Source organism: Paraburkholderia haematera (assembly GCF_905220975.1).
GTDB lineage: Bacteria > Pseudomonadota > Gammaproteobacteria > Burkholderiales > Burkholderiaceae > Paraburkholderia > Paraburkholderia haematera.
The window spans coordinates 287,698-345,368 of sequence record NZ_CAJNBK010000003.1 but is presented as its reverse complement, the minus strand read 5'-3'; the positions used below and the strand labels follow the sequence as shown (position 1 = coordinate 345,368).

Sequence of the window (57,671 nt, the reverse complement as noted above, 5' to 3'; positions counted from 1 at the left end):
CGCGACCTCGAACGCGAACTCGTGCCGATGCTGCGCAGCGAAGGTCTTGGACTGATGGTGTGGAGTCCGCTCGCGGGTGGCTTGCTGAGTGGTAAATATGGGCGCGAGCAGCAGGGCGAGGCAGGCAGCCGCCGCACGACGTTCGATTTTCCGCCGGTCAATCGCGAGCGTGCTTATGACTGCATCGACGTGATGCGCGATATCGCGGAGGTGAAGAAAACCTCTGTGGCGCAGATCGCGCTCGCATGGCTGTTGCATCAACGCGTGGTGACCTCGGTGATCGTCGGGGCGAAGAAAATCGAGCAACTCGACGACAACATCGCCGCCACTGGCGTCTCCTTGAGCGCCGACGAACTGGCCAAGCTCGATCAGGTCAGCACGCTCCCGGCCGAGTACCCGGGCTGGATGCTGGAACGTCAGGGCGAGGTGCGCCGCAAGCAGCTTGAAGAGGCGCGGTATCCGGCGCAGCGCTAGCCGGAAGCTGCCGCGTGCGTGGTTGTGGCCGGCATGTGATGGGCGCCGGAACGTAGGCAGCGGCTAGTGGATAAACGGTGTAGCGGCCCGCCGTGGGCCCGGCGTGCTGCTACACCACGTATCGCTATACCGTTACGCTGCGTGCCTCACGCCGCGGGCTTGCTGTCCGCCAGATAAGCGGCGACGGCGTCCATGGTGCGTGCCGAGTACACCATCGCGGCGCCGGCGTTCATGGCCACCGCCACACCGAGCGCTTCGGCGATCTCTTCGCGTGTCGCGCCATGTTTCAGCGCTTCAGCGGTGTGCACGGTGATACAGCCGTCGCAATGCGTGGTCACGGCTACCGCAAGCGAAATCAGCTCACGCGTCTTCGCGCCGAGAAGGTCGGTCTTCTGGCCCGCGCTCGACATCGCCTGATAGCCCTTGACGGTATCCGGCGACAGTTTCGCGATTTCGCCGATGCGGCCGACCAGTTCCTTACGGTAATCGATCCAGTTCAACATGACAGTGCTCCTTTGTTTGCGGCAGGCCGGCGGGTGCCGGTGTCGTGAGACAAAGTATTGCGCTGTGCCGCGACATCCTGAATACTCGATTCGCTCAACTTTTAGCGCGATCGTCTCATGGACACACTCAGCCGACTGATCGACCTTGCCCGTCCGCAGGCCAGCCTCGATCTGCGTTGCCTGCTCACGGGCAGCTTCGTCATGGATCACCCGCCAATGGAGACGGGTACTGCGCCTTTTCATCTGGTGCTGGGCGGCGCTTGCGTCGTCGAGACTGCGGACGGCGCGCGGGTTGCACTGCACGCTGGGGATTTCATGCTGTTTCCGCGTGGCACCGCGCATCGGGTGCACGACACCGGGCAGGCGGCTGCCAGCGCGCCGCTGACGCTCAGCCATGACGGCATGCTGCCGTTACGCCGCAATGACGGCCGTGACGTTGCTCACGATCACGGCACCAGCGAAGAGGCCAACGCGGCGCGCGCCAACGTCGGAAATGGCGCGCCTGCGCAAAATCCCCATGTTCGCGCCGATCTCGATCTTTTATGCGGCCGGTTCGTCTACGCGCCCGGGTCCTCCGCGTTGCTGCTCAACGCGCTGCCCGATCCATTCCATGTGTCGCTCGGTGGCGTGCAAACGCTCGGCGCGTTGCAGACAGTGATCGCATTGATGCGCACCGAAGCCGAGCAACGTCAGCCCGGCGCGCTCGCGATCGTCACCGCGTTGAGCCACGCACTCTTCGCGATGGCTTTGCGCGTGCATGGCGAACAGAATGCATCCCGCTCGGGCGTGCTGGCGCTGCTGGCCGATGCGCGTCTCGGCGCTTCTGTACAAGGCATGCTGAGCGCTCCCGAGCGGGCGTGGACGATCGCGGAGCTGGGCGAGCTCGCGGCGATGTCCCGCGCAACCTACGCACGTCACTTCAACGAGCGCGCGGGCATGACGGTGATGGACTTTCTCACCCAGATCCGCATGACAATTGCTTGCGATTTGCTGCTGCGCACGCAGCGCAGCGCCGCGGAGATCGGCGAGGCAGTGGGGTATCAATCGGAAGCTGCGTTCGGCAAGGCGTTTCAGCAGAGCGTCGGCGTGACGCCGGGACGTTACCGGCGTCAACCCCAGGAGAACGATCAGAAAACCGGCTAGGCCTTCTCGGGTCTGCCGAACCAGCGCTTCTCGATCCTCGACATGATCAAGGTCACCAGCAGGGCACAGACCGTGCCCAGCGTGACTTCGCCGAGGCGCAGCAGGGCTTTGTCCCACGGCGAACCGGCGCCCGGCACCAACAGCATGATGGTCGCGGTAATGCCGCCCAGACGCGCGGCGCTGCCCACGTTCACGACCCAGCAAATCATGATTGCCACAGCAACGGTGGCCCCGTAAGCCGCGAGATTGCCGCCGCCGAGCGTTGCGCCGGCGAGGCCGCAAACGCCGCCGACCATCGCGCCGATGAACTGATCGCGCGACAGATTGCGGGTGTCGATATAACTGTGCTGACTAACCGCGATCGCTGTAATCGCGGCCCAGAAGGCTTGCTCGGTATGGAGCCAGCGGCCGATGACGAAAGCGAGGCTTGCGCCGGCCACCGCCTGCGCGGCCATCACGCCGCCTTCGGCCAGCCGGTCGCCCAGCGGCAGCGACTTGAGAAAAGCGAACAGCGAGTTGGCGGCGTCCGTTCGTGCGGCACGTCTTGATTCGTCGGGAGCGGTCATTGATTAGGGAAGAATCTGTTGCAGCATGAAGGATTCGTATTCTAGCGGCGGAAACACTCGACCAGAACGGCGGCGAAGGCGTAGTGCTGCAGGGTGGACTGTTCGGCGTGGAAGGCGACGTCACGCTGTTTTTTGTCAATCCGCGCGGCCGGCATGCGCGTTATGCGGCTGGCGCAGACACCCATACCGAGCCTGGCGCGAGCGGGCGCTGGCAACAAGGGCGCTTCGATCCACGCAAAACGCCCACGCCGCTCAACGAGTTCAGCAACGAGTTCAGCGAGAAGCATGCTTGAACGAGGAGATAGCTTGCGTGTGGATGCGACAGACGGCAAAACGGTCCGGCGCAAGTCGGGCTCGATGCCTGAGCGGCCCATTTCAGCGTTCCGCCTGAATCCGCTGCACCCGCATACGGCCCGGCGGCTCGAAGTATGTTCCGAACCGCACCAGTCCGGCTTTCTTCAGATGACACGTCATTTCGTAGCTCACCAGGACGCCGGGGTCAGGATTGTCGATGTATTCCACGTCGATTGACCGGATACGCGGTTCGTACACCAGCAATGTCGCTTCCATCTGTTGCTTGAGCAAATGGGCCGAAGCGGGCAGCGCTTTGTAGATATTCGTGAGATCCGGGAGTCCGTAGTCCGGCAGGTGCTTGAGCGCGCCGGCCCTCGCGTTGAGAATGCGACGGATGTTCTGCAGAATGCTCAGTATCTCGAGCGTCCTGTCGTCGTAGGCATCCAGCGGCTCGCCACCGATCTGGCCAAGCAGCTTGTCGTACAGGGAAGGGCCGGCTGGCATCGCGTTCTCCGTCAGGTACCGGCCGCAACCGGATCGTTAGCGACTGCATTGGCAGGCGACGATTTGTCGTGGCGATCGATGAAATCAATCACGAGACGCTCGCCCTGCGACGCCCCGGGCGACATCGACAGGTGAATTTCTGCTGGCAGCAAGCCTCCAGCACTCCGTGCCAGGAGTTCACGCGACACGGCGGGAAGAATGCGCTGGTTGAGAAACGCATCGACGCTGCGCGCGCCGGAGTCGCGTGCGAGGCACAACTGCGCGAGCGATCCGGTCAACACGTCGTCGCAGTTGAGCACGACGTCGTAAAGACGACGCAGACGTTCGGCGATTTTCGCGACCTTCAGTCGTACGATCGACGCAAGTGCCGAGGCGTCGAGCGGCCGGTAGACCAACGTCTGGAAGCGGGCAAGCAGTGCGGGCTGGAAGTGCGCGACAAGCTGCGGGTGAATCGCGTCGAGAAGTGCCGCCTGCGAAATGCCGGGGTTCTCCGTTGTGGCCTCGTCGATCTGCGTGCTGCCGAGATTGCACGTCATCAGGATCACGCAATTGCGGAAGTCGATCTCACGGCCTTCGCCGTCGCGCATCGTGCCGCGATCGAACACCTGATAGAACATGTCGAGCACGTCACGGTGTGCTTTCTCTACTTCGTCGAGCAGTATGACGCTATAGGGTCGCTGCCGCACGGCCTCGGTCAGAATTCCGCCGCGGCCGTAGCCGACATAACCGGGAGGCGCCCCCTTCAGTTGCGAAACGGTATGGGCCTCCTGATATTCCGACATATTGATTGTTGTCAGCGCGGCTTCGCCGCCAAACAGCAGGTCCGCAAGCGCGAGTGCCGTTTCGGTTTTGCCGACCCCTGATGGACCCGCCAGCAGGAATACGCCAAGCGGTGAATGTTCGTTTTTCAGACCCGCTTTTGCCGTGCGCAGACTTTCCGCGAGCGCCCCCAAGGCGTCGTTCTGGGCAACCACGCGGGTGGCGAGGCGATCTTCAAGCGTGAGCAGTCCGCTCAGTTCGTCCTCGAGCAGATTGCCAACCGGCACGCCGGTCCACTCGGCCACCACGCGAGCGATGGCCTGTCCATCCACATCGATAAAGACCAGGGGCGTCTTTCCCTGCACGTCGATCACCGCCTGCCTCGCGATAGCGAGCGCGTCATTGCCATGGCACGGTGCTTCCTGTTCAGCACCGCGCTGCGCGTGCACCGCGTTGACCAGTTCAAGCTCGTGTGTGTAGCGCTGTTGCAGCGCATCACGGTCCCCACGCGCATCGGTGAGCGCGGCCTGCAGGGCATCATGCCGCTCCTGCAGGTTTGGCGCGCCGGCCCGCTGGTCTGCGGCGAGCGTGCTGATTTCCAGTTCGAGTGCGGCGACCGTAGCGCCGGCGCGCTGGAGTTCAACGGGTGGCGATTCCAGCCCCATGCGGACCCGCGCGGCGGCGGTGTCGATCAGATCGATTGCCTTGTCGGGGAGCTGGCGGGCCGGGATATAGCGGCGTGACAGCTTGACGGCCGCGGTGATGGCCTCATCGAGGATGTGTACGCCGTGGTGTTTCGCGTAGCGACTTGCCAACCCTCGGAGCATCAGGCATGCGGCAGTGTCATCCGGCTCGTCGACTTTGATGACCTGGAAACGCCGCTCAAGCGCCGCGTCGCGTTCGAAATATTCCTTGTACTCGGACCAGGTGGTTGCGGCGATTGTGCGCAGTTCGCCGCGCGCAAGTGCCGGTTTCAGGAGGTTCGCCGCATCGGCGCCGCCGGTCGCATTGCCGGCGCCGATCAGCGTGTGCGCCTCGTCGATGAAGAGCAGTACCGGTACATCCGACTGCTGCACTTCGTCGATCACGTTTTTCAGGCGCTGCTCGAATTCCCCCTTTACGCCGGCGCCCGCCTGCAGCAGGCCGAGGTCGAGCGTCAATATGCGCACGTCGCGGATCACGTCTGGTACGGATCCCTCTGCGACGCGGAGCGCCAGGCCTTCGACGAGGGCGGTTTTGCCCACCCCCGGCTCGCCGACGAGGATCGGATTGTTCTTGCGACGCCGCGCGAGTACATCGACAACCTGCTGGATTTCGCGATCCCGTCCGAATACCGGATCGATTTCGCCGCGCTGTGCCTTTGCCGTCAGGTCGACGGCGAAGCGGGCGAGGGCCTCGCCGTCCGGCTGCTTCGTGCGCGGTCGGGAGAACGGTTTCGTCGATTCGTTCGGAGCGGTTTCGTCTTCTCTGCTGCTCGTCTGCTCGGGCTCGGGCGTATTGCTGTCGGGTGTTCCAGGCGTCGTATCGTCATTGGCTTCGACCGATTGCCGGTCGATCACAGCGGCGAGCCGCTGGATCTGTGCTGCACTGATGGACAGGAGCGGCCACGCGTCGGTGGCGCGCATGCAATGGGGGGCATCGACCAGCGCCTGCAATACGTGGCTCGAACGTATCGTGGGCATATCGCCGACGGCGGATGCGTGAAACCATGCGCCCTCCAGCACCTCGGCCAGCGAGCGCGACAGGGCAGGCTTGCCGCGCAGCTCGCGTGGCAGACGTTCGAGCGAGGCAAGCAGCGCATCCCACACCGTGTCGATGTCGATTTCGTAGTGTCGCAGGATCGCCGGGATATCACCGTCGCCGCGCTCGATCAGTTTTAGCAACCAGTGTTCAGGCGTAATTTCGCCGTGCAGGCGGGCGTTGCACAGACTGGCTGCGTCGGCCAGCACGCTTGCGCAGTGCGGGTTGAGCTTGCGAAGCAGATGCGTGGAGTCCCGCGGGGACTTCCTTGGGTCGTCGCGCAGCGTCATGGTCGTCACGAAAAAAGAGAGAGTCCGGAGCCTGAGCGGCCCCGGGATGTGAAGAAGCGCCAGGACCACAGGATGGGCTGGCGAAAGGAGGCGGACGCGCACCTGATGCGGGGGATCAGGTGGCTTGTGCCAGTCTTTCAGAGAACCTTACGAGCGTTCGTTCCAGCTATCGGCGTGAATGATGTTGCCGTCCTTGTACGACCACGTAATTTTCTCGTAGCGCAGTTCGATTTCTTCGAGGTGGTTGTGCTTTTCAAATGCCGGGTTCTTGATGTCGAGCATCTTCGGCTTGACCGCCACGACCTTCACGTTGTCGAGCTTCGTGTTGAAGTATTCCTTTTCCTTGCCCGCATCATCGATTTTGTACCACTTGATCTCGATCGACTTCAGCGTCTGGCCGCTCGTCACGGCCTTGTACAGGTAGGGCGTCGACGCGTCGGTTTCCTTTGTAAAGGTGATCGGAGCGTGCACGCGCGTGCCGGTCAGCTTGCCGGTATTCGAATCGGTGGGAATGTTGACGCTGTGATCGAGCGCGACCACTTCGACGCTGCCTTCGCGGCCCTGAACCGTGACTGAACCCTTGACGTCGGCGCCGCCATCGTCCTTGATCCACATATATGCCGGAATTGCCATTTTTCATTCTCCTTCGTTTTGACTTCAACAATCGTCCGGAGTCGATCCCCGGACCGCGAATGCCCCAAAGCCATGCTTCGGGGTCCGAACTGCGTCGAGCGAGGTGCTCAAGTCTTGCTCAAGGGGCTGTCCATCCGCTAGGAACCTTCCTTCGAGGCATCCCTCAAGGGGACTTCCTTCGGGGCGTCCGGCACTAGCGTGATTTCGACGCGCCGGTTCTTCGCACGTCCGGCGTCCGTATGGTTGCCTGCGATCGGACGGGTATCGCCGTAGCCCTGGATTGCAAACTGCGTCACCGGGATACCCGACGCCTCGACCAGCCAGTCGCGCACGGCCCCGGCACGCCCGATCGACAGCTTCAGATTGCTATCGGCGCTGCCAACGTTATCGCTGTGTCCGGCGACCAGAATCCGCTTGTCCGGACGCGCCTTGATCATTTCAAGTGCGCCGACCATCGCGCGGGTCGATCCCGGTCTGAGCTGTGCTTTCCCACTGTCAAAAAGCGACATGCTGTCGAGCGTCACTACGAATGGCAGCGGAGACGGTGCCTGATACGAGGCGATCGCATCGTTTAGCACGGGCATGAGCGCCGCTCCGCGATACATGCCAAACGAAAGGCGCGGCGGCACACCCAGACGTGCGTAACGGTCGATCTGGTCACGGTCTGCGACAAGAGCCTGCAATGCGTCGCGGCGCGCGGTGTCACGGTCGGCGGGAATCATTGTGAAGCGGTCGAGATCGGCGCCGATGCGTGTGAGCAATGCCTGATTGTTTTTTGCCGCACCCCAGATGGCCAGAGCACCAGCGCAGGCGAGCAGCGCGATCGCGTGAGCGAACGCAGCCAGACGCGGCGACACCCAGCGCTGCCGCGGCATGGCTTCGATCAGCGGCTGTGGCAGTGGCCATGGCTCGGGTGAGGCGTCCATCGACGGCGGCATGATTCGCGAGTGCGCGTGGACGTCCCGCGCCCAAGGTGAGCACGGATCGCTCGCCGGGCCGCAATCGATCCAGCCGATGCCCCATAAATCCCAGGGTGCCGCCGGCTGCTGCCGGTCAGCGAGCGAGCCGATCACGATGCGCTGCGTCCAGCCGATGACCGATGCGAGACCCGCAGCACGCGCTGCAGGAACAGGATCGCGCCCGGCCTGCTGGACCTGTGCTTCGGCGGCCCGCATCACGGCTTCGAACGGCTGCGTGCCTCGCAAGGAGACGCCTTTCAGGGCGCCACCCAGGAGGACTTCTTTCGAGGCGTCAGTCAGCATGCTGGCCGACGACACGCCATACCATGGGGGATCCGTCGCCGTCGCCGTCGCCGTCGTTGGCGATGCAGTCAGCCGCTGGTAGATCGCTATGTAGCCCGGCAACCTCATGCCGAGCATTCGTGATGCGTCGCTCACCGCCTGGCGCGCAACACGTAGTGCCTGCGTCAGCGCGTCTTCGCTGGCATGCAAGGCAGGCGCGATCGACAGTGCGACGCCATCGGGTGCGCGGCCGTCGCGCCACTGCTTCACTGCAACACCGACCTGGGGCAGGTCGCGCGGGTTGTTGATCCGCAACCAGATCGCCCCGTCGCCGACGTGCACCAGCCGCTCCTCGTCACCCCCGCGATCAAACAGTTCCGGGAGCGAGTCTCCGGTGACCAGCACCAGCGGCATGCGTGTGCGCAAACTCAAGGGCAGATCGGCTGCCGTGGCACCTAGCGCGGCCAGCACATGCGCGCTTTGCTCGCGGGCCCGATTGCGTTGCAGCGTACTAAGGACGACTGCGACGAGCGTGACCAGCACCACGCCTGCGGCGATCGTCCAGGCGAGTCCACTGCTGACCGGGAGGATCATGAGCAGCAGAGCAAGCGCCAGCATGGCCGCAAAAACGACCATCCCGCGAAACGGATACCCCAGACGCAGATCGGACATCACGGCTTCATCGCAGGTGCCGACGACACCATATGCGCGAGCTGCGCATTGAGCGTGTGGCCCCAAAACAGGTAGACCAGCGCGGCAACGATACAGCCGAGTCCGGCGATCCCCCACGGCGAGAGGCGATAGAACCAGTCTGAGATACGTCGTCCGGTGCGGTCGGCGACAAACGTCCGTGTGACGGCAGGTCGGAGGTTCTCCAGCCGCGCATTGAGAGTGGCCATCAACGCCGCCCGCTTCGTTTCGCCTTCGCGCGCCCCTAAGGAAGTCCCCATGGGGGACGCGTAGCGTCCCATGAACCCGAGCCCGAGAACAGCGGCATAACATTCGAGCAGATCGACATTGGGTAAGGCCTCACGCATACGTTCCGTGAGCCGGTCAAAGACGTGGTCGCCGGCGTCTAGCTTGCCGAACTGCTCGACCTGCAGCGGGTGAGCCTCCCAACTGGACCTGTCTGCTATTGACGGACAGCGGAGCACGGCCTCGTCGAGCAGTCCGCACTGGGCGTATTGAGCATCTTCCCGCACGTCGGCGGCGAAACCGCGCTGCTCGAGTGCGGCGGAGAACGCCCCCATCAGCTGCACGCAGTGCGGACGCAACTGTTCCAAGGGTTCGGTCTTGCCGCCTTGCCTGAGCATGCTGACGAGGAGCGCCGTGTCGCGCAGCAGGTCGCGAATGCCGGAGCCGGTTACCCGGGGTGCGGCAGGGTGTGCATCCACCAACTGGACTTCCTTCAGGTTACCGATCGTCGTCATGCGCGCAGCACCGCATAGAGTTCAAGCGATGGATCCGCCACCGTTGTTGGCAGATAGATCTGACAGGCATGAGCGGCCAGCATCCGTGCGTGCGCCGGATCGCTTGGGTCGAGTGCGAAATACAGGTTATCCAGACGCACAGGAATCGCGGCCGGCACGCGCTGGATCGCCTTGAGCGGAATGCCGGCAAGCGCGGAATTGACGATGTGCTCGATGTCGTCCGGTGCGCCGATCTTGCACAGTTTCGGGAATTGCTCGACCAGTTCGAACGGCGCAACCGCTGCGTTGACTGACAGGTAGTAATCCGCACCGTTGACGAGCCGCTTGTCCTGAATCTGGCCCATCCACGTGGTCGCACTCTTGCGTGTGAGGTCGATCGAAATCACACGCGACGGAATGATCGAATCGAGCAGATCGCGGATCGTCGTTTCGAGTTTCGCGAAAATCTCGTCGGCCCGGGTGTGGTCGTACGCCGGGATATCGTTGAGTTGCGAGCCCGTCGAGAACGTCATCAGCACACTCGCCAGTTGGGCAAGCGTCGAATAGAAACGCTCGGGTGGCTGGCTCGGGTGCGTAGCGAAGAAGCGAAGTTGCGGCCAGTGCGTGTGAATACAGTGGAGCAGCCAGAACAGCGACACGTCGGCGACGCCGTACTCCGCAACGGCCTCGATGCGCTCGCTCTTGCGCGAACCCAATGAGGCGCTCTTTGCCTGCAGGATGTCGGCAAGACGCTTTGCCCGCTCGACGTGCAGTGGGTGACCAGCCAGCGTCAGACACGGTGGCACGAAATGTTGATCCAACTGGAAGTGACCACCCGTGCCACGCGTGAGACGGGCGATCGCGCAGACCGTGTCATCCGCGTGTTGTTCGAAGTCGAACAGCAGCCGCACTGCGTGGCGTTCGGCCGCGATCTCCGCTTCGCCGGTGCCGTTGAGATCGGTGACTTTCACAAACTCGCGATACGAGCGGCGTGGTCGCGCGAGCGTTGTCTCGTCGAAGCGGCAGTTGCTGCCCGTGGCATTCATAAGCGGCAGGGCTGCCAGCACAACGACGCTTTGCGTATCGGATGACAGGCCTTGCGTCAGATCGCGTGCAGAAGGCAGTGCGTCGCTCACTGACGTGTCGAACATCGTACCGTCAGGAAAACGAAGTTTCAGGCGCGTGAGTTTTAGGCGCCCGTTGGGCAGGGCCTCCTCGTCGATATCCACGCCGAGCGTTCCCCACGGCTCCGCGATCGCGGCCGAGGCGAACTGCCGGTGCACGAAATCCGTCCACCGGTCCTGCTGCTGGAAGTGCTGCTGGTTGAGGATCAGGCCTTCGTGCCAGAGCGGTTTGTCGATCCGCATGAGTGTTGTTTTCTCTGATTATCTTTGGTATGGATTGCGGATTCTATACGCTGTGAATGACGCCGGTATACATTTTCATGGAAATTTTTATATCAAATATTTTTAATTGGTAAACCCGTAGTTAATTTGCGTGATGTCAAGTCTGAGGTGTCAATTTATTAAGCCAACGTATCTCATAAAAATTTTATTGAAATTTGGAATTGTCTTAGTGTACAGGCGCTACTGGCGCGCGCCTTCTGATTTTTTGTTGAAATACGTTGCGATGTTCTATTGAGATATCTTGAAAATAAGATGAATATAAGAAAACGTAACAATTATTTGCATTTATTTAAAATATTAAGTAATGCGACCCTTTGACTTAGTGGTCGAATTCCGTGTTTAATGCAGGTCCAACTAAAAACAATCGCATAAGTGAGGGCCGCGCCATGGGGTGTCTGAAAGCGTCATTCGAAAGCGGAAAGCAGCTGCCGCCGGGAGGGACGAATAGGACGCCGCGTCGCACGGAACGCGTTTCTGCGATATCACGGTGATCATCCTTTTACCAAGGACTACAAATGGATAGCTTCCAGCGCGAAATTCCGAAATCAAGAGTTTCGATCACACTAGATCTCCACACGGGCGGCGCGCAGAAGAAGGTCGAGCTGCCCCTCAAGCTGCTTGTCGCCGGGGACTTCAGCGCGGGCAAGGAGCAGGCGCCGCTCGCGGAGCGCAGGAAGACCAATATCGACAAAAACAACTTCGACGCTGTGCTGTCCGACCTGGCGCCGCAACTGAAGGTGGGCGCCGAGAACACGCTCGCCGAGGACGGCTCCGAGCTTCCGGCCTCGCTCAGCTTCAGGTCGATGAAGGACTTTGAGCCTGAGCAGGTGGCACGCCAGATTCCCGAACTGCAGGCACTGCTGGCGATGCGCAATCTGCTGCGCGACCTGAAATCGAACCTGCTCGACAACAGCACGTTCCGCCGCGAGTTCGAAAAAATCCTGAAAGACAACGCACTCTCGCAGCAACTGCGCGGCGAACTTGCGCAGATTGCCACAGCGGCTACGCAGCCAGAAGGTCATGCATAAGGCCAAGGTCGCCTTCACTGTATTCCGGACAACGAGCAACGCGAGTCCCGATGGGACGGTAGAGATAGGATCCAACATGTCACGTAACGAATCCCAGCAAGGCGGCACGACCGAGACGGTTGTGCTCGACGCCCATAAGGAAGTCTCTTTGGCGGAGGGCAACAGCGTCTATGAATTGCTGTGCAGCAAGATCAACCTCAAGCCCGTGAGCGCGGCGCGTCCGCTCGAAGCGTTCCGGGATAACGACCTGCTCTCCGAGTCGTCGGCCGACGAGCGGCTGGCGCGGGGCATGAGCGCTTTCCTGCAACTGGTGGGTGAGGCCAGCAAGCCGGTCGACAGGCTGGACAAATCGCTGCTCGATTTTCACATCGGCCAGCTCGACCGGAAGATCAGCCGTCAGCTGGACGCCGTGATGCATACGCCGGAATTCCAGGCGCTGGAAGGACGCTGGCGCGGTCTCAAGATGCTCGTGAGCCGCACGGATTTTCGTAAGAACGCGCGTATCGAACTGCTCGATGTGTCGAAGGAGGCATTGATCCGTGACTTCGAGGACACGCCGGAACTCATCCAGAGTGGTCTGTATCGCCTCACGTATGTCGAGGAATACGACACCCCGGGTGGCCAGCCGATCGGCGCGCTGATCAGCGACTTCGAGTTCGCGAACTCCCCGCAGGACATCGGTCTGCTGCGCAACATCTCGAAGGTGGCAGCGGCGGCGCACATGCCGTTCATCGGCTCCGTTGGCCCGGCGTTCTTCGGTAAACGGTCGATGGAAGAGGTGGCCGCGATCCAGGATATCGGCAACTACTTCGATCGTGCTGAGTACATCAAGTGGAAGAGCTTTCGCGATACTGACGATGCCCGTTATGTAGGTTTGACGATGCCGCGCGTGCTGGGTCGTCTGCCGTACGGCAAGGATACGACGCCTGTGCGTACGTTTAACTACGAAGAGGCAGTGAAGGGACCGGACCACGACCGCTATCTGTGGGTCAATGCATCGTTTGCGTTCGCCGCGAACATGGTGCGCAGCTTCACCAGCAATGGTTGGTGCGTGCAGATCCGCGGGCCGCAGGCGGGTGGCAAGGTCGAGGACCTGCCGGTTCACCTGTACGACCTCGGTACGGGTTACCAGCCCAAGATCCCGACCGAGGTGCTGATCCCAGAAACGCGCGAGTTCGAGTTCGCCAACCTCGGCTTCATCCCGTTGTCGTTCTACAAGAACCACGACTTCGCGTGCTTCTTCTCGGCCAACTCGGCTCAGAAACCGGCACTGTACGAGACCAAGGAAGCAACTGCAAACAGTCGGATCAACGCGCGTCTGCCGTACATTTTCCTGCTCTCGCGCATTGCGCATTATCTGAAGCTGATCCAGCGCGAAAACATTGGCACCACCAAGGACCGCCGTCTGCTTGAGCTCGAGCTGAACAACTGGGTCAAGGGTCTCGTCACCGAGATGAAGGATCCGGGTGACGAGCTTCAGGCATCGCACCCGCTGCGCGAAGCGCAGGTGACGGTCGAGGACATCGAAGACAACCCGGGCTTCTTCCGCATCAAGCTGTTCGTCATCCCGCACTTCCAGGTGGAGGGGATGGACATCGGACTGTCGCTGGTGTCGCAGATGCCCAAGGCGAAGAGCTGATCCGCTGTACCTGATGTAACCCTTCGGGACGCGAACGCTCGCGTCCCGGCTTTGGTGTCTTTGACGTCACACGTGTTCGAGGGAGTCGTTGATGGGGTCCATGGTTCTGCCGTCGCAGGCGTACGAGGTGAAACTCGCGCCGCATCCGGCGCCGTTCTCGGTACTGAAGTTCGCAGGCGACGAAGGTGTCAGCCGTCTGTACTACTACGACATCGAGTTCACGAGTTCTGTCGCCGACATTCCGATGGACCAGGTGCTGGGGCGGCCAGCGAAGTTTGTGATCGACCCCATCGATCCTAACGCCGACTATCTGCGCAAGATGTTTGGCGAGAACGCGTCGAAGTTCAGCGAGATGCCGCCAGCACGTACGGTACACGGCATTGTGACGCAGTTTGACCAGCTGGAAGCGTCTGCCGACGAGACGCGCTACAGGTTGTTCATCGAGCCACGTATCGCTGATCTTGCCCGCACGGTGACCAGCCGGCTGTTCCAGAAGCAGTCGGTGCAGGAAATCATCACGGAGACATTGCGCCATTACGGGTATCGCGAGGGCGTCGACTTCAAGTTCAACCTGCGGGCGCAGTACACGCGTCACGAATACATTACCCAGTACCACGAAACTACCTTCGCCTTCATCCAGCGTATTGCGGCTGACGAAGGCATCTGGTTTCGCTTCGAGCAGGCGAAGGACCATGAAGTCATCGTCTTCGGCGATGACCTTGATGCGTATGCGCGTAACCAGCGCATCGTGCCGTTCCGGCGCCACTCGGGGCTGGCCAATTCCGGGGGCGAGTCCGTCAGGTCGATTGAGCGCCACATGCGGCGCGTGCCCGAGGCAATTCGGCTGAACGATTACAACCATCGTCAGGCCGGTGTGTCGCTGCTCGTCGAGCAGAACGCCGCGCGTGACGACAGGACCACGAACGCTGTCGACTACCGTTGGGGCGAGCATTACGAGACGCCCGAAGAAGGACGGCGCATTGCGCGACTGCGTCACGAAGCGCATCTGGCGCAGCAGATTACCTTCGAAGGCGAGGGCAATGCGTTTGCGCTGGAGGCCGGTGAGGTGCTGAACCTTGACGAGCAGCTCTCCGATGCGCCGCACGGGCTGTTCGTCGTCTCCGTTTCGTCCAGTGGTGGTCGCAGGCAGGCGTATTCGAATACGTTTACCGCGATCCCGTCTGATTGTGTCTGGCGTACACCGGTCATTCCGGCGGCGCGGCCCGTCATCAACGGTATTCTGCCGGCGCGCATTACGTCGCCCGGGGATTACACAAGGGCGTATCTGACGGAGGAAGGCTGCTATGTGATCAAGCTGCCGTTCGACCTCGACACGTGGAGTCCGGGTGGCACGAGCCGGCCGGTGCGGCTTGCGAAGCCGTATAGCGGGGACAACTATGGGCATCACTTTCCGCTGATTGATGGTGCGGAAGTGGCGGTGATTCATACGGATGGGGATCCGGATCGACCCGTGATTATCGGGGCGATGCACGACAGCTTGCATCCGGATCTGGTTAACAACCTGAACCACACTCGCAATCTGATTCGAACCGTCGCGCAGAACGAGATGCGCATGGAGGACAAGGAAGGCAACGAGCATATCCACCTGACCACGCCGTTCCAGACCAGCGAGCTGAATCTGGGGCATATGGTCGATGGCGACGGCAAGGAGCGGGGGCAAGGCGCCGAGTTGTGCACCGGCGGCCATGTCGCCATGCGGGGTGGCAAAGGCGTACTGGTTACCGCAGAAGCTCAACCCAACGCGACCGGCCCGCAGCTCGACATGCAGGACGCGGATGCCACGTTCGGGCAGGCCACAGAAATTTTGCGTTCGCTCAACAGTTCGGCCGATGCGGCAAAGGCGTGGTTGGCCGAAGTGGACCAGCAGCGCACTCTGATCGAGCAGAAGCTCGCGAAACTGCAGAAGCCGGTGATCGTCGCCAGTGCGCCTGAGGGCGTGGGCGTTGCCAGTGGCCAGCACTTGCAACTGGCCGCACGCAAACAGATGTTCATGACGGCCGGCGATGGTCTCGACATTGGCGTGATCAAACGCATCACCGCCGCTGCGGGTGAGGCAATTTCGCTCTTTGCCGCGAAGCTCGGCATCCGGATATTCGCGAGCAAAGGCAAGGTGCAGATCCAGGCGCAAGGCGATGCGATGGAATTGATGGCACTTAAGAACGTTGTAGTCAGTTCATCAACGGGCGAAGTGATCATTACCGGATCAAAGGGCGTCACGCTGGGTGACGGCTCTGGTGCGTACGTGAAGATCGCTAACGGAAAGATCGAGATCGCGAGTCCAACCGGGCAAATCGAGATCAAGGGCAACCTGAATACCGCCGACCCGGCGGGTGGCAATTTCACGTTCCCCAGTTGGTCCGACGCTCCCCTCAAGGATGTGAAGGGAGATATGAACTTCGGCTTTTCTGAATAGGCGCACTCATGGCAGATTCGACACCGCAGAATTCACCCAGCGATCGGTTGAAGCAACTTGGCTTCGCATTTCCGTTTCGCAAGAAGGGGCAAGGTAACGCGGGTTCATCCGCTGACTTTACCGATGAGCACGAGTTCTACAAAGTATTGAAACAGGAACCGACGGGCTCCTATTCGGTCAGCGGCAAGGGCATGTGGCACGGTGGAATTCATGTTACTGAGGCCGGAGCGGGCAAGTCACTGGACCTGAAATACGGCGTACGCTGCATTGTTGACGGCCACGTGGTTGCCTATCGAATGAACCACATCTATCCGGTCAGCGAGCTACCTGCTCAGAACGGCGCGTCGGCAATCAGTGCGCCATACAGCACGGGATTCGCACTGGTGCGTCACTCGATGGAGTTCCCAAAAGGCACCACGCTCACGTTCTACAGCCTGTACGTGCACCTGCAGGATCTGGCGGACTATGAGAGTGATGCGACGCTGAGCCGACCCGCGTACTGGTCGAAAGAATATAAGGTCACGGAATTTGCGCAGGATTCGCAGAATCCAGGGCCAAACGGGCAGACAGCGTCAGCTGGACGGAAGGGGTTACGGATACGCGCAAGCTACCCGAGCGGCACCATCCTCGGCATTCTGCCACAGGGGGCGCAGGTCGTCGTCGGCACGCGCGCGCACGGCTGGGGGCAGATAAAGAACGCCCATGGAGCAACGTTGTATCCGCCGATTGCGGGCGAGTTTGTCTCTCCGGATGTCGCCACCAACGGGTGGATTTTTCTGGGTAAGGAACACGGCGGCTCGGTTGTGACGGAAGTCATACCTGACTCGTCGCTGGACCAGGTGGTCGTGCTGCCGGAGGCGCTGAAGATCAATGCTGGCGACCTGATTGGCCATCTCGGTCGCTACGACTCGTTGAGCCAGCAGAGCTCGAACCGCATGGTCCACATTGAAGTGTTCTGCGATGACAGCATCAAGACGTTTATCACGCAAGGAAAGGCGTGGATTGCCGATAACGGGGCGCATCCTGACCGATGGCAGCAATTGGGTCTGCCGAGCGCCCCGACGATCCTGCGCGTTGACCAAAATACCACGCTATATAACTTGCCAAACCAGCAGGGACAGGACGCGAAGCAGACGGGTGTGATCCAGGTGGCTTCGTTTGCCGAACTAGCCCGGCAGCCGAACAACCCGTCCAAGGAGAACACCGCAGGAAGTGACGGACGGAAGCTGTGGTGGCATGTGGACAGTGCGGACACACTGGGTAAGGACATGAGTGGATGGGTGCGCGAGGACAACTTTGCGGGTGGCCGGGTGACGCGCGAGTTTGCGCAGAAGTGGGTGGACTTCCAGCCCCTGGATGACGCGCATGATCCCACGCATACGATGTTTGCAACCACGAAAGCGTTTGTCGACTATTCGATGGGCGCGAACGTGCCAGAGCCGGGAGCGCTCGCCAAACTCAGTCCGCTGATGGCATCAATCTATCGAGCGTTATATCCGACCGGAGATGGCAGTAAAGCCGCGGATGAACTCTGCGCCGCCGCGGAGAACCCGTGGACCGCCTTGCGCATGTCGAGGCTGATCATCAGGCACGAGAGCGAGTGGGCCAATCCAGACAAGTGGAAGCAACTCATCGCGGAGATTGAAAAGCGGACAGGCCCGCAGGCTCAGCATGAGGCGGAGCAGAAGCGGATCGAAAAGCTTGTCTGGTGGGATGACGTCAAGCGCCACTTGACTGATCTGCCTGGGTCGGATGTTTTCCATATTCATCCGATCGGATTGGTGGGGAATTTTGGTAAAGGAAAATTTCAGTTTACGTTGGCCATGATGCAGCGGCTTTTCCCACACGCGAACCGCGATGCGCTGCAAGAGGTGGCCGAGGAACTCAATACCCACCTTGATATCTACAAACTCGACACGCCACTTAGAAGAACTCATTTTTTTGCTCAAGTGGTGCAGGAAACGGGATCTTCTCTCAGCCGCGAAGAGGGTTTCATCTGGAAAGCAAGTTCATTAATAGGGACATTTTCCTATTTTCATCATCATCCCGATCAAGCGAATGCACGCGGCTACCATCAAGTAAGGCCAATCAAGGCAGACGGCACAAGTATGAATCAGTCGGACTTTGAAGCTATAGCTAACGGAGCGTATGGTGGGCGTACTGAACTGGGTAACGGCGACTACGCCAGTGGCGATGGCTGGCGATATCGCGGGCGGGGCCTCAAGCAACTTACGGGAAGGGCAAACTACAGAGCCTTCACAAGATGGCATGCGTCTCTGCAAAACGAGTGGACTCAGGAGGTTCTTGACTTTGAAACATCCCCAGATCTCCTTGTCCAGCCGAAATACGCGGCAAGATCTGCCGCGTATTTCTGGGTTGGTCATAACCTTCCGGCAGAGGCGGATAAGGGAGCATCCGCCGCGCAGGTGAATGCTATTACTGCAATTGTTAACCTCAGTACAGATAGTTATGCAGCACGAGTTAACAATTTCAATGCGATCTACGGCAGAGGAGATTTCAATTGAATGTAGGACTTGGATTGAATGCGATCAAAATGACAATTTTTGTCGCAGGACTGATTTTATTTGATGTCAAAGCTGGGGCTGACGAAAATACGCTTTGTCAACCTCATGAGGAAGTGTATTTCAGCTGTCAAATTGGTGGGAAAGTCATGTCAGTCTGCGCTTCAGGAAATATTTCGCCAGATAATGGATACGTTCAATATCGATTTGGCAGGATTGGAAATATTGAACTTGAATATCCGGAAAAACCATATCCGCCCAAAAAATTATTTTCGATCAGCGATATATCGGAAGGAAACATAAATTTTACGCATGTGAAATTTGATTCTGGTAAATATCATTATGTATTGTATCAAGGAGAGCCAAGTGGGATTTATATAAAGAGGAGAGGGGAGGTGATTTCAAATCGAACCTGCGACCCCGGGACCTATCAGCCCATCAGCCCCCGAGCATTTCGAGGAATGAAAACAGTTTCCCCTATCGATGGCATCGATAACTAAGTTATGTCGACGCAAATAGGATGGGGAGCGGAGATGAACCGAGCCGAGATGGGTTCAAGTATAGCGGGCGAGGAGTCATACAAGTGACTGGAAAGGCCGGCTACCAATTGTTTCGGGACGAGCACAATCGCCGGTCTCCAGATGATATACGAGACTTTGTCACAAACTCGGAGCTCGTATCCTCAAATGTAGAATACAGAGTCGGATCTGCATTTGTCTTCTGGGCGCATAGCAATCTTAATTCCGTTACTGATACTGGGACTGTTGAAGTTGTCAAACAAATTGTCAACGGTGGGCAAAACGGCTATGGCGATAGACTTTATCGCTTCAACAGTGTTGCCTCTCTTTTGGGCTTCTCCGCGGAGTAATTGCATGAAAAAAAACATAACTGCCATTATTACGTTGGCGAACCTGGTAGCGATGTCCTGCGCTCACGCTGAAGGAATGTGCAAAGCACACGAGGCAGAAACATTTACTTGCGAAATGCAAAAATCATTCTCGTCGCTATGTGAATCTAAAGATGTCGGCACTCTTTCCTGCCGTAGCGCTGTCGCCAATAAAGTAAATTTTGAGATTTCTGAAAGTCGTGCTCGTAAGGGGAAGGTTTTTTATTTCTCTAGTACTCCATATTCCGGTGGAGGGGAGGCGCATATTCGATTCTCTAGAGCAGGGTATACCTACTATCTGTACGATAAGTCTGTTAAGACAGATGAAGGACCAACATTTTCGGCCGGCATCGTCGTATACATGGGGGCAACGAAAATCTCCGATCAGGTATGTGGCATACGATGCCTCGATACACCAGGGAGCGTATAGCGACATCACAAAAGAAAGTTATCGAAGCATAGGTTCGAAATAGTCGAACTTTAATTTCAGGGAATGCCCTTCGTAACGAACTGCGGCACCTCGGACTTATGCGAGACAAATCATGAAAAAGAGTTTTTTGCCTCGAGAAAGATCGCTGTTGAAATGTATAAGTGCATCTTCAAAGTAGCATTGGCTGATCAGTTTCAGAGTGTGGCAGGTGATCAATGATAAAAAATGTTTTAACAACTGTTGTGCGAGTGTTCATTCTGAGTTTGAGTCTCACCACTTTCTGCTCCGGTGTATCGAGCGCAGCTGGACAACAGAGTTACCGCATTCCGTTTTTGGGTGATGGGGCGAGCATAGAGTTCCGTTCGGAGCAGAGCCAGGATGGCGAAGGCGTAGGGGCATATATAACGCGTGTTAGAGCAGCAGGCAGTGTTTTCGTTGATGTGTATGAGGCGGAGGGCGGGGTTACTCCGGAAATCAAGAGCGTATTCGTGAATGGTAAAAAGCCGAAGAAACTTTTTATCATAGTGACTTGGGCTGCTGACAGTCCATCTATAGGAACTGGGGGAAGCATTTATCAGGTGTTTGCCTACGACGAACGGATCGAGAAACGCGGGACGTTGCTGAAGTTGCAGCAGGATACCGGACTGACCAAACGCTTCGGCGTTGGCTTCGACGGTACGCGCGAAGGACAGTCTGTAACATACAAATATAAGAACGCACCAGCTGTAAAACGTCAGCTCCTCGAATGGGGCTACAAGTGATTTCATTGAGACGACAACAAGATTTTGTGCAAAATCCAGTCGTGTCGTCGGCACCGACGATTTCAACCGGCACATCGGCAGGACAACGGCAGTTCAAAAGGGAAATTTCTTCTATATTCAATCAATATTTTTCGTCGGGGGGTACTGATGATTAAGTGCTGGTTTTTTCTGGCGATCGCACTTATAAGTGGTTCGGTATATGCCGAGAGCACATGTGCCGATATCCATGGCCAGGAAAGTTATCCGCCGCTGAGGATAAAGAACGGAACTATCTGCTTTGTTCAGGAGCCAGTCTTGGACCCTGGGACCAAGACGCAGATCAGTGCCGATGCGATTTCTTTGTATTATATTTTCAATGAAAATGTCCCAGTGAAGGCGGGAGGCCGGGGTCTCCTTTTTGACAATACACCAGGTGAGATTATTGACGCATTTTCGTCGAGTGTTGGTCACGATCAGCAAGAAAAAATCTTTGTGATCCATTCCCTGGAAGTACGAGAATCCCTTGTAGAGTCAAATTCGTCGGGTAAATTTTACTCGGTTTCTGTCTTTGACCCGATCGGGCACACCCTGCGTCGTGATGAGCGCGCTTCTGATTGGTTTGGGGCCGATTACAGCTGGCTGTCGGATGGACGAAGAGTAACTTATAAATTCCCTTACCAGTCAAGAAGGGATGTCCAGCAGGCAATGGGTTCTCCTTTCGCCTTGCTGATGAATAGGGACGGATTTATTTCTGTTAGATTGAAAGATAAAAGCTATCTGTTTGACGGTCCTAATGTTAGAAGTAAGACAAAAAAATACATGATTCGAGGAGATCGAGCCACTGTTGACAAAGCTACAGCGGGATGGTGTCAAGTCCACCACTCTGGAGGCGCAAAACCATTGGAGATGTGGTTAATGTGCAGTGCGTTTAATATTGACGCGCAGGCAAAGAAATAGACTGGCGCCTTAGTGGTCGTGTCGAAAAGCGTGGCCGTATGACTCGTCGAGCCTGGATCGCAAAAACAAAAATGCACATTGTGAGAAGCGACCTGGCCACTTCGATGGATGAACCATGCGATGAATAGATGAAAATCGATTTTGAGCAAGCGAATGGTCATGTGTTACGTAAATGATTCGCTTCTCAGATATAACACACTGGTAATCAACGTTATGAAAAAACTAGCATACGAAGGCGATAGCACGAGCCACGGCGGAAAGATCCTCAGCGGTTCCGACCGCATCAAGATCAAGGGTCGCCGGGCGGCACGGATTGGCGACATCGTGTCGTGCCCGATCCACGGCAACAACGAAATTATCGAGGGCGGCACCAGCATGACAGACGCTGGCGTCCCAGTGTCGCGTGATGGCGATCGAACTCAATGCGGCAGCTTCCTCATTGCTACATCGGACGGGGCGACGGTTCGCTAGATGCCAATCGACTTTGGAAGGGTGCCGCCACGGGTCCCGGTGCCGGAGCCTCCGCGACCATCGAAACTTCTCTGGGCTTTCCTGCTCGGCGTGGTGATGTGCCTGGGCGCGGCTGTGGCGATTTTTTTGTGGCCCGCAGGAAGGCCGACGAACAGCGCGTGGTTCTGGTTCTGCGTCATCGGCTATCCGATTTTTGCGTGGGCATTCCTGCTTTGCTGCTATCTCGGCTATGCGTACGCCCGACGCAGCGGAGCCATTGCGAACAATCGCATCGGCGACGATGAAGAACGGAAATGCCACGAACTGGCCAGCGCACCTCTCGCGGTGCTCGGGCACGCGTGGTGTTTCTCCAGTGATGATAAGGAGAACGGCATCGAGGGACTGGTCAACGGTAGTGTGCAGATGGTCGCTCGATCCAGCCGGGCAGTACGGGGGCTCGATGTCAAGGCACGGTGGCTGGAAATCCCTGAAAAGCCGTTCTATGCGGGAAATGAACTGACCGAGCACGCACGTCATCGGGTGGTGTTCGACTGGCTCCTGAACAGGTTAGTTGACAGGATTACTACCGAGCTGGCCGCGCTGCCTGGTCGCACCGATCTTCAGGTCGATTTGCGCATACGGTCGGAACTGGACTTGGCGGATGTGCGCTTCCGCGTGCAGGAACTGATTTTGGCCAAGGCACCGGCTTCGCGAGTGACCGTCAATGCAAGTGGAGAGCACCCGTCGCTCTTTCAAGCGGACGCCTGGCACGACGACCTGAAGCCGGGCGAGGCGCATTTGCTGATCGCGATCCAGTTGCGTCGAGCGGTTAGTGAACGGTTACAGGACGGCGTTGCCGAGACAGGCGTTGCGCTGCTGCTGGGCCGCCCTCGCATCGTCCAGAACACGCCTGCAAGCGGGACTACATCGCTACGCCTGCATCGCCCGGCTATCAAATCGTCAGACGTGGTTGGCACGGCACTCGAACTTGCCACGCGCTGGGGGCAGGCCGATTCAACAGAGATCAAGACGGTGTGGAGCCACGCGCTCGCTGATGAGGTCGTGCGTTCGATCAAATCATCGCTTAAGTTCGGCGAGCAAACGCGATGGGTTGACCTTGGCGCGACGGTTGGAACGTGTGACGGCGCGGGTAGCTGGCTGGCAACGGCCCTGGCCGCGGAACACGCGTCGCTCACCGACGATCCGCAACTCGTCCTTACCCAGGAGGGCTGTGACATGATTGCCCTCGTGTGCAGAAAGCAAATATGAGTGAACACAAACCACTGCCTGTACCGCTCTACATCGGTATCGCAATTGCTATCGTTTTCTTTGCATTGGGCATCGCCGTTTGGGTCGAGGGACCCGGGCAGGGATGGTCGCGCGATACACGAATCATTATCGAACTGTGTCTGTTTTCGGGCCTGCTTATATCCGTTATTCTCGTGAAGTACTTCGAGGCGGTTGTGTTGTGGATTGCCTCGATGCGTGCGGCAAGGTGGCTCGCGCACTACGATTGGAAGCGACAAGCTCGCGGTGGCGCTGGAGAAGCTACGCCGTCGCAAGATGGGGATCTGGGGCGACCCGATGCGCTGCGCAATGCGCTTCGCGAGCGTCATGGTTGGCGCTGGCAATACCGGGATCGGTGGGTAGTTGTTGCTGGGGATGAGGCGATCGTCAAGCGCCTGGCACCCCCTCTCGTGCAAGACGGCTTCACGATCTCGGGCGACACTATCCTGCTTTACGCGAGGCAGACCGGCGACCAACTGAGTACCGTCTGGCTCGATCAGATCCGTCGCCTGCGGCGCCGGCGGCCGGTCGATGCCATCGTGGCAGTGGTGCCGACCCATACCTCAGGCAATCGGCCCTTCGACGCGGAAAGCACCGCCAAGCGTCTGGTTCGCCACGCCCGTGCGTTGCGCTGGGCTGCTCCGGCGTATCTGCTCAACTTGACGGAGGCCGGCAGCGATGCGTCCGAGCCGGACGAGGCGATCGGCTGCACGTGGGCGAACTCACGGTTTGAATCGGGCGACGTTATCGCCTCACTGCGTGGAGTCTCCGACGATCTCGCCGATGCCGGTGTCGTGCGTCTCACGAAAGATGCGACAGACCGTTACCGCGCCGAACTGTCCCACCACATCGCGCAATACGGTAGCGCACTGTCGGATCTTGTGAGCCAGGTCGGCCAGTCGCGTATCTGGCGCAGCGCGATTCATGGCGTGCTTTTCACGCCGCTTTTCAAGGAGCGCGCTGCAGCGGTTCCAGAGGCCGCGAAGGATGACGTTGCAGCCGATAACGACGTTGCAGTCGATCCTATGCGGCAACGTACGGTCTGGCAGACAGTCGCCAACCACAGCCGCCGCATCCACGGCCGCCGCGTCGGCTTCTCGTTCTCGACGACCGCAGCGTGGCTCGCCACGACGCTGACTGGCCTTTGGATCACCGGCACCATGCTTTCGGGCTTCACGAATCGCGCGACGATCCAGGCGGCGGCGAACACAACGGCAACACTTTCCACCGCACAGGACCCCACACAGGCCGCCCTGACCCTGGACGTCCTGCAAAAGCAGCTCGACACGCTGGAAGTCCGTCAGCACGACGGCGCACCGTGGACCACGCGTTTCGGCCTCAACCGCGACGCAGAACTCTTCGCGGCGCTGTGGCCAGCCTACGAAAGTGCGGCCGCCCGAATCGTTGTCGCCCCGATCCGCGCAAAGCTCGAGGAACGCCTGCGGCAACTGGCCTCGCTATCTGATGCGGAAATAGCAAGCGGCGGGAATGCACAGATCAAGTCGGCGTACGACACGCTAAAAACATACCTGATGCTCGCGAAACCTCAGCACGCCGAAGCGAAGTTCCTCACGCCCCAACTGTTCGCAACCGGAGCGCCCGTCCACCCGGTCAGCTCGACCCTGAGTGAAGGAGCATGGCAGGACTTGCGCCAGCATCAGGCCGCGTTCTACGCGAACCATCTCGGACAACGCGTGGCGGCCAACAGCTCGTCGTCGCTCGCGATCATCCCGGACGCAGGACTTGTCAATGCAACGCGGCAGACGGTGATCGGCGTGAGAGGCATCCAGAACTCGACCGAAACGCTCTATCAGCAGATCGTCGACGACGCAAAGCCCAAGTATCCGCCGGTGTCGCTCGCGACACTCCTCGGAGACACGAGCAGCCGCGGACTGTTCAACACGACGTCGACCGTGCCGGGCGTTTTCACGCGCGCGGCATGGGACGAGCGGATTTCGAAGGCGATTGATGAGGCAAGCGAACAGAACAGCGTCGCCGCCGACTGGGTACTATCAGACGCCCCGAAGGAAGTCACCTTGGGGGACGCCCGAACCAGCGCGACACCAACCTCATCGCTGAAAGCCGAACTACAACAGCGCTACTTCGACGACTACACCCGCGCCTGGGAGCAGTTCCTCAACAGTGTGCGCTGGCAACCCGCCACGACGCTCTCGGGCACCGTCGACCAGTTGACGCTGCTTGCCGATCCCCAGCGTTCGCCGCTCGCAGCGCTGATGAATGTGGTCGTGTATCAGGCAGGCGCGGGTGCGACCACGCACTCGTTGTCCGACACGCTGATCAACAAGGCGCAGCAACTGGTTGGTGCTGCCGAGAGGGACCCAACGAAGGCAACCCAGCCGCAGAACACCGCGCCGCTCGCGTCCGCATTCGGCCCGCTCCTGCGTCTAGCCGGCAGCGATCTGGCCAATACGGGCAATACCGCAGGCAATAGCAACGCCGCAGCACAATCAGCCGCCACGAGCGAGCTCAGCGTGCCACGCTACATGGAACGCGTTATCGCAATGCGCCTGAAGCTACAGCAAATCATGATGGGCAATGATCCGGACGCGATGTCGCGCGCGGCAGCACAGGCCGTGCTGCAAGGCAAGACCTCGGATATCGCCGACAGCCGCGACTACGCGAGCCGGGTGGCCGCGAGCCTCGGCCAGCAATGGGCGGGCTTCGGTGACCTGTTCCAGCAGCCGCTCGACCAGACCTGGCAGGTCGTGCTGCAGCCGGCGGCATCGAGCCTGAACGAGACGTGGCGCACCGGCATTCTCGCCGACTGGAACCGGAACTTCGGTGGCCGCTATCCGTTCGCCGACTCCGACAACGACGCATCGCTACCGGAAATGGCCCGCTTCATGCGCCTCGACAGCGGCGTGATTACCCAGTTCGTGACTGCGCAACTGGCGGGCGTCGTCGAGCGCCAGGGCGACCGCTGGGTCCCCGCGCAGGGGTCCGGTAATAACTCGCTGACGATCGACCCCAGCTTCCTCACCGCGTTGAACACGCTCATGCGTGTTTCGACCTCGCTCTTCCCCTCTGGCGATGCGCGCGTGCGTTTCGAGCTGCGCGCAGTGCCGACACCGGGCGTCACCGACATGAAGTTCGTGCTGTCGGGCAGGGAACTGCATTACTTCAATCAGAAGGAAGAGTGGACGCCGTTTATCTGGCCGGGCGACACGCTGGAGAACATCTCGCGCATCGAATGGCAGACGCAGGAAGGCGGGCTGCGATCGGCCCTCGATACGCAGGGCCGGTTCGGACTGATCCGGCTACTCGAGCGCGCGACGGTCACGCCGCAGGACAACGCACGCTATCTGCTTGCCTGGACGCCCGACCAGAGTCTCGGCATCCCACTGAAGGTACAACTGCGCAGTGAGGCTGGGGCGGGGCCGCTCGACATGCTCGCCCTCCGGCACTTTTCCCTGCCGCAGCGGATTTTCCTGACGGGTTCGTCGCAGCGCGCCCAGAAGCAGGCGCTTGGCGGGCCTCCGCCATTGCCGGCAGCGATGCTGGAATCCGCTAGGCTTGCGGAGGTGCCGCTTCCCTCTGGTTGGCCAGACGGCAGCAGCCGGGCGACCGGCAATGATAAAGACGTTTCCATGGATGCAAGCTCCCGTCAGACAGCAGCGGCCAGTGCGCCAACGCAGCCCCATCCAGTCACGAGTAAAGCCACGGAAAGCCGGGCGAAGCCCACAGCAGGCGAGGAGAAGGTGACGTCGACGGAATCCAGTGAGGGCAGGCCGCTGTCCGATTCGAAACCGCCCCAGCCCGGCAGGCTGAAAGCGGGGGTGACCAGTGTGAATCGCCTGCTGGCCAATGCATTTGTTTATTGAGGTCAACCGGTGCTTACTCATTTCGTCAAAAATCTGCTGGGCACGAACCCGGCTCCTCCGTTACCTCCCGCACGAGCCGACGTCTGGTCGTCGTGGCTCGTGCCAGTTCCAGGCGAACATCCCTGCGGTCGCGATCCCGGCTACGAAGATGCGTTCTTCGAACTGAAGGATGAAGCCGCGAAGCTCACGGGCATCGATGACGCCCTGATCGTGCGTTCATGCGAGCAACTGATCAGGGACACGGGCAAGGATCTGCGCGTGGCCGGCTACTACGCGTTCGCGCGATTGCGCCAGGACGGTCCGGCCGGTTTTGCGGACGGGCTGGAGCTGATCGCGGCGCTGGTCGACCGGTTCGGCGTTGCGCTCCTGCCGGCGCGTGCCGAAACGAAGAAGGGAGCGCTTGAAATACTCGCGACCACGCGCATGGTCGATCTGCTCGAAAGCCGGGGCGAGTTCGCGCCGGCGGACCTTGAGCGCGCGATCGCCGCGCTCAACCTGCTCGTCACGCGTACCGACGCGTGGCCCGAAGCGGCGCGCCCGAACCTGCAACCGCTCGTCGCACGCTTTGAACGCAGCGGCGAGTCGCCGCGCGGCGCCGATCAGGAAGCGGACTCGACGCTGCATGCATCGCAAGGTGCCACCGGTAAAGCAACCGGCGCCGTGTCTTCAACGCGCGATCTGCTGGACCAGGCGCGCACGATGGCGACGTGGCTGCGCGATCAGGAAAACGGCTATCTGCCGTCGGTGCGTCTCGTGCGCAGCGTGCGCTGGGACACGCTGCACGAGGTGCCGCCCGCCGACGCACAGTTCCGCACGCGTCTCCTCGCGCCGCGCGCCGAACTGCGCCAGCAGATGAAGCGGCTCGTGTTGCAAAAACACTGGCGCGAACTGCTCGAACGCGTAGAAGGCGCCTTCATGGAAGGCGTGAATCATCTGTGGTTCGACTTGCAGTACTTCCAGCATGTCGCACTCGACCATGTCGGCGCACCCTACAACGCGTGGCGCGAATTGCTGCGGGCCGACTTCGCGCTCTTCCTCGAACGTCTGCCTGGCATCGAACGGCTCGCATTCAACGACGGCACACCATTCGCGGACGACGCCACGCTCGAATGGATCGCGCGGCACGCGGTTGTACGCGACCTCGAAGCGGGCGAGACGGTCGTGCCGTTGCCGGTCTCGGCCGATAGCGACGATGGCGCGACTGGCGACTGGCCCGAGATCGAGGCGCAGGCGCGTGACATCGCCTCAAGCCAGAGCTTGGAAGCCGCGTTTGCGTGGCTGGAATCCCTGCCCGGCGTCAGGACCGAACGCCAGCGCTATCTGCAACGTTTCGTCATGGCGCGCCTCGCCGATCACGCGGGCCGCACCGATGCCGCCTTGCCGCTGCTCGCCGAGCTCGATGCCGCTACGCAAACCGTGCCGCTCGTGCGCTGGGAGCCCGCACTCGCCTTCGAGGTGAAGGTCCAGCTGATCAAGGTGCTCAAGGCAATGAGCCAGCGCAAGGATGCGGACAGGCCCACGCTCGCCCGCCGCATCGACCAACTCCAGGGCGAGCTGACGGTGCTCGACCCCGCGCGAACCCTGGCGCTATAACCACAACGAGTTTCCATGGACCACGACGATTCAACCCTGCATTACTACGAAGCCCAGATGCGCTACCTGCGCGAGTCCGGCAAGGAATTTGCGCAGGCGCATCCCGACCGCGCACGCATGCTCAACCTCGATCGCGTGGGCGATCGCGATCCATCCGTCGAGCGCCTGTACGAAGGCTTCGCGTTCCTGACGGGGCGCTTGCAGCAGAAACTCGACGACGAACTGCCGGAACTGACCGAGGGGCTGGTGAGTCTGCTGTGGCCGCACTACCTGCGCATGATTCCGTCGCTGTCGATCGTGGAGCTATTTCCGCTCGACGAAAAGCTGCAGAAGACCGAAACGGTGCCCGCCGGCGTACCGGTGCGCTCAGCGCCGATCGTGACGCCGCTGCCGCCTGGCATGGAAGGCACGACACCAAAGACGGTGCAATGCCTCTACCGCACGACGCAGCCCGTGGCGCTCCAGCCGGTGCGCCTTACGCGTGCAGGGCCGGACGTTCGTCACGACGGCCACTCGGTCATCCGGCTGCACTTCGAGATCGATCACTCGGCGCGGCGTGACGCCACCGATCTGTCGAGACTGAGCCTATACCTGAACGCGGATCTGCCGACGGCGTTCGCGATGCACCTCGCGCTCACCCGCCAGGTGGAGTCCGTTTCATGGCGTATTCCGGAGGCACAGCAGGACCGGGCGCCCGGCGAAGCACGTCTGCTCGAAGGCGTGACCATCGAACCCGCTGGCTTTACCACTGAAGAACGTCTGTGGCCAAAAGCCGAAGCCGCCTTCTCGGGTTACCAGTTGCTGCTCGAATACTTCACGTTCCGAGAAAAATTCCTTTTCGTTGACCTGTGCGGTCTGGATGCGGCAAACCTGCCGGCGAATGTGTTCAGCTTCGAACTGGAAATCCTGCTCAAGCACGGTTATCCGTCCGACCAGCGCTTCACGGCGGAGAATGTGCGGCTCTTCTGCACGCCGGTCATCAACCTGTTTCCGCTCGACGCCGAGCCGATCGACGTCAATCATCACGAGACGGAATACCGGGTCGTGGCCGCGGGCCACCAGGGGGCCAACGTCGAAACCTACTCGGTCGACGCGATCGAGTCGTTCGATCATGCCAACGCTGAGCGTTACGAATATGTCCCGTTCGCGACGTTCCGGCACCGCGGCGGAATGTTGCGCCATGAGGCACCGGAGCGGTACTTCCATACACGTGTGAGGCAGGGTGTGACGGGCCTGCATGACACGTGGGTCATCCTCGGCGGCCACGCGTGGGGGTCGATGGAGGATCTGCCAGCGGAAAACCTGTCGCTACGCGTGACAGGCACGAACGGCATGCTGCCGAGAAAGGGCCTGCGCGAAGCGAACATCAACGAGCTGTGCGAGAGCACGCCGAACGTGTCGGCCGTGCGCAATCGGGCGGCGCCGACGTTGCCGCTCTATCCGCCCACCGGCGACCGCTTCCAGTGGCGCGTGCTCTCGCACCTCGCGCCGAACTTCCTGTCGATGATGAACGCGGAAGTGCTGCGCGGTGCCCTGGCGCTCTATGACTGGACCAACGACGAGCTGAACCGTCGCCGCCTCGCGGGCATCCTGCACGTCTCGGAGGAACTGCTTGAAGAGGTGTCGGGCGGTTCGGTCGAACGGGGTGTGCTGATCGAGGTCACGCTCGACGCTCACGCATTCGCGGGAGAAGGCGACGTGATGCTGTTCGGTGAACTGCTGCACCGGTTCTTCGCGCTGTACGCGGAAATCAACCTGTTCACGAAGCTCGCAATCGTGAGCCTGCCATCGCAGCAACGCACTGAATGGCCGCGCAGCAAGGCGCTGCGCTCGCCGCTATGAACTCGAGAGCGCTACCCAACCTGGAGCCGCTGGTCGCATCGCTGCTCGCACGCGCGCCGATGATGAACTTCATGCAGTTATGCTATTTGCTCGAAGTGCGCGTACCTGAACGCCCCGGCTTGGGTACGCGGGACACGCCCGAACACGAGCCCGTGAGATTCCGTCCGCGCGCTTGCGTTGGTTTTCCAGCCGGCGAAATCGCCTCGGTCGAGTTTGGGGAGGAGGGCGTCACGAACCGACCCAACGGACCCAACGCCCCGCCGACCGTGTACACGACGTTCATGGGCCTGTACGGCGTGGACGCAGCCATGCCCTCGCACATGATCGACGACATCGTGCTGCGAACGGAAGGACACGAAGCGCTTGAAGCGTTTCTCGACCAATTCAATCACCGGTTTGTCACGCTGCTGTATCGCGCATGGAAAAAGTACCGCTATCCGATCGGCTTTCGTCCAGGCGGCACCGACGCGCATTCGCGCAAGCTGCTGTCGCTGGCGGGTTTCGGCTGGGGTGAGAAGCCCGCGCGCGCCGGCTTGCCCGACTCGCGTGTACTGGCGCTGCTGGGGCTGCTGATCCAGCGCACGCGCACGCCCGAAGGTCTTGCCGGAGTCGTCGCACTGGCCGCGCCCGGTGTCGATGTTCGTGTTGACGAGTTCTTCCCGACGCTCAAGGGCGCCGGAAGGCCGCAACCGCTCACGTCTGCGAGCCGTGCCGACGGCGCACAGGGTGATGGCAGGCGCCGTGGTCTCGGTGGCGGCTATGTGCTCGGCACGCGCCTCACGTATCGGAGCCGCGCCGCCCGCGTGACATTGCGGCCGGCGAGTGCACAACAGGCCCACGACCTGTTGCCCGGAGCGTGGCTGCACCGCGAGCTGATGGCCTTTATCCGCCTGTACGCGGGCACCAAGGCCGACGTGTTCCTGCGCATGGAAGTGTCGTCGCGAATCGCCCCCCCGCCGAAAATCGGCGTGGCGCACGAAGGTCCGGCGCCGCGTCTTGCCTGGACCACCGTGCTGCCTTCAGACGACGAACGTCTGATCACCATTGCGCTCGGTTCTTATGAAGCGTTTCCTGCGCCGGGGCCGAACCCGTTCCTCGCGTCGCCTGCCTGATTCTGGAGTGCCTCTATGCCCATCCGCTCAACCACCTTAACCGTGACCCTCCTTGCCGCCAGCCTGATGCTCAGCGCATGTGGCGCATGGCAGACAGTATCGGACTCGACCTCAAGTGCCTATCACGCCGTCTTCTACAAACAGGTCAAAGTGCTGAAAGTCGACCTGACCGCGCGCGCCTCGATCAATCCCGACGAAGCAAAACGATCGACGTCAGTCGCCGTGCGTGTGTACCAGCTCAAGGATCGCAAGCTCTTCGACAAGGCATCGTATGACGATCTGCTGAAGAACGACAAGACCATTCTCGCGCAGGATCTGCAGGCCAGCATTGCGACGGTAGTCAGTCCCGGCGCTTCCGCAAGCGTGTCGCAGCCGATGCAGCCCGACACGGAATACGTGGGTATCGTCGCGTTCTACCGGAACCCGGATTCGAACGGGACCTGGCGTCGTGTCGTTCCAAAGAAAACGCTCTCCGCCGATGCGCCGCTCAAACTGGAACTCCTTGCTAACGAACTGGCAATCCCCGGTGATGAACCACGTGTGAGGGCGGTTCAATGAAGTGCTTCAACACCGCTCGTCAAACTGAAAGCCGCTGAGGTACTTGTCGCAAAGAGACTTTACGTCGCGCGTCTGTCCCGATGGCCGGAAAAGCTGTTACGCCTTATGTATTTAGCTGAGGAATAGCGGAGAAAGGCGGTCCGGCCCGCTATGCGGCGGCCTGTAAGCCCCACGACCGCAAATTGCCGGGTCCTTGTAAAAATGGGCTTCGCGGGATACGCAAACGGCGGGCCTGAAACGGCAAAGCTGAGAAAAAACAGTGTGTTGGGCGAGTTGGTATGACAGTTGCTCTATCGAGGCCACGCACCCTTTCTCAGCGATCAACGGGACCTCACTACAATGCCGTCAATTGAACTACGCACAAGGCAGTCTCTCGCACTCACGCCGCGTCTGCAGCAATCGGTGCGTCTGTTGCAGTTGTCATCTCTGGAGTTCCAGCAGGAGTTGCGCACCGCGCTCGACACCAATCCGTTCCTCGAGTACGACTCGACAGACACGGAAGATGTCGCGCTCGCCACCACCACGCCGGGCGAAGACACGGGCGTGACGCTCGCCACGGACACCGTGGCCCCAACCGAGCCTGCGTCGTCGCCGGTTGAAACCAGCGGCGGCGACACGATGGAAAACGTGGGGCAGGACGACATGCCTGGCGATTTTTCGGGCGACTACGGCAGCCGTGGTTCGATGCGCCAGAACGGCGACGCCGACAGCAGCGATCCCGCCGAATGGGCACGCTCCCAACCCACCTTGCGCGAACAGTTGCACGACTCGCTGCGTCTGTACCGGCTCGACGACCGTGACCGCGCAGTGGTCCGCTTCATCATCGAGGCGCTCGACGACGATGGCTATCTGCGTCAGGATCTCCGCGATCTTGCGGATAGCGTCGATCTCGAACCCGAACTGACCGAAGAGGAATTGCTGGTGGCGTTGCGCCTCGTGCAATCGCTCGATCGTCCCGGTATTGGCGCGCGCTCGCTGTCCGAGTGTTTGTCGCTGCAAGTCAACGCCTTGCCCTCAGACACACCGGGACGCGATGTGGCGCGGCAAATCGTCGAGCATCATCTCGAACGCCTCGCGCGCCGCGAACAGGCTGAACTGCAAAAGCAGATCGGCTGCGGCGCCACGGAACTGCGGGTGGCCTGCGCGCTGGTGCGCAAGCTCGACCCTAAACCAGGCAACAGCTACGGCCGCACCGACGATAACTACGTGGTGCCGGACGTGATCGTGCGCCAGGTACGCAACAAGTGGGTGGTGACGATCAATCCCGCCGTGCAGCCGCGCGCGCGTATCCATCGCATGTATGCCGAGCTGTTCGCACAGTCCGCCGGTGCAAGCCGCTCGCCACTCGCGCAGCAATTGCAGGAAGCGCGCTGGCTGATCCGCAATGCGCAGCAGCGTTTCGATACGATTCAACGCGTGGCCGAATGCATCGTCGCGCATCAGAAAGCCTTCTTCCAGTACGGTGAGATCGCGCTCAAACCGATGGTGCTGCGCGATGTGGCCGGAGAACTCGGTCTGCACGAGTCCACCATCTCGCGCGCGACCGGCAACAAATATATGGCCACGCCGAGCGGCATTTTCGAGTTCAAGCACTTCTTCCCACGCGAGCTCGGTACGGAAAGCGGCGGCACCTGTTCGGCCGCGGCTGTGCGCGCGCTGCTCAAGGAAATGATCGCCGCCGAGAACACGCGCGATCCGCTCTCGGACGTGACGCTCGCCAGGATGCTTGCGGATCAGGGTGTGCTGGTGGCACGGCGCACGGTCGCGAAATACCGCCATCTCATGAAGGTGCCGCCGGCCGAACTGCGCCGCGAGGTATGAGCGTACTTCGCACCCGTTGAAGCGGGGCTGTATCGAAGCGTCATGCGAGACAAGGCGCTCGTGTGACTCTTTTTCGTATCTGGACGTTTCGCGTGTGCCCCATTACATTGGCTGCTCGTGTCGAAACGGGGTACGTCAATGAAGTATTCGAATCTGGTCGAGCGTTTGCAAGGCAGGCGCACGTCGGCGTGGGAAATTCATCGTGTTGCCCAACAGGCGCTCGCCAATGGCGAAGACGTGATCGTGCTGAGCGTGGGCGACCCCGACTTCGCCACGCCCGCGCCGATCGTCGAGCGCGCAATCGAGGCGTTGCGCGGCGGCGATACGCATTACAGCGCCGTGTCGGGGCGTGACCCGCTGCGTGTGGCGATTGCCGAAGAACACACGCGCACCACCGGTTGCGCCGCGAGCGCGGCCAACGTGATCCTGACGGCGGGTGCGCAGAACGGCGTGTTCGCCGCATCGCTGTGCCTGCTGGAAGCGGGCGACGAAGTGATCGTCCCCGAGCCGATGTATCTGACCTACGAGGCTTGCGTGCGCGCCGCGGGCGCCACGCTCGTGCCGGTGCCGGTCGATCCCGCGCGGGCGTTCCACCTCGACTGCGATGCGCTCCAGGCGGCGATCACGCCGCGCACTCAAGCCATTTTCTTTGCCACACCCTGCAATCCTACTGGCGTGGTGATGCCCCGCGCCGACCTCGAGCGCATTGCGCGGCTTGCCTGCGAGCACGATCTTTGGGTGCTGTCCGACGAGGTTTATGCCGATCTCACGTTCGAGCGCGAGCACGTCAGCATCGCCGCGTTGCCGGGCATGGCGGAGCGCACGGTGACGCTGGGCAGTCTGTCGAAATCGCACGCCATGGCGGGCTGGCGCGTGGGTTGGGCGATCGGGCCTGCCACGCTGATCGAACATATGGGGCGGCTTGCGCTGGCTATGCTCTATGGGTTGCCGGGCTTCATCCAGCAGGCCGCCTTGACGGCCTTGAAGAACAAGGCGCCGATCGTCGCCGAAATGCGCGAGATTTACCGGCGCCGCCGCGACGTCGTGTTCGAGCGCTTGCACCGCGTGGCGGGCTTGCGTTGCCTGCTGCCGGAAGCCGGCATGTTCATGATGGTCGACGTTAGCGGCACGGGTCTGGACACGGTTGATTTCACCTGGCAACTGTTTCGCGCGCAAGGCGTGTCGCTGCTCGACGCCAGCGCATTCGGCGAAACCGCGAATGGCTTCGTCCGGCTGGGTTTCGTGGTTGACGAAGCGAGCCTGATCGACGCGTGCGAACGGATTGCCGCATTCGTCGGCGGATTGAAACCCGCTTAGGCGCGCGTCGCGCGGCGGTTGAAGCGAGCGGTGTCGACAATCGCCGAATTGACAATCGTTGACGCGCACGCGCTCTATTTTCACCTATGCGCCGCGCCATGCACTTCTATACTTTGGAGTCCATCCCAACGTACGGAGGTAGTCATGGCGGACCATTCTCTTACCGGAAAAGTGGCGCTGATCGGTGGTGGCGCGAAGAATCTCGGCGGATTGATTTCGCGTGAACTCGCAAACGCCGGAGCCGCTGCCGTGGTCGTCCATTACAACAGCGAGGCGACCAAAGGCGCCGCCGAGGAAACGGTAGCAGCGGTCCAGAGCGCCGGCGCGAAAGCCGTGGCGATTCAGGGCGATCTGACGCAACCTGCAAACGTCACACGATTATTCGACGAAGCACTGAGCCACTTCGGAAAGATCGACATCGCCGTGAATACCACGGGGATGGTCATCAAGAAGCCGATTATCGAGCTCTCCGAGCACGACTACGACACAATTTTCGCGATCAACTCGAAGGCGGCGTTTTTCTTTCTGCAGGAAGCAGGCAAGAAGCTTGCCGACAACGGCAATATCGTCACGATCGTGACGTCGCTGCTGGCCGCCTACACGCCGTATTATGCGATCTACGCGGGCAGCAAGGCGCCGATCGAGCACTTCACGCGGGCGGCTTCCAAAGAATTCGGCGAGCGTGGTATTTCGGTCGTGGGCGTGGCGCCCGGGCCGATGGATACGCCGTTTTTCTATCCCGCCGAAACCAAAGATTCGGCGGCCTACAACGCGAGTGCTGCGGCACTGAGCAAGCGGACGCGCAGCGGGCTCACGGAGATTCAGGATATTGCGCCGCTGGTGACGTTTCTGGTGACAGACGGCTGGTGGATTACCGGCCAGACGATCTTTGCCAATGGCGGTTACACGACGAGGTAGGGGCGGGTCCTGGGCTAAGGCCGGTTTTCTTTAATGTTCCGGTGTGTTTTCGTTTTGCTCATTGAAACACGCCGAAATAATGCGGCGTGGGAAAGGGGCGCGCTGCAGCCGGTTTTCGATTGACGTCTTTGTTGCTTGCGTAAAGAATCGTTTGCCGAGTTCGTCTTAATCTGGACAAACGGAACATCGACGCCTATCGACTCGCAGCCGGAAACCCCATGGCCCTTCGCTTCTATCTCTTGTTGCGCCGATCACTGGTGGCAGGATCCATGGCGGCCGCGCTAGTGGCGATGGCGCTGGTCCTCGCCATCATTGCCGCGTTCAGTCAGATGTGCGCGGCCTCCGAACTGGACGACGCATCCTCGGCCGCCGCCAGCCAGAACGAAGCGCAAGACAAAGCGCAAGACAAAGCGCAGCACAACGCCAAACCCGAGACCACGGCGATCCCCGTGCCGCCGGAAAGCGCCGCCGTGACCCGGCATTCGATCCGGCTTGACGGCCGCAAGGTCGACTACACGGCGACGGCCGGCAACCTGCTGCTGCGCGACAAGACCGGCCAGGCCAATGCGAGCGTTTTCTACGTCGCCTATACGGTCGCCACGAAAAGTCCTTCGACGCGCCCCGTCACCTTCCTCTTCAACGGCGGACCGGGTGCGGGCACCGTGTTCCTGATGATCGGCTCGTTCGGGCCGAAGCGGGTGCGTACGGCGAGTCCCGCGAGCACGCCGCCCGCGCCGTACATGCTCGACGACAACCCCGATAGCCTGCTCGACAGTACCGATCTGGTTTTTATCGATGCCGTGGGCGCGGGCCTGTCGAGAGTCGTCGGGCATGGCACGGGGAAGGACTTCTGGGGCGTCGACAAAGACCTCGACGCCTTTTCGCAATTCATCGATCGCTACCTGACATTGAACCAGCGCTGGAATTCGCCGAAGTATCTGCTGGGCGAATCGTACGGCACCGCGCGCGCCGCGATGCTCGCGTATCAGTTGGGACAAAACAATATCGCGCTCAATGGCGTGATCCTGATGTCGTCGGCGCTCGATTCCTCGGCGTTTTCACCCGGCTTCGATTTCCAGAGCGAAAGCTATTTGCCGAGCTTCGCGGCTATCGCGTGGTACCACGACAAGATCGTTCCGAAGCCGGCCAGTCTGCCGGCCTTTCTCGACGAGGCCCGCGCGTTCGCTCGTGGGACCTATGCGCAAGCGCTCGCGCAGGGCGATGCGTTGCCTGACGCGCAGCGCGACGAGATTGCCGCACGCGTCGCGCAGTTCACCGGGCTTGACGTCGACTACGTGAAGCGAAGCCGTCTGCGTCTCTATCCATCGCGCTTTCGCAGTCAATTGCTGCGCGATCAGTTGCGCAGCGTCGGCCGTTTCGATGCGCGTTTCGAAGGAATTGAATTTGACGGCGTGTCCGAGCGTCCCGATTTCGATGCATCGGTGAGCAGCGTGTCGAACGCGTTCGATGCCGCGCTTCATCAGCATTTTGCGCAGGACCTGCACTTCACGCCCGCCGACAAGTATCGCGTCTTCAACGACGAAGCGTTGACGCAGTGGGACTGGAAACACACTGAGTGGTGGGGGGAACACCTGTCCGTGCCTTATGCGGCGGGCGATCTCGCCGAAGCGATGCGGCAGAATCCGCAACTGCGCGTGATGTCGGTGAACGGCTTTTTCGATCTTGCCACACCGTTCTATGCGACCGAATACGCGCTCGCGCATCTGGGTATCGATGCGCCGCTGCGCGCCAACGTGCGAATCACCTACTACCCGACCGGCCACATGATCTATCTTGACGATGCCGCGTTGCATACACTCAAGCGTGATCTGGCGAGCTTCTATGCGGCGGGCGTGGGCCAGCCCTCATCAGCAGCGGCAAGTCGCTGAACGGTATAATTCCTCCACTTTGGCGCGCTCGTTCGAAGGCGCGTCCATACCGTTGTCTACGGTTTCGCCAACCCGGTTTCGCCAACCCAGGATTCACCCGCGCCGCCCATGCCATTTCTCCCGATCCAGTCCTTCACGCGCAAACGACTTTCCGACGTGGTGTCCGACCAGATCAAGCAGCTGATCTCGGACGGCGCGCTGATGCCCGGCGACCGGCTGCCGGCCGAACGCGATCTCGCCACGCAGCTCGGTGTGTCGCGGCCGTCGTTGCGGGAAGCGCTGATCAGGCTGGAAGCGGACGGGTATATCGAAACGTCGGGGCGGGGCGGCTTTACGGTCGTCGACGTTACTGCGCCGATTATCTCCAAGCCGCTCGCCGAACTGCTGCTGCAAAACCCGCGCACCAGTGCCGATATTCTCGAACTGCGTCAGGGTCTCGAATCGATTTCGACGGTGTACGCCGCGGAGCGCGCCACGGCGGCCGATCTGCAGAAAATTACTGAAGCATTCGAAGCGTTGAAGGCAGGCTCGCAGTCGCAAGACCGTGTGAACCTGGCGGAACTGGATGCCGCGTTCCACCTCGCCATCGCCGATTCCACGCACAACATCGCGCTCGCCCATGTGATGCACGGCATCCATACGCTGATTCGCGAAGGTATGCGGCAATACCATCGCCTGATAGATTACGACGACGCGATGGAAAAACAGTTGATGAGCCAGCATCAGGCTATCTACGACGCGCTCATCGCGCGCGACGCGCAAAAGGCACGCAAGGCTGCCGAGCGTCATCTCATTTATGTGCGCGAGATGTACAGGGAAGACGCGGCGAAACCTTCTCCGAGCACGATTTCCTGAATTTGCCAGGCTTCTGATCCGCCGCTCGCGCCTGTGCGTGAGCGAGGGATCTCGTGCGCCGCTGCCGCGCGGCGGCCTGCGCAGCCTGTTTCACCAACGATCTCCCAGTTGACACCGCTCAGCGACTTCCTTATATTTCGTGGTCAGACCAACAAGACCAGTCTGACTGATCGACCGCGAGCGTGGTGTCGGCTGGGCAATCCTGGGCCGCCATGGCCCCGCCATGATTCCGCCATCGAGCGGGTGAATCGTCAGCCGCCGCTTTTCTTTTCAATGAGTTCATGAAAGTCGCCCTGTTTATCCCGTGCTTCATCGACGCGTTCTATCCCGAAGTGGGGATCGCCACGCTCGAATTGCTGGAACGCTTCGGCATCGAGGTCGACTATCCGCAGGAGCAGACCTGCTGCGGCCAGCCGATGGCCAACAGCGGTGCGCAGGCCGAGGCGGCCGGTGCCGAGCGCGTGTTTGCGCGCAACTTCGCGGGCTACGACTACATCGTCGGGCCGTCGGCGAGTTGCATCCATCACGTGCGCGAGCATTTGATCGCGCTCGAACAGACCGACGAAGTCAGGAAGGTTCGCGCCAACGCGTATGAGCTGGTCGAGTTTCTGCACGACGTGGTCGGCGCGCGTGAATTTCCGTGGGCCGAGTTTCCGCATCGCGTCGGCCTGCATAACAGTTGCAGCGCGTTGCGGCATCTGAAGGAAGCATCGGTCTCGGAGGTTGCCGGGCCGCCGTTTTCGAAGCCGCGTACCTTGCTCGAAGGCGTTAAAGGCATCGAATTCGTCAAGCCGTCGCGGCCGGATGAATGCTGCGGTTTCGGCGGCACCTTCTCGGTGACCGAGGAGCCGGTGTCGGTGCGCATGGGGCAGGACAAGGTCCGCGACCATCTGAAAGCGGGCGCCGAGTACATCGTATCGGGCGACATGTCGTGCCTGATGCATCAGCAAGGCTGTGCGGAGCGGATGAAAGCCGATGCCCGTTTCATCCATATCGCGCAAGTCCTGAACGGAGCACGCGCATGAGGCGGATCGATCACGCGAAAGCCGCGGGCGCTTTCATCGGAAAGACGGAACACGTTGCGTTTCATGACAGGCGTCTGTGGGATTTGCGTGAGAAGCGCGATACGCAGGCGCACGGCATCCCGGAATGGGAGACGCTGCGCGAACTGGCATCGGGCATCAAGGAACACACACTGTCGCATCTGTCCGGCTACCTCGAGCAGTTCGCCGCTGCGGCAGAAGCAAATGGCGTCGTGGTGCATTGGACCGCGACGGCTGAGGAACATAACGCGCTGGTCCACAAGCTCATGTCGGAACGCGGCATGACCACGCTCGTCAAAAGCAAGTCGATGCTCACCGACGAATGCAAGATGCGCGAGTATCTCGAACCGCGCGGCATTACGGTGATGGAGACCGATCTCGGCGAGCGCATCCAGCAGCTCGATCATCAGGACCCGAGCCATATGGTGGTGCCCGCGGTCCATAAACTGCGCGCCGATGTGGCCGAACTGTTCGGACGCACCATCGGCACGGATCCGAAGAACAGCGACATTCACTACCTTGCCGAAAGCCAGCGGATGAATACGCGGCCGTATTTTGTGCGCGAGAAAACGGCCGGCATGACAGGTTGTAATTTCGCCGTGGCGGAGACAGGCACGGTGGTCGTGTGTACTAACGAAGGCAATGCCGACCTGTCGGCGAATGTGCCGCCGTTGCATATCGCGTCGATCGGTATCGAGAAACTGATCCCGAAGGTGTCGGACCTCGGCGTATTTATCCGCATGCTGTCGCGCAGTGCGCTCGGTTCACCGATTACGCAGTACACCTCGCATTTTCGCGCGCCGCGTCCGGGCACCGAAATGCATTTCATCCTCGTCGATCATGGCCGTTCGGAGCGGCTCGCGATGGAGGATTTCTGGTATTCACTCAAATGCATTCGCTGCGGCGCGTGCATGAATACGTGCCCCGTGTACCGGCGTAGTGGCGGCTTGTCGTATGGCGGCACGTATTCGGGGCCGATCGGCGCGATCATCAATCCGACTTTCGATCTGAAGCGTTACAGCGCGTTGCCGTTCGCGTCGACGCTTAACGGCAGTTGCACGAATGTGTGTCCGGTGAAGATCAACATTCACGAGCAGATCTACAAATGGCGCACGGTGATCGCCGAGCGTCATGAGGTGCCGTTCGTTAAGCAGGAAGTGTTGAAGATGGCGGGGCGGCTGCTCGCGAGTCCGACGCTGTATCGGGCGACGGTGTCGTCGATGGGCGGCGCGCTGCGGAATCTGCCGAATTTCCTGCTGTATAACCCGCTCAATATCTGGGGCCGGCAGCGTGATTTGCCGGAGGCGCCGAAGCTGACCTTCCACGCCTGGTACAAGAAGAATCGTGGAGGTGGCGATGGCAACGCGTGAAGCTTTTCTGGCGAAGGTGCGCGAGGCGCAGCCACCGGCGCGTTTGCGGCCGGATGTGCCGTTGTTTATTTCGGCGGGCGGGGATTTGCGGGCGCGCTTCACGACGGCGTTGCAGGCGATGGGCGGCACCTGTGTCGAGGCGTCGGCTGCGAGTGACGTGCCTGCGCTGATCCGCGAGCGGTTTGGCGATGGGGCGTCGGTGGCCTCGGCGACACCTGAAGTGCCCGGTACGCGTGCGATCTCGGCGGAAACCGAACCGGCTTCGTTGCAGGATATCGAGGTGGGCGTGGTGCGGGCACGCTTTGGCGTCGCTGAAACCGGCTCGGTATGGCTCAGCGAGCGCGAGTATGGAGTCAACGCACTGGGGTACATCGTGCAGCATCTGGTGGTGCTGCTCGATCCGGCGCAGTTGCTCGACGGCTTGCAGGACGTATACCGCCGCGACGACTTCCGCAAGGCGCGCTATGCGGCGCTGGTCACCGGGCCTTCGGCCACGGCGGATATCGAAGGGGTGCTGATTCGCGGTGCGCAGGGGGTGCGGTCGTTGACGGTGGTGTGGGTGGCGGCCTGAGAAACCGGTGCGACCGGCCCGTCGACCGCGACTTAGCCTGCGGATCGGCAGAAGCAATCACGGAGTTTGCTATCATCACTGTATAAACATACAGGTTTCGTGAAACCCCCGTGGCGACAGATGCTCCGTCAGACTTCCGCTCTGATGCCCCTTACTACCTGCTGAACTTCGAGCGTGCGCTGGCGTGGCTTGCCGAGCGTTACGACGATCTGCTGGACGCGCACGAACACGGCTTCCTGCGCGAATTCGCCGTTTTACCGCAGCCGTCGCGCGCGCTGCTGGTTCGCATGCTGATGCGCAAGGGCACGCTGTTCCGCGCCAGCCGTCTTTCCTATGACGAGATCGGTTGCCCCCTGCAGGCGGTTGCGCCTCTGGCCGCGCTCGGCTGGGTCGATACCGAACCGGGCCTGACGCTCGACGATCTGTTCGCGCTCACCACCCGTCCTGAGTTGCTGTTGATCTTTGCGGACGCCATCGCCTTGATTCCTGGCTCGAAGGGCTTGCGCAAACCCGATCTGCTGGAAACGCTGCGGCCGTTTTACGATCTTGAGGGTGAGGATGGAGAACGAGGCGCCGCTGTGCATCCGTTGTCCGCGTGGCACAGCGAGACCACAGATCGCGTCTTCCATGTCGCCATCGCGCCGCTTTGCGAACGTCTGCGGTTGATGTTCTTTGGCAATCTGCAGCAGGACTGGTCGGAATTCGTGCTTGCCGATCTTGGTGTGTTTCAGTACGAGAAGGTTGCATTCGCGCCGTCGTCGCGCGCATTCCAGCAACGCGCGGACGTGGACGTGTACCTTGCGTTGCATGCCTGCCGCGAAGCGCTCGATTGGCTGTCGCCGGGCGACTCGGAAGCCAGGGCGATCGACGAACTCGTCGCCGCGATCGCGGCGATTGAAATCTCGAACCCCTGGCTCGAAACGCGTCGCGCAAAACTGCTGTTTCGTATCGGGCAACATTGCGAGCGTCAACAGAACTGGCCTGCGGCCCTTGCCGTCTATGAACGTTGCGCGTGGCCTGGCGCACGGCATCGGCGCTTACGCGTGCTTGAGCGCAGCGAACGATTCGACGAAGCCTTCGCCCTCGCTTCGCAAGCCGCTGCCCGCCCTGAAAGCGAAGAGGAAATGCAGCGCGTCGCGCGCATGTTGCCGCGTTTGCAACGCAAGCGCGGCGAGCGGGTGGCGCGTGTGCCTGCCGCGCGGCCGGTCGAGCGCAGCACACTGGTGCTGCCGAGGCCTGATGCGCCGCAAGCGGTCGAATACGTTGCACGCGATTATTTGACCAGCGAATCGGCACCCGTTCATTACGTCGAAAACGCGCTGATCAACTCGCTGTTCGGCTTGCTGTGCTGGGAACCGGTGTTCGCGGCGCTGCCCGGCGCGTTTTTCCATCCGTTCCAGCGCGGGCCGGCCGATCTGCACGCGCCGGATTTTCAGGCGCGCCGCGCGGAACAATTTGCCACCTGTCTCGCGCAACTCGACAGCAGCGCTTATCGCGAGACGATTCTGCGGCATCTGCACAGCAAGGCGGGTCTGCAATCGCCGTTCGTATTCTGGGGTTTGCTGACGCCGGAACTGGTTGTGCTGGCGCTCGATTGCCTGCCTGCCGCCCATCTGAAACTATGGTTCGAGCGGTTGCTGCGCGACATTCGCGGCAACCGCTCGGGCTTGCCGGATCTGATTCGCTTCTGGCCGGCCGAGCGCCGCTATGAGTTGATCGAAGTGAAGGGCCCGGGCGACCGCTTGCAGGACAACCAGATCCGCTGGCTCGCATACTGCGCGCAGCACGGTATGCCGGTGCGCGTGCTCGACGTGCGATGGGCCGATGAAGACGCCGCCGCCTCCAGCGTCGTGTTGGGAGCCGCTACATGACCTACGTGGTCGCCGTGCGGGCGATGTGCGAATTCACCGCGAGGCGCGGCGATCTGGATCTGCGCTTCACGCCCGCGCCCACCTCGCTGGAAGGCATGGCCGGCCACGTGACAGTCGCCGGGCGGCGCGCGAGCGGCTACGAAACCGAAATCACGCTAACCGGCACGCACCGTGGTTTGACCGTGCGTGGCCGTGCCGACGGTTACGACCCGGCGGCAAACCGGTTGGAAGAGATCAAAACCCATCGTGGCGCGCTTGAACGGATGCCGGCCAATCATCGCGCGCTGCATTGGGCGCAAGCGCTGGTGTACGGCCACCTGCTGTGCCGCGCGCGTGGACTCGCGGAATTGACGGTCGCGATGGTGTACTTCGATATCGGCAGTCAGAAGGAAACGTCGCTGACCGAAACGCACACCGCGCGTGAGTTGGAGATTTTCTTCGTCGAGCAATGCGAGCGCTTTCTCGATTGGGCCGTGCAGGAAGAGGCCCATCGCGCCGCGCGCAATGCCGCGCTCAACGCCTTGCAGTTTCCGCATGGGGAATTCCGCAGCGGGCAGCGCGAACTGGCGGTGTCGGTGTACCGCGCGGCGCGTGACGGCAAGCCGTTAATGGCGCAGGCGCCTACCGGCATCGGCAAGACGCTGGCGACAATTTTTCCGCTGCTCAAGGCGTGCGCGTCGGACCAGATCGACCGCATTTTTTTCCTCACAGCGAAGACGCCGGGCCGCGCGCTTGCCCTCGATGCGATCGAAACCCTTCATCAAAGCGCCGCGCCGTCCGTTTCGCGGTTGCCGCTCCGAACGCTGGAACTGGTCGCGCGCGACAAGGCGTGTGAGCATCCCGACAAGGCCTGCAACGGCGAGTCCTGCCCGCTCGCGCGCGGTTTCTACGACCGGCTCGACGCGGCCCGCAGCGCGGCATTGGCCGGACCGAGGCTCGACCGGAGCTCGGTGCGCGAAGCGGCGCTCGCGCACGACGTTTGTCCGTACTATCTCGCGCAGGAACTGGCGCGCTGGTCCGACGTGGTGGTCGGCGATTACAACTACTACTACGACAGCAGCGCGATGCTGTATGCGCTCACGCAGATCAATCAGTGGCGCGTCGGCGTGCTGGTCGACGAGGCGCACAACCTGCTCGACCGGGCCCGGCGCATGTACAGCGCGTCGCTCGATCAGGCGGCGTTCCGGCTCGCCCGCAAGAGCGCGCCTGCAACGTTGAAGAAGCCGCTCGAGCGGCTTCAGCGCGAATGGAACGCTGCCAGGCGCGCACAGACCGCCACCTATCAGGTCTACGCCGACGTGCCTGGCAAACTGTTGTCGGCGGCCCAGAATCTGATCGGCGCGGTGACGGATCAACTCGCCGACGCACCGCTTTCAATTGACGAAGCATCGCTGCGGTTTTTCTTCGATGCCATGCATTTCGTCGCACTGGCGGAGCAGTTCGGCGAGCATTCGATTTTCGACATCTCGCTCACCGCGGATCGCTATGCGCCACGCGACAAGACGAGCGCCACGCTCTGCGTGCGCAACGTGATCCCGGCACCGTTTCTCGCGGGGCGCTACGCTGCCGCGCACACTACGGTGATGTTCTCCGGCACGCTCAATCCGCATCATTTCTATCGCGACACGCTGGGTCTGCCCGAAGCGACGAACTGGCTCGACGTCGAAGGACCTTTTCGCGCCGAGCAATTGCAGGTGCGTGTGGCGGGCCATGTGTCGACGCGCTGGCGTGACCGCGAACGCTCGCTCGTGCCCATCGTCGATCTGATCGCGAAGCAGTACGCGGCTCAGCCGGGCAACTATCTCGGGTTTCTGAGCAGCTTCGAGTACCTGCAGCGGGTGGTGGCGTCGATGCGCGAGCGTCATCCGGCATTGCCGGTATGGGCGCAGGAACCCGGCATGGACGAAGCGGCGCGCGACGCGTTTCTCGCGCGTTTTCGCACCATGGGCCAGGGCGTGGGCTTCGCGGTGTTAGGCGGCGCATTCTCCGAGGGCGTCGATCTGGTCGGTCAGCAATTGATCGGCGCCTTCATCGCAACGCTCGGCCTGCCGCAGATTAACCACGTCAACGAGCAGATGCGCCGCACGATGGAGGCGAAGTTCGGCAACGGCTACGACTACATGTATCTGTATCCGGGCTTGCAGAAAGTCGTGCAGGCTGCGGGCCGGGTCATTCGCACGGAGCAGGATCAGGGCGTGGTGCACCTGATCGACGACCGCTACCGGCGGCCGGAAGTGCGCCGGCTGTTGCCGCGCTGGTGGCAGGTGCAATAGACAGGGGCATTAGGCAGTTGCAATAGGCGGTTGCAATAGGCGCAAGCGACAAGCAGCCCGCCGACCGCCGACCGCTAGCAAGCCCATCTCTTTACCTCCCAGGTAATCGACCTGCGTACCGCCGCCAGGCACAGTGGCGGCACGGCACAACGATTCCGACCCAAGGCAAAGAGGCTTCCATGAACGCTACCGCACCGTATCTCACCGACGACCCCAACACCATCCGCACCGCCGACCACACGCGCCTTTTCTACCGTGACTGGGGACATGGCACGCCGCTCGTGTTTCTGTCCGGCTGGACGCTGAATTCGGACATGTGGGCCTATCAGATGGAGCCGCTGTCGCGCCTCGGCTGCCGTTGCATCGCTTACGACCGGCGCGGCCACGGCCGTTCGAGCGATCCGGGGCGGGGCTACGACTTCGACACGCTCGCAGACGATCTCGACAGCGTGCTGACCACGCTCGATCTAAGCAACGTGACGCTGGTGGCGCATTCGATCGCGAGCGGCGAGGCGGTGCGCTATCTGACGCGGCATGGTTCGGAGCGCGTGGCCCGGATTGCGTTCATCGCGCCCGCCGCCACGCCGTATCTGCTGAAAACCGAAGACAACCCGAACGGGATCGACGCCGCCCTGTTCGAGCAAGGCCGCCTCGCGCTGAGCCGCTCCTTCCCCGACTGGATCGAGGCGAATGCCGCACCTTTCTTTGGCCCGGGCGTATCGCGTGCGCCGCTCGACTGGACGATCCGCATGATGTTGCAAACCTCGCATCAGGCCATGCTCGAACTCGCCCGCGTTCAGACGATCACCGATTTCCGCGCGGAGCTGGCCCGCGTCCGGGTGCCGTCGCTGGTCGTTCATGGCGACCGCGACGCTTCCGCGCCGCTCGACCTCACCGGGCGTCCAACCGCGGCCCTGATCGAAGGCGCCTCGCTGAATGTCTACGCAGGCGCCGGCCATGGCCTGTACTTCACTCATGCGGAGAAACTGAACCAGGATTTGCTGGCGTTCCTGGGCCACCGGCCGGCTTAGGGTCGGCGGGCAGTTGATCGTCCACCGGTGCGTTGGCCTTGCGGGCGGCCGCCTTCAGCGAAGCGCCGGCGGGCGCCGTTGAAGGCGGTTGGTCGTTCGCTGCGGCCTTGGAGGCGCCATCGGCGGTGTCCGCAGGGGCATCGCTCAGTGCGCCGTTCGATTCGACTTTGGCCGGTACGCTTTCCGGGTCCCACGTCAGCAGATGCCGCTGCGGATTCGCGATTTCGATGCCGCGCGCGCTGAACTGGTCGAGGATGCGCCGGTTGAATTCGCGTTGCACACCCCAGCGCGCGCTGTCGCGGCATTGGATCTGGCCGGCCAGCGTCACCGCCGAGCCATCCACCCCATCCACGCCCCAGAAACTGAAGTCGGACAGGATGCCGTCCTTGAACTTCTCATCCTCGCGCAGCGCGGCGCCGATCTCCTTCAGCGTGCCGATCGCCAGATCGACATCCTCGCCGAACACAATATTCACCTTCACCGCTGCATTGCCGAGTCCGCGATTGGTGTTGTTCACCGTCGAGACTGAACTGAACGGCACGGTGTAGAGCGACCCGTCGCCGCCGCGTAAGCGCACGGTGCGGATCGACAGATATTCGACCGTGCCGGACACGCCCGCGAGCGTGACCCAGTCGCCGACCTGCATGGCGTTTTCCATCAACAGGAACATGCCGGTGATGAAATCCTGCACCAGCTTTTGCGAGCCGAAGCCGAGCGCCACGCCGAAGATGCTCGCACCCGCCAGCAACGGCCCGATGTTCACGCCGAGTTCGCTCAGGCCGGTGAGCACCACTACCAGCGCGATCACGCAGAAGAGCGCGCTGCGCAGCATCGGCAACAATGTGCGCAGACGCGCGGCACGCATCAGGTCGCCGGTGGAGGTCCAGAGGTCCAGCCGCTTTTCGATCGCCACGTTGACGCTTTCCCATACCAGCAGCGCGATCGCGGCAGCGACGCCGATGGTGACCAGCGCCGACGCCAGCCGATGTCCGATCGACCCGGCCTGGAACAGCTCGCCCACGTTGACGCCCCATACCTGCAACAGCGCGAGCGCGGTGACGACGCCGATAATCCACGTGACGACCCGCCGCAGCAGCGGGTAATAGCGGTAGGCGTGCTGCTGTGCGAGCGACTTTTCCGCGTCGCCCGGGATGTTGAACAGCCGCGCCATCGCGCCGAAAATCACGATCGCGATGACCCGCGCGCCCACCAGGATTGCGAGCGTAATGCCGCCGAGATGCAGCAGCGTGTGATAGCCGTTGCGCACGTCGAGCGCCCAGATGAACCATAGCGCCATCACGATGAACACCGCGAACCACGCCCACGCGTCGGCAAGCGCGTTGCCGAACATGGCCAGCGATTTGCGCGCGGCGAAGCGCTTGCGGATCAATTCGCCGACCGGCTTCGCGCAATGCAGGATCAGGATCGAGACCATGATGTGGCCGGCGAGCGCGACTACCTTCAGCAGGGCGAGATGCGCCGCGTCGTTCAGGCCGAGCGACTGCGCGATCTCCGCGATCGCCGAACCTGAGCCGACCACGGCGACGATCCGCACGATCCAGCGCTGCACGAAGACGGCCCACGCATCGCCCGTGCGCAACAGACGCAGGCGGGGCGCGGTGGGTTGCAGGAAGAAGCCGCTGCCTATCACGATCAGCCGGCACAGCACATAGATGTCGATTAGTGAATCGAGCGCACGGTCTTGCGGCGTGCCGTCTTCGGTGAAGACCGACATTAGCGCGCTCGCCGCGGCGACGAACACCGCCAGCGGCAACAGGCGCAGCACCACGGTCAGCAGTGCGCGCGGCAGACGCTGCAGGAGGGTCAAGTGATGCGCGGCGTGCTGCTTGCCTTTGGCTTCGGTGGCGTTGCCGGTTGTGGGTGCGGGTGGGGTGGTGGACCCGCCGGGCAGCCCGGCTTGCGGCTTGGCGTTGTCATTGCCACGTTCGCGACGTGTCGCGAGGGCGGCGTACGCGCGGCGCAACAGACGGCGCGCCAGCCATTCGAGCCCGAGCGCGGGCAGCAGCGCCGCCAGCAGCGACCATGCGACATGACCCAGCACGCTACGGGCTTGTGAATTAGTCGATTGCCAATGCCACCAGGCACGCACCGACGTTACGTCGAGCAGCGCGGCGACTGAACTGCGCAAGGATATGCCGAAGCGCACCGCCCAATGTGCGCCTTGGCGCGCCAGTTGGGAGGCGAGGCCATTGGACTGGAATGCGCCCGGAGCGGCCGCGGCGGCGCTGCTGGCTGCTGCCGGGGCTGAAGCAGCCGACGGCGGGGCGGGTGGCGCGCTGAGCGCGCCCGCTGCGGCGATCGCCTGGAGCGTGTCGCTGACTTGCGCGCGGCGTGTGGGGTCATTGAGGACGCTGAGAGCCTGGCGGGCCTGTTCGGGCGTCAGGGTGAGTGCGGCGCCGGAGGCCGCGGATGCGGCGGCGGGTTGCGCCGCGGCGGCAAAGACCGGCGAAGCGCTCAGGATGAGAAAAACGAGAAACCAGGCATGGAATATTTTGCGCATAGGGTGTAAAGCAGGGTACCAGGTGCGGACGGTGGCGCCGGGACTCGTGGATCGGCTCGGCGGCGTAACCCTGAACCGACACGGGTTTGGCCGTACAAGTTCCATCCGTGGCGGCTTTCGCTGGTCACACGAAGGCTCGGCTAGCGGGTTCGAATTGTTACGTCAGGCAGCAAAAAACCTGCCTGACGGACGGCACCGTCGACGCAATAACGCGTAAGACTGCGCGGCGTGAGCCTCAAGGCGCCGTGTGGCAGATTTCATGCGCAGACACAGCCATGGGCGGCTGCGTCGCCAGAAGCGGTGGCGCGAAAGCACCCGGGCGCCGCACCATCCGGGACCATACCGACCCGCAGGGCCAGTGACGCCTATTCCGTTGCTTCCACCGCGCCCATCGCCGCCACCCCGAGCGTGCCTTCGACCACTTCGGTGAAGGTGCGCTCCTCGCGCAGGATAAAGCGCTTCGTCTGCGCAAACTGGAAATTCTCTCGCGCTTCGAAGTCGTTCCTCAGCCGTGCCCGATAGGCTTCATACGCGGCGAGGCTGTCGAACGCGATCAAGCCCCAGGCGATGTCGTTGGTCCCTTCGTGGGGCAGAAAGTAGCCAATCAGATGACCGCCGCAGCGGGGAATGATGCGGCCCCAGTTGCTAGCGTAGTCGTTGAAGGCATCGCGCTGGAATGGGTCGATCTGGTAACGGATAAAGCAGGTAATCGTCATGTGCAAGCTCCCGATCGGGTCGTGGTCGTATGAGGCTACTGAGTATCAGTATGGGGGCCGGTTGCTCGCGACGTTTCACTGTTTTCCGAACTGTCGATGAAATAATGCGGCCGCGCTAGGGCTCGCGTTGTGAGCGGATCGTCAAACGCGCCAGCACGGCGCCGGCCAGCGCACACAGCGCCGACATGAGCGCCACCGCCCGCAGCGCCGTGCCCAACGCCTCAGTTTGAGCCTGGGTCACTTCGGCATGCGAAGCGCTGTGCGCGGCGCCGGTTGCGGCCAGGCTTCCATCCCGCCCGGCGGCCTGTGCCAGATGTGCCAGATGTGCCGCCTGACGCACCTCCTGAGGGATAGTCGACGCATCCAGCCGCGCGTCGAGTGCCGCGTCGTGCGACCACACGAACACGATCCCGAGGACGGCAATCGCCAGCAGGCTCGCCACCCTGGCGACGGCGTTATTAATGCCCGAGGCGACGCCCGTACGCGCGGCGGATACGGAGGTCATCACGGTCGTCGTCAACGGTGCGACGGTAATCGTCATGCCGAGCCCCAGCACGACAAGCGCTGGAAAGAAGCCGCGCCAATATTCACCGCGTACCCAGGGCAGGGCGAGCATCGCAAAGCCGATCGCGGCGATTCCCGGGCCCGTGCACAGCAGGGTCCGGGCGCCATAACGGCCCGTCAGGCCGCCGGTGAAACGCGATAACAGGCCGATCGTGACCGGCACCGGCAACAACGCGGCGCCTGCCTCGGTCGCGCTATAGCCATACGCGCGGATCAGCGTGAACGGCAGGAAGAACAGTGCGCCGCCCAGCCCGAAGTAGAGCAGCAGCGTGACAAGGTTCGCGCCGACGAAGTCGCGCGAATGGAACACGTCGAGCGGCATCATCGGATTGCGGGCTTTCGCTTCGAGCGCGACAAAGCCGCTCAGCACGAGCAGGCCGCCGAGAATCAATGCCAGCACCCAGCGGTCGCCGAAGCCGCGCGCCGAGGCGATGGTCAGGCCGTAGGTCAGCGCGGCGAGCCCCGCGGCCGCCGTGACGGCGCCCGGCCAGTCGAGCCCGGACAGCGCGTGCCCCTGGTGCGCAGGGTCTGCGCCGGAACAATCGTCCTGCCGGCTGTCCGGCACGGCGATAACCGCCAGCGCGATGGTTGCGCACGCAATCGGTACGTTAAGAAAGAAAATCGACCGCCACGAAAACGCATCGACGAGCCAGCCGCCCGCCACCGGCCCAAGCGCCGACGTGATCGCGCCGACACCGGCCCAGGTACCGATCGCCCGGCCACGCTCCTTGTCGTCGAACACGGCACCGATGATGGCGAGACTGCTCGGCACCAGCATCGCCGCGCCAATGCCTTGCACGGCGCGCGCCGCGATCAGGGCGCCGGCGCCCGGGGCGAGGCCGCAGCCGATTGAGGCCAGCGTGAACAAACCGATACCCGCGACAAACACGGTGCGCCGGCCAAGCGTGTCGCCAAGCGAGCCACCCACCAGCACCAGCGCGCCGAGAAACAGCAGATACGCGTTGACCACCCACTGGATCGCGGCGACGCTCGCGCCCAGTTCGGTCTGGATCGACGGCAGCGCGACGTTGACCACGGAGCCGTCGATGAACGCCATGCTCGAACCGAGGATGGTCGCGGCAAGCGCGAGCTTTTTGCGCCGGCACGGGTGATCGGGGCTAAGGGGCTGAGCATGGATGGCGAGCGCGTCGCACGGGCTCGCCTGGGCGGGGAGGACGGACGAGCGTCGGCGCACCAGATCAAACCAGCGATGGCGCCTGCCGCTCAGCCTCCTCGTCGGCATCCGTGCCGCCGTTGGCATTCGGCGCGCGCCCGCCCGCCGGTTCCTGATGCAGCCGGTTGGCATGCATGAGGCGATAGAGCGTTGCGCGTGAAATACCGAGTTCGGCCGCCGCCTCGGACAATTTATAGCCGTGCCGCTGCAATGCGTGCTCGATGGCGTCCTTTTCTGCCTTGCTGCGGATCTCCGCCAGCGTGACGGCCGGGCCGTTCTCGGTTTCCGGCAAGCCGAGGTCGCTCGCCGTGATAAAGCGCCCCTCGCTCATCACCACGGCACGGCGCACGCAGTTGATCAGCTCGCGCACGTTGCCCGGCCACGGATAGTTCGACATGGCGACAATCGCGTCGCTCGACAGCCCGCGCAGTTTGCGCGCGCCGTCCTGCTTGTACATGCTGAGCGCATAGTTGGCGAGCAGCTTGATGTCGCCGCCGCGCTCGCGCAACGGCGGCTCGACGAGCCGCAGCACACACAGGCGGTGATACAGGTCGGAGCGGAAGCGGCCGTCTTCGACGGCTTTGTCCAGATCGACGTGGGTCGCCGAAATCACCCGCGCGTCCACGTTGATCTGCCCATTGCCACCCAACCGCTCGATGGTGCCTTCCTGCAGGAAGCGCAGCAGCACCGCCTGGCACTCGTGCGGCATGTCGCCGATTTCATCCAGAAACAGGGTGCCCTCATTAGCGCTTTCGATCCGGCCAATCTTGCGTTGTAACGCGCCCGTAAAGGCGCCGCGCTCGTGGCCGAACAATTCGGCTTGCAGCAGGCTCGGCGGAATCGCCGCGCAATTGATCGCGACGAACGCCCGCCCGGCGCGCGACGAGCGATCGTGAATCGCTCGGGCGGTCAGTTCCTTGCCGGTGCCCGACTCGCCAGCGACGAAAACCGGCGCATCGGTCACCCCGCATTTGTCGATGCGCCGGTACAACTGCTGCATCGCCTCGCATTGCCCAACCATGCCGTGCCGGCCGAGCGAGGGTTCCGGCGCGGCCGGCGGGTGCCGCAGGCTCGACAGCCCGTGCGCGTGGCCGAGCGCGAAGACCAGCCGCTCGTTCAGCCAGGGCCGGGTAACGAAATCGAAGCAATAATCGAGGATGAAGCGGCTGACCAGTTCGTTTTCCGACTGGCCTGGCGCGATCTGCGCGACCCAATTGGTTTCGACGCGCCGCATGCAGGAGACGAGCGCGGACAAATGCTGGGACGTGCAGTCACTGGGCAATTCGACGAGACCGACCTTGATATTGTCGCGCTCGATCATGCGTTCGGCGACCGCCGTGCTCCTCGCGTGCACCGCATGCCAGCCCGATGCGGCCAGGAAGCGGGTGAGATCCTGATCGGGCAGGCTCGACACGTACAGAACGGTGCGCTCGGTGTCGACAGGCGTGCAAGTCGTATTCATGTAACCCCCGGATCGTTGCTGCTCTCAGAACTGCTTTTCGTCGAATTGGACAGACCGGCAAAGACACATTCACGGTAGCGGCAATGGCGGGGGCGTGGAACATGCGGCGTGAGCCGCGGGGTGCGCATTGGCCAGATAACGGAACAGCGTTCAACGCTGAAACCGCATGACTATTTCATCCCCGAATATGATCCCCGAATTTCATCCCCGAATCACAGAAGCCGTTTTATACCGCGGTGGCCTGACACAGGCGCTCTACGTGGCGCATGGCTTAACGATAAGCGAAAGCGCTTTCGAGCGCCATACAAACAAATCTGGATTCAGAAACGTTTTTCCCGTCTCGACCTATCAGCCTTCCACTCAGAAATAACGGGTCAACCCCCGCTATGGGCGCAATGCCACACAGCTTTGCAAATTGCATGGCGGTCTTCGTGCAGCGGATACCGCGCTGTCAAATGACCGTGTCTCAAGCTTGCGACACATTGGGCAATTGCCGCCGGAGGTGCTTCGTGGCCCGAAGCATCGGCATATTTGACCGGGCCACGCCGCAAAACCCGGCCGGGCGCGGTTCGATGCAGAGCGCGGCTAATCATGCAAACGGGCGAATCGTTCCGCAGTGCGTTGGGGGCGAACTCGTCGCGTGTCGAATCCGAATCAAGTGTGGCGTAAGGCATGGTCCACCGAGGTGCGCCGTGGCAAAAATCGCCGTGCAGCAAGGGATTGAAGGTACTTGGCACAGCCATTGCGTCAGGAGGCTCACAAGCGAATGCGTTGCCGCCTGGTTTCTGAAGCACGGGGAAGCAGCAGCCGGAGCCCGGCGGCAAACATTGACTTCGTAAGCGCGGCCGGGGAAGCCAATGTGTCTTACGAGGGTGCGGCGGGGCCACTGAAAAACGGATGTCAAAAAAATGGGGTGAATGATCGATACGAAGTATCGGTCATTCGTCACCGGACGACGTGAAGCACTGACCTCGCCACTTTTTCCGCCTGATTGGACGGACTCGAGGTTGACGGCCGAAGTGGACGGCCATGGCGACAGGTACCGCGCTCGATCAATTCGAGGGCGCGCGACGTACAAAACAGGGAAGGGGCAGCGCACGGTAAGGACCGACCGGCGCGACGAAGCGGGGAGAAATGGCCTGAGCCTCCACAGAGAGGCGCACGGTACGAGGTGAACCGGGCGCCGTACCCGCGCACTAGCGCGGGTACGGCTTACCTGGAAATGGCCTTGAAATGACCTATCAAGCGGGGGTTGTCATGAAAACGATCAGCAAGCCGGCCGCCTTGCGGCTGGACCATCACACCTTGGCGCACGGCGCCGGTCTCTCCTATCAACGGCACTTTGCGCGGCAGCGCTCCTTGTTTGCCGCGCCATCGGCCGATCTGCTCACGCTGGTGATCGCCGAGGCGATGAAGCGCAAGGCTCAGGCCGAGATTCAACGCGACGTGTTGCGCGACGCGATGTATGAGATGCCGGTTTCGCCCGAACGAGGTCATGCCCAGACTGCGGACATCCTGCCATCCGATTCCGACGAATACATCTGAATGTCGACTGTTAATGACACAGCCTTACCGACTGGAAGGCTTTAGTCCGGCGGAGACCCGACATGATCGACATTTTTCTGATTTCTTCCAGCGCGGAGCGCGCGCTGCATATCGTCGCGCGCCTCGAAGAAAGCGGCGCGGTGTATCGCCTGCGCACCGCTTACTGCACGGCACGCCAGCTGCGTATGCACGCCCGCGCCATCCGGAGCGCCGATCTGCTGATCGTCGACGACGTCGATCTGAGCGCGCGCGATCTGGGTGGCGTCGAGGAGGCGCTGGCCTGCTCGCCTGCCTTGCACTGCATGCTGATCACGCCGGCACCCTCCGCCGCCTTGCTGACCGCGGCGACGCGCGTTGGCGTGCGGCATGTGCTGTCATGGCCGCTGGATGCCTACGAGATCGCCGCCGCGCTCACGCCGATCGCCGCGAAAAAAAGTGCAGGCATGCGCCACACCGGGCGGGTCGTCTCGCTGGCATCCTGCAAGGGCGGCAGTGGCACCACGCTGATCGCCGTGAATCTCGCCTGGTCGCTGGCGGCGCTGCGTAACAGGCGCGTGCTGCTGATCGATCTCAGCCAGCAATTCGCCGACGCGAGCCTGCTCCTGACCGCCAAACCGCCGCCCGCGACGCTCGTCGATCTGTGCGCGCAGATCGACCACCTCGACGCCGCTTTGCTGGACGCCTGCGTGATGCACGTCCACCCGAACCTCGACGTGCTGGCGGGGGCAGGCGATCCGATCAGGGCAGCCGCGGTGCTGCCCGGGCACCTGGAGCCCATTCTCGCGCTGGCGCGCAAGCGGTACGACGCGGTGCTCATCGACATCGGCCAGAGCCTCAATTCGCTGACGATCCATGCACTCGATCGCAGCGATGCAATCTGCATGGTGGTGCGGCAAAACCTGCTTTACCTGCACGGCGGCCGCCGGATGCTCGATATTTTTAAGGAACGGGGTTTTCCGGCCAGCAAGGTGAGGGTCGTGGTGAACCAATACGACAAGAATGCGTGCATCAACCTGCCGACGCTCGAACAGACCCTCGGGGCGAAGGTCGCGCACCAGCTTCCGCGTGACGAAAAGCAGGTCAATGAGGCGCTCAACCGCGGCGTACCGCTCCTCACCGCCGCCCACGACAGCGCGCTGACGCAAGGCATCTGCCTGCTTGCCGATATGCTGTGGCCGGCCGTCGCCGAGCCCCGCAAAGGCATACTCGGCCGCCTGTTTGCTACGCGGCCGAACGTGCCGCGGCAACTGAAGCCGGGGCACTGAGCCCATCCGATCGCAAAGACGCGCGCGCCAGGATTGAATCCGGGCGCGCGTGGCATGATATGGACTTCCGGCGGCAGTGACTGCTACTCTGCGACATTGACAGACAAGAAACCCGAATGCAGCGGGCTTGAAAAATAATTCGCATATCGAAATGAGTATGCCATGACAGAGACCACCTCCTCGCGGGGACCCGATAATGAACGCTGTCACCAGGACGCAGCCTTCAGCGACCCGGCGGGCGCGGTGCCTGGCGCCGACGGTGAAGACGACGCGAGACCGGCTGGCGGCGTGCGCGAGGCGTTGATCGAAGTCCTCGCGCGCGCCGCCGCGGCGCTCATGTTGGGCATCTTTACGTACGCAGCGGTCAAGCAATGGCTCGCCGCGCCCACACGCGTCACCTTGTTGCTGTTCGTGGTGAGTGCGTTCATGACCATGGGGCTGGCGCTCTTTGCGCGGGTGCCCATCAAGCGTGACTGGACACCGTTTGCGTTCATTTGCGCGGTAGGTGGGACGTTCTATTTTCTAGCCGTGCGGCTCTCGCCCGGGGTCCAACTCATTCCGGAGCTGGCGGGCGCGTCGTTGCAACTGCTGGGGATTTTCTGGCAACTCTTCGCGAAGGTGTCGCTGCGCAGGTCCTTTGGTATTTTGCCCGCCAATCGCGGGGTGGTTTCTCGCGGGGCTTACCGGTTCGTGCGCCACCCCATGTACCTGGGGTATTTCTTGACGGACATCGGTTTTTTGCTGGCGAACTTCGGGGTCCAGAACGTGATTGTCTACGGATGCCAGTTTGCGTTGCAGGTTGGGCGCATTGTGCGGGAGGAACGGCTCCTGTCCGATGACGAGCGGTATCGGGCTTACCTGAGTAAGGTGCGGTTCCGGGTCATTCCGGGCGTGTTTTGATGATGTATGGTGTAGTTTGGGGCACGGACGGCGTAAGCGGCATGACCCGCTGCCGGCCTGATTACTCTTGAGAGAGCCACACGAGCGCACCATCGTCCATGCAAAACGACATCAACCCGTTCAACGAAATGGCGTCGATCCTGTCGAATCCGATTCTCAACACGGATTCGTATAAGGCGTCGCACTATCTGCAATATCCGCCCGAAGCGTCGGCGATGTTTTCATACATCGAGTCGCGCGGCGGGCGCTATGACCGCACGCTGTTCTTCGGCCTTCAGATGCT

45 protein-coding genes (2 of these 45 only partly in view) are annotated in these 57,671 nt (G+C 61.6%); 33 read left to right on the top strand and 12 right to left on the bottom strand.

What is annotated here, in order from left to right; all coding sequences use genetic code 11:
- Positions 1–474, top strand: partial view of an aldo/keto reductase gene (locus KHO23_RS08810; RefSeq protein ID WP_211610617.1) — the 3' end only. 582 nt of this gene lie to the left of the window's left edge; 474 of the gene's 1,056 nt are visible here — the last part of the coding sequence; the start codon falls outside the window, past its left edge; its stop codon occupies positions 472–474.
- 146 nt (positions 475–620) lie between these two features.
- On the opposite strand, the gene KHO23_RS08805 is transcribed toward KHO23_RS08810, so the two are convergent.
- The gene (locus KHO23_RS08805) at positions 621–977 is read right to left on the bottom strand and encodes a carboxymuconolactone decarboxylase family protein (protein WP_211610616.1); all 357 of its coding nucleotides are present in this window, start codon (positions 975–977) and stop codon (positions 621–623) included.
- Positions 978–1,094: 117 nt separating this feature from the next.
- Between KHO23_RS08805 and KHO23_RS08800 the strand changes: the two genes are divergently transcribed.
- A complete protein-coding gene (locus tag KHO23_RS08800) occupies positions 1,095–2,120 on the top strand; it encodes an AraC family transcriptional regulator (protein ID WP_211610615.1) in 1,026 nt (341 codons plus the stop codon).
- Here the strand turns inward: KHO23_RS08800 and KHO23_RS08795 are convergent.
- On the bottom strand, positions 2,117–2,686 hold the full coding sequence (locus KHO23_RS08795; protein ID WP_211610614.1) for an FUSC family protein: 570 nt from the start codon (positions 2,684–2,686) through the stop codon (positions 2,117–2,119). The two genes, KHO23_RS08800 and KHO23_RS08795, sit on opposite strands and share 4 nt — an antisense overlap.
- Positions 2,687–2,769: 83 nt before the next feature.
- Here KHO23_RS08795 and KHO23_RS08785 point away from each other — a divergent pair, with 83 nt between their 5' ends.
- Positions 2,770–2,979, top strand: a complete 210-nt coding sequence (locus tag KHO23_RS08785; RefSeq protein WP_236066755.1) for a hypothetical protein — start codon at positions 2,770–2,772, stop codon at positions 2,977–2,979.
- 82 nt (positions 2,980–3,061) lie between these two features.
- Here the strand turns inward: KHO23_RS08785 and tssE are convergent, their stop codons facing one another.
- The 6 genes from tssE to tssK all read right to left on the bottom strand — a co-directional run bounded on the left by tssE (position 3,062) and on the right by tssK (position 10,923).
- Positions 3,062–3,484, bottom strand: coding sequence for a type VI secretion system baseplate subunit TssE (tssE, locus tag KHO23_RS08780; RefSeq protein ID WP_211610613.1), 423 nt, complete (start codon positions 3,482–3,484; stop codon positions 3,062–3,064).
- 11 nt (positions 3,485–3,495) lie between these two features.
- Positions 3,496–6,273, bottom strand: coding sequence for a type VI secretion system ATPase TssH (tssH, locus tag KHO23_RS08775; RefSeq protein WP_211610612.1), 2,778 nt, complete (start codon positions 6,271–6,273; stop codon positions 3,496–3,498).
- Between the two features lie 147 nt (positions 6,274–6,420).
- Positions 6,421–6,906: an Hcp family type VI secretion system effector gene (locus KHO23_RS08770; protein WP_211610611.1), complete on the bottom strand. Its 486-nt coding sequence runs from the start codon at positions 6,904–6,906 to the stop codon at positions 6,421–6,423.
- A 137-nt stretch (positions 6,907–7,043) separates the two neighbouring features.
- The gene (locus KHO23_RS08765) at positions 7,044–8,819 is read right to left on the bottom strand and encodes an OmpA family protein (protein ID WP_236066754.1); all 1,776 of its coding nucleotides are present in this window, start codon (positions 8,817–8,819) and stop codon (positions 7,044–7,046) included.
- Positions 8,819–9,577, bottom strand: a complete 759-nt coding sequence (locus KHO23_RS08760; RefSeq protein WP_211610610.1) for a DotU family type IV/VI secretion system protein — start codon at positions 9,575–9,577, stop codon at positions 8,819–8,821. Before KHO23_RS08760 ends, KHO23_RS08765 begins: the two co-directional genes overlap by 1 nt.
- Positions 9,574–10,923 carry a type VI secretion system baseplate subunit TssK gene (gene tssK, locus KHO23_RS08755; protein ID WP_211610609.1) on the bottom strand — a complete coding sequence of 450 codons (1,350 nt, stop codon included), beginning with the start codon at positions 10,921–10,923 and terminating at the stop codon, positions 9,574–9,576. The genes KHO23_RS08760 and tssK overlap by 4 nt, the downstream gene beginning before the upstream one ends.
- A 554-nt stretch (positions 10,924–11,477) precedes the next feature.
- On the opposite strand from tssK, the gene tssB reads away from it, so the two are divergent.
- The 26 genes from tssB (at position 11,478) to KHO23_RS08625 (ending at position 47,241) form a co-directional block, all read left to right on the top strand.
- On the top strand, positions 11,478–11,990 hold the full coding sequence (tssB, locus tag KHO23_RS08750) for a type VI secretion system contractile sheath small subunit (protein WP_211610608.1): 513 nt from the start codon (positions 11,478–11,480) through the stop codon (positions 11,988–11,990).
- A 76-nt stretch (positions 11,991–12,066) separates the two neighbouring features.
- Positions 12,067–13,629 (top strand): type VI secretion system contractile sheath large subunit, encoded by a 1,563-nt coding sequence (gene tssC, locus KHO23_RS08745; protein ID WP_211610607.1) that lies wholly within the window; start codon positions 12,067–12,069, stop codon positions 13,627–13,629.
- Between the two features lie 91 nt (positions 13,630–13,720).
- A complete protein-coding gene (locus KHO23_RS08740; RefSeq protein WP_236066753.1) occupies positions 13,721–16,063 on the top strand; it encodes a type VI secretion system Vgr family protein in 2,343 nt (780 codons plus the stop codon).
- Positions 16,064–16,071: 8 nt separating this feature from the next.
- On the top strand, positions 16,072–18,588 hold the full coding sequence (locus KHO23_RS08735; RefSeq protein ID WP_211610606.1) for a chitinase: 2,517 nt from the start codon (positions 16,072–16,074) through the stop codon (positions 18,586–18,588).
- Positions 18,585–19,085: a hypothetical protein gene (locus KHO23_RS08730; protein ID WP_211610605.1), complete on the top strand. Its 501-nt coding sequence runs from the start codon at positions 18,585–18,587 to the stop codon at positions 19,083–19,085. Before KHO23_RS08735 ends, KHO23_RS08730 begins: the two co-directional genes overlap by 4 nt.
- Positions 19,086–19,457: 372 nt before the next feature.
- The gene (locus KHO23_RS08725; RefSeq protein ID WP_211610604.1) at positions 19,458–19,901 is read left to right on the top strand and encodes a hypothetical protein; all 444 of its coding nucleotides are present in this window, start codon (positions 19,458–19,460) and stop codon (positions 19,899–19,901) included.
- Positions 19,902–20,116: 215 nt separating this feature from the next.
- Positions 20,117–20,662 carry a hypothetical protein gene (locus tag KHO23_RS08720; RefSeq protein WP_211610603.1) on the top strand — a complete coding sequence of 182 codons (546 nt, stop codon included), beginning with the start codon at positions 20,117–20,119 and terminating at the stop codon, positions 20,660–20,662.
- Between the two features lie 147 nt (positions 20,663–20,809).
- The gene (locus KHO23_RS08715; protein ID WP_211610602.1) at positions 20,810–21,598 is read left to right on the top strand and encodes a hypothetical protein; all 789 of its coding nucleotides are present in this window, start codon (positions 20,810–20,812) and stop codon (positions 21,596–21,598) included.
- Positions 21,599–21,811: 213 nt separating this feature from the next.
- Positions 21,812–22,069 (top strand): PAAR domain-containing protein, encoded by a 258-nt coding sequence (locus tag KHO23_RS08710; RefSeq protein WP_211610601.1) that lies wholly within the window; start codon positions 21,812–21,814, stop codon positions 22,067–22,069.
- Positions 22,070–23,317: a hypothetical protein gene (locus KHO23_RS08705; RefSeq protein ID WP_211610600.1), complete on the top strand. Its 1,248-nt coding sequence runs from the start codon at positions 22,070–22,072 to the stop codon at positions 23,315–23,317. It begins immediately after the preceding gene.
- On the top strand, positions 23,314–27,177 hold the full coding sequence (locus tag KHO23_RS08700) for an ImcF-related family protein (protein ID WP_211610599.1): 3,864 nt from the start codon (positions 23,314–23,316) through the stop codon (positions 27,175–27,177). The genes KHO23_RS08705 and KHO23_RS08700 overlap by 4 nt, the downstream gene beginning before the upstream one ends.
- A 33-nt stretch (positions 27,178–27,210) precedes the next feature.
- Positions 27,211–28,770, top strand: a complete 1,560-nt coding sequence (gene tssA, locus KHO23_RS08695; RefSeq protein ID WP_236066767.1) for a type VI secretion system protein TssA — start codon at positions 27,211–27,213, stop codon at positions 28,768–28,770.
- Positions 28,771–28,785: 15 nt separating this feature from the next.
- A complete protein-coding gene (gene tssF / locus KHO23_RS08690) occupies positions 28,786–30,612 on the top strand; it encodes a type VI secretion system baseplate subunit TssF (protein ID WP_211610597.1) in 1,827 nt (608 codons plus the stop codon).
- Positions 30,609–31,724: a type VI secretion system baseplate subunit TssG gene (gene tssG / locus KHO23_RS08685; RefSeq protein ID WP_407946041.1), complete on the top strand. Its 1,116-nt coding sequence runs from the start codon at positions 30,609–30,611 to the stop codon at positions 31,722–31,724. Before tssF ends, tssG begins: the two co-directional genes overlap by 4 nt.
- Before the next feature lie 15 nt (positions 31,725–31,739).
- The gene (gene tssJ / locus KHO23_RS08680; RefSeq protein ID WP_211610595.1) at positions 31,740–32,282 is read left to right on the top strand and encodes a type VI secretion system lipoprotein TssJ; all 543 of its coding nucleotides are present in this window, start codon (positions 31,740–31,742) and stop codon (positions 32,280–32,282) included.
- Between the two features lie 339 nt (positions 32,283–32,621).
- A complete protein-coding gene (locus KHO23_RS08675) occupies positions 32,622–34,103 on the top strand; it encodes an RNA polymerase factor sigma-54 (RefSeq protein WP_211610594.1) in 1,482 nt (493 codons plus the stop codon).
- Positions 34,104–34,241: 138 nt separating this feature from the next.
- Positions 34,242–35,420 carry a pyridoxal phosphate-dependent aminotransferase gene (locus tag KHO23_RS08670; RefSeq protein ID WP_211610593.1) on the top strand — a complete coding sequence of 393 codons (1,179 nt, stop codon included), beginning with the start codon at positions 34,242–34,244 and terminating at the stop codon, positions 35,418–35,420.
- Positions 35,421–35,564: 144 nt separating this feature from the next.
- Complete coding sequence (locus tag KHO23_RS08665; RefSeq protein WP_211610592.1) at positions 35,565–36,338, top strand: SDR family oxidoreductase; 774 nt, start codon at positions 35,565–35,567, stop codon at positions 36,336–36,338.
- Positions 36,339–36,556: 218 nt separating this feature from the next.
- Positions 36,557–38,227, top strand: coding sequence for a S10 family peptidase (locus tag KHO23_RS08660; RefSeq protein ID WP_211610591.1), 1,671 nt, complete (start codon positions 36,557–36,559; stop codon positions 38,225–38,227).
- A gap of 108 nt (positions 38,228–38,335) precedes the next feature.
- The gene (locus tag KHO23_RS08655) at positions 38,336–39,082 is read left to right on the top strand and encodes a FadR/GntR family transcriptional regulator (protein WP_211610590.1); all 747 of its coding nucleotides are present in this window, start codon (positions 38,336–38,338) and stop codon (positions 39,080–39,082) included.
- 281 nt (positions 39,083–39,363) lie between these two features.
- The gene (locus tag KHO23_RS08650) at positions 39,364–40,107 is read left to right on the top strand and encodes a (Fe-S)-binding protein (protein ID WP_211610589.1); all 744 of its coding nucleotides are present in this window, start codon (positions 39,364–39,366) and stop codon (positions 40,105–40,107) included.
- Positions 40,104–41,495, top strand: a complete 1,392-nt coding sequence (locus tag KHO23_RS08645) for a lactate utilization protein B (RefSeq protein ID WP_211610588.1) — start codon at positions 40,104–40,106, stop codon at positions 41,493–41,495. Before KHO23_RS08650 ends, KHO23_RS08645 begins: the two co-directional genes overlap by 4 nt.
- Positions 41,482–42,066: a LutC/YkgG family protein gene (locus KHO23_RS08640; RefSeq protein WP_211610587.1), complete on the top strand. Its 585-nt coding sequence runs from the start codon at positions 41,482–41,484 to the stop codon at positions 42,064–42,066. Before KHO23_RS08645 ends, KHO23_RS08640 begins: the two co-directional genes overlap by 14 nt.
- 110 nt (positions 42,067–42,176) lie before the next feature.
- Positions 42,177–43,937 (top strand): VRR-NUC domain-containing protein, encoded by a 1,761-nt coding sequence (locus tag KHO23_RS08635; protein ID WP_211610586.1) that lies wholly within the window; start codon positions 42,177–42,179, stop codon positions 43,935–43,937.
- A complete protein-coding gene (locus tag KHO23_RS08630) occupies positions 43,934–46,210 on the top strand; it encodes an ATP-dependent DNA helicase (protein ID WP_211610585.1) in 2,277 nt (758 codons plus the stop codon). The genes KHO23_RS08635 and KHO23_RS08630 overlap by 4 nt, the downstream gene beginning before the upstream one ends.
- Positions 46,211–46,389: 179 nt before the next feature.
- Positions 46,390–47,241 carry an alpha/beta fold hydrolase gene (locus KHO23_RS08625; RefSeq protein ID WP_211610584.1) on the top strand — a complete coding sequence of 284 codons (852 nt, stop codon included), beginning with the start codon at positions 46,390–46,392 and terminating at the stop codon, positions 47,239–47,241.
- On the opposite strand, the gene KHO23_RS08620 is transcribed toward KHO23_RS08625, so the two are convergent.
- From KHO23_RS08620 to KHO23_RS08605, 4 genes are all read right to left on the bottom strand, one after another.
- Positions 47,180–49,762 carry a mechanosensitive ion channel family protein gene (locus KHO23_RS08620; RefSeq protein ID WP_211610583.1) on the bottom strand — a complete coding sequence of 861 codons (2,583 nt, stop codon included), beginning with the start codon at positions 49,760–49,762 and terminating at the stop codon, positions 47,180–47,182. The two genes, KHO23_RS08625 and KHO23_RS08620, sit on opposite strands and share 62 nt — an antisense overlap.
- Positions 49,763–50,127: 365 nt before the next feature.
- Entirely contained in the window at positions 50,128–50,478 is a 351-nt protein-coding gene (locus tag KHO23_RS08615) for an NIPSNAP family protein (protein ID WP_211610582.1), read from the bottom strand.
- 115 nt (positions 50,479–50,593) lie between these two features.
- Positions 50,594–52,285, bottom strand: a complete 1,692-nt coding sequence (locus tag KHO23_RS08610) for an MFS transporter (protein ID WP_211610581.1) — start codon at positions 52,283–52,285, stop codon at positions 50,594–50,596.
- Positions 52,242–53,678, bottom strand: coding sequence for a sigma-54-dependent transcriptional regulator (locus KHO23_RS08605; protein ID WP_211610580.1), 1,437 nt, complete (start codon positions 53,676–53,678; stop codon positions 52,242–52,244). Before KHO23_RS08605 ends, KHO23_RS08610 begins: the two co-directional genes overlap by 44 nt.
- Positions 53,679–54,935: 1,257 nt before the next feature.
- Between KHO23_RS08605 and KHO23_RS08600 the strand changes: the two genes are divergently transcribed.
- From KHO23_RS08600 to KHO23_RS08585, 4 genes are all read left to right on the top strand, one after another.
- Positions 54,936–55,223: a hypothetical protein gene (locus KHO23_RS08600; RefSeq protein ID WP_211610579.1), complete on the top strand. Its 288-nt coding sequence runs from the start codon at positions 54,936–54,938 to the stop codon at positions 55,221–55,223.
- Between the two features lie 62 nt (positions 55,224–55,285).
- Positions 55,286–56,488, top strand: a complete 1,203-nt coding sequence (locus KHO23_RS08595) for an AAA family ATPase (RefSeq protein ID WP_211610578.1) — start codon at positions 55,286–55,288, stop codon at positions 56,486–56,488.
- A gap of 336 nt (positions 56,489–56,824) precedes the next feature.
- Positions 56,825–57,388: a methyltransferase family protein gene (locus tag KHO23_RS08590; protein WP_236066766.1), complete on the top strand. Its 564-nt coding sequence runs from the start codon at positions 56,825–56,827 to the stop codon at positions 57,386–57,388.
- 98 nt (positions 57,389–57,486) lie between these two features.
- Positions 57,487–57,671: the beginning of a nicotinate phosphoribosyltransferase gene (locus KHO23_RS08585; RefSeq protein WP_211610576.1), read on the top strand. The gene runs 1,258 nt beyond the window's last position; 185 of the gene's 1,443 nt are visible here — the first part of the coding sequence; it begins with the start codon at positions 57,487–57,489; the stop codon falls past the right edge of the window.

Coding starts and splice junctions, on each gene's coding strand:
- KHO23_RS08700 (WP_211610599.1), top strand. CDS start 23,314: ATGAGTGAACACAAACCACTGCCTGTACCGCTCTACATCGGTATCGCA.
- KHO23_RS08800 (WP_211610615.1), top strand. CDS start 1,095: ATGGACACACTCAGCCGACTGATCGACCTTGCCCGTCCGCAGGCCAGC.
- KHO23_RS08715 (WP_211610602.1), top strand. CDS start 20,810: ATGATTAAGTGCTGGTTTTTTCTGGCGATCGCACTTATAAGTGGTTCG.
- KHO23_RS08605 (WP_211610580.1), bottom strand. CDS start 53,678: ATGAATACGACTTGCACGCCTGTCGACACCGAGCGCACCGTTCTGTAC.
- KHO23_RS08765 (WP_236066754.1), bottom strand. CDS start 8,819: ATGTCCGATCTGCGTCTGGGGTATCCGTTTCGCGGGATGGTCGTTTTT.
- KHO23_RS08705 (WP_211610600.1), top strand. CDS start 22,070: ATGCCAATCGACTTTGGAAGGGTGCCGCCACGGGTCCCGGTGCCGGAG.
- tssB (WP_211610608.1), top strand. CDS start 11,478: ATGGATAGCTTCCAGCGCGAAATTCCGAAATCAAGAGTTTCGATCACA.
- KHO23_RS08660 (WP_211610591.1), top strand. CDS start 36,557: ATGGCCCTTCGCTTCTATCTCTTGTTGCGCCGATCACTGGTGGCAGGA.
- tssH (WP_211610612.1), bottom strand. CDS start 6,273: ATGACGCTGCGCGACGACCCAAGGAAGTCCCCGCGGGACTCCACGCAT.
- KHO23_RS08795 (WP_211610614.1), bottom strand. CDS start 2,686: ATGACCGCTCCCGACGAATCAAGACGTGCCGCACGAACGGACGCCGCC.
- KHO23_RS08640 (WP_211610587.1), top strand. CDS start 41,482: ATGGCAACGCGTGAAGCTTTTCTGGCGAAGGTGCGCGAGGCGCAGCCA.
- KHO23_RS08630 (WP_211610585.1), top strand. CDS start 43,934: ATGACCTACGTGGTCGCCGTGCGGGCGATGTGCGAATTCACCGCGAGG.
- KHO23_RS08665 (WP_211610592.1), top strand. CDS start 35,565: ATGGCGGACCATTCTCTTACCGGAAAAGTGGCGCTGATCGGTGGTGGC.
- KHO23_RS08670 (WP_211610593.1), top strand. CDS start 34,242: ATGAAGTATTCGAATCTGGTCGAGCGTTTGCAAGGCAGGCGCACGTCG.
- tssE (WP_211610613.1), bottom strand. CDS start 3,484: ATGCCAGCCGGCCCTTCCCTGTACGACAAGCTGCTTGGCCAGATCGGT.
- KHO23_RS08805 (WP_211610616.1), bottom strand. CDS start 977: ATGTTGAACTGGATCGATTACCGTAAGGAACTGGTCGGCCGCATCGGC.
- tssF (WP_211610597.1), top strand. CDS start 28,786: ATGGACCACGACGATTCAACCCTGCATTACTACGAAGCCCAGATGCGC.
- KHO23_RS08590 (WP_236066766.1), top strand. CDS start 56,825: ATGTTGGGCATCTTTACGTACGCAGCGGTCAAGCAATGGCTCGCCGCG.
- KHO23_RS08740 (WP_236066753.1), top strand. CDS start 13,721: ATGGGGTCCATGGTTCTGCCGTCGCAGGCGTACGAGGTGAAACTCGCG.
- KHO23_RS08610 (WP_211610581.1), bottom strand. CDS start 52,285: ATGCCGACGAGGAGGCTGAGCGGCAGGCGCCATCGCTGGTTTGATCTG.
- KHO23_RS08770 (WP_211610611.1), bottom strand. CDS start 6,906: ATGGCAATTCCGGCATATATGTGGATCAAGGACGATGGCGGCGCCGAC.
- KHO23_RS08645 (WP_211610588.1), top strand. CDS start 40,104: ATGAGGCGGATCGATCACGCGAAAGCCGCGGGCGCTTTCATCGGAAAG.
- KHO23_RS08650 (WP_211610589.1), top strand. CDS start 39,364: ATGAAAGTCGCCCTGTTTATCCCGTGCTTCATCGACGCGTTCTATCCC.
- KHO23_RS08655 (WP_211610590.1), top strand. CDS start 38,336: ATGCCATTTCTCCCGATCCAGTCCTTCACGCGCAAACGACTTTCCGAC.
- KHO23_RS08620 (WP_211610583.1), bottom strand. CDS start 49,762: ATGCGCAAAATATTCCATGCCTGGTTTCTCGTTTTTCTCATCCTGAGC.
- KHO23_RS08595 (WP_211610578.1), top strand. CDS start 55,286: ATGATCGACATTTTTCTGATTTCTTCCAGCGCGGAGCGCGCGCTGCAT.
- KHO23_RS08710 (WP_211610601.1), top strand. CDS start 21,812: ATGAAAAAACTAGCATACGAAGGCGATAGCACGAGCCACGGCGGAAAG.
- KHO23_RS08725 (WP_211610604.1), top strand. CDS start 19,458: ATGAAAAAAAACATAACTGCCATTATTACGTTGGCGAACCTGGTAGCG.
- KHO23_RS08720 (WP_211610603.1), top strand. CDS start 20,117: ATGATAAAAAATGTTTTAACAACTGTTGTGCGAGTGTTCATTCTGAGT.
- tssC (WP_211610607.1), top strand. CDS start 12,067: ATGTCACGTAACGAATCCCAGCAAGGCGGCACGACCGAGACGGTTGTG.
- KHO23_RS08625 (WP_211610584.1), top strand. CDS start 46,390: ATGAACGCTACCGCACCGTATCTCACCGACGACCCCAACACCATCCGC.
- KHO23_RS08735 (WP_211610606.1), top strand. CDS start 16,072: ATGGCAGATTCGACACCGCAGAATTCACCCAGCGATCGGTTGAAGCAA.
- KHO23_RS08615 (WP_211610582.1), bottom strand. CDS start 50,478: ATGACGATTACCTGCTTTATCCGTTACCAGATCGACCCATTCCAGCGC.
- KHO23_RS08675 (WP_211610594.1), top strand. CDS start 32,622: ATGCCGTCAATTGAACTACGCACAAGGCAGTCTCTCGCACTCACGCCG.
- tssG (WP_407946041.1), top strand. CDS start 30,609: ATGAACTCGAGAGCGCTACCCAACCTGGAGCCGCTGGTCGCATCGCTG.
- KHO23_RS08760 (WP_211610610.1), bottom strand. CDS start 9,577: ATGACGACGATCGGTAACCTGAAGGAAGTCCAGTTGGTGGATGCACAC.
- tssK (WP_211610609.1), bottom strand. CDS start 10,923: ATGCGGATCGACAAACCGCTCTGGCACGAAGGCCTGATCCTCAACCAG.
- KHO23_RS08600 (WP_211610579.1), top strand. CDS start 54,936: ATGAAAACGATCAGCAAGCCGGCCGCCTTGCGGCTGGACCATCACACC.
- tssJ (WP_211610595.1), top strand. CDS start 31,740: ATGCCCATCCGCTCAACCACCTTAACCGTGACCCTCCTTGCCGCCAGC.